Annotated in this window: 58 protein-coding genes, 1 tRNA gene and 1 riboswitch (2 of these 60 cut by a window edge); of the genes, 27 read left to right on the forward strand and 32 right to left on the reverse strand. The window is 68.2% G+C overall.

Translation table 11 applies throughout. The features are described from left to right. From ACW18A_RS13935 to ACW18A_RS13945, 3 genes are all read right to left on the reverse strand, one after another. On the reverse strand, positions 1–510 hold the 5' portion of the coding sequence (locus ACW18A_RS13935; protein WP_492022307.1) for a molybdopterin-binding protein. 261 nt of this gene lie to the left of the window's left edge; only the first 510 of its 771 coding nucleotides appear in the window; the start codon lies at positions 508–510; its stop codon lies beyond the left edge, outside the window. Next, the gene (locus ACW18A_RS13940; RefSeq protein ID WP_492022308.1) at positions 507–1301 is read right to left on the reverse strand and encodes a cytochrome b/b6 domain-containing protein; all 795 of its coding nucleotides are present in this window, start codon (positions 1299–1301) and stop codon (positions 507–509) included. Before ACW18A_RS13940 ends, ACW18A_RS13935 begins: the two co-directional genes overlap by 4 nt. Positions 1302–1394: 93 nt before the next feature. After that, complete coding sequence (locus tag ACW18A_RS13945; protein ID WP_492022309.1) at positions 1395–1871, reverse strand: cell wall hydrolase; 477 nt, start codon at positions 1869–1871, stop codon at positions 1395–1397. Positions 1872–2034: 163 nt separating this feature from the next. Here ACW18A_RS13945 and ACW18A_RS13950 point away from each other — a divergent pair, with 163 nt between their 5' ends. Both ACW18A_RS13950 and ACW18A_RS13955 read left to right on the forward strand, forming a co-directional pair. After that, complete coding sequence (locus tag ACW18A_RS13950) at positions 2035–2298, forward strand: hypothetical protein (RefSeq protein ID WP_492022310.1); 264 nt, start codon at positions 2035–2037, stop codon at positions 2296–2298. Positions 2299–2524: 226 nt separating this feature from the next. Next, positions 2525–4762 (forward strand): glycoside hydrolase family 3 N-terminal domain-containing protein, encoded by a 2238-nt coding sequence (locus tag ACW18A_RS13955; RefSeq protein WP_492022311.1) that lies wholly within the window; start codon positions 2525–2527, stop codon positions 4760–4762. A 24-nt stretch (positions 4763–4786) separates the two neighbouring features. Here ACW18A_RS13955 and ACW18A_RS13960 read toward each other — a convergent pair whose 3' ends face one another. The 5 genes from ACW18A_RS13960 to ACW18A_RS13980 all read right to left on the reverse strand — a co-directional run bounded on the left by ACW18A_RS13960 (position 4787) and on the right by ACW18A_RS13980 (position 10000). Beyond that, the gene (locus tag ACW18A_RS13960) at positions 4787–5557 is read right to left on the reverse strand and encodes an ABC transporter ATP-binding protein (RefSeq protein ID WP_492022312.1); all 771 of its coding nucleotides are present in this window, start codon (positions 5555–5557) and stop codon (positions 4787–4789) included. Then, positions 5554–6540 (reverse strand): FecCD family ABC transporter permease, encoded by a 987-nt coding sequence (locus tag ACW18A_RS13965; protein WP_492022313.1) that lies wholly within the window; start codon positions 6538–6540, stop codon positions 5554–5556. Before ACW18A_RS13965 ends, ACW18A_RS13960 begins: the two co-directional genes overlap by 4 nt. Next, positions 6537–7412 carry an ABC transporter substrate-binding protein gene (locus ACW18A_RS13970; protein ID WP_492022314.1) on the reverse strand — a complete coding sequence of 292 codons (876 nt, stop codon included), beginning with the start codon at positions 7410–7412 and terminating at the stop codon, positions 6537–6539. The genes ACW18A_RS13965 and ACW18A_RS13970 overlap by 4 nt, the downstream gene beginning before the upstream one ends. A 99-nt stretch (positions 7413–7511) precedes the next feature. Further along, the gene (locus tag ACW18A_RS13975; protein WP_492022315.1) at positions 7512–9443 is read right to left on the reverse strand and encodes a TonB-dependent receptor plug domain-containing protein; all 1932 of its coding nucleotides are present in this window, start codon (positions 9441–9443) and stop codon (positions 7512–7514) included. A gap of 153 nt (positions 9444–9596) precedes the next feature. After that, positions 9597–9802: riboswitch (cobalamin riboswitch) on the reverse strand. A 121-nt stretch (positions 9803–9923) separates the two neighbouring features. Further along, positions 9924–10000: transfer RNA gene (locus ACW18A_RS13980), tRNA-Arg, on the reverse strand. Positions 10001–10273: 273 nt separating this feature from the next. Between ACW18A_RS13980 and ACW18A_RS13985 the strand changes: the two genes are divergently transcribed. Beyond that, positions 10274–11566 (forward strand): hypothetical protein, encoded by a 1293-nt coding sequence (locus ACW18A_RS13985; protein WP_492022316.1) that lies wholly within the window; start codon positions 10274–10276, stop codon positions 11564–11566. 402 nt (positions 11567–11968) lie between these two features. On the opposite strand, the gene ACW18A_RS13990 is transcribed toward ACW18A_RS13985, so the two are convergent. Both ACW18A_RS13990 and ACW18A_RS13995 read right to left on the reverse strand, forming a co-directional pair. Next, positions 11969–12757, reverse strand: coding sequence for an SDR family oxidoreductase (locus tag ACW18A_RS13990; RefSeq protein WP_492022317.1), 789 nt, complete (start codon positions 12755–12757; stop codon positions 11969–11971). 1 nt (position 12758) lies between these two features. Next, positions 12759–13061 (reverse strand): 4a-hydroxytetrahydrobiopterin dehydratase, encoded by a 303-nt coding sequence (locus tag ACW18A_RS13995; RefSeq protein WP_492022318.1) that lies wholly within the window; start codon positions 13059–13061, stop codon positions 12759–12761. Between the two features lie 182 nt (positions 13062–13243). On the opposite strand from ACW18A_RS13995, the gene ACW18A_RS14000 reads away from it, so the two are divergent. From ACW18A_RS14000 to ACW18A_RS14010, 3 genes are read left to right on the forward strand one after another with little or no spacing between them, the layout of a single operon-like run. Beyond that, positions 13244–14029, forward strand: a complete 786-nt coding sequence (locus tag ACW18A_RS14000; protein ID WP_492022319.1) for a class I SAM-dependent methyltransferase — start codon at positions 13244–13246, stop codon at positions 14027–14029. Next, positions 14017–15615, forward strand: a complete 1599-nt coding sequence (gene ubiB / locus ACW18A_RS14005; RefSeq protein WP_492022320.1) for a 2-polyprenylphenol 6-hydroxylase — start codon at positions 14017–14019, stop codon at positions 15613–15615. The genes ACW18A_RS14000 and ubiB overlap by 13 nt, the downstream gene beginning before the upstream one ends. A 16-nt stretch (positions 15616–15631) precedes the next feature. Continuing rightward, positions 15632–16177: a hypothetical protein gene (locus ACW18A_RS14010; RefSeq protein ID WP_492022321.1), complete on the forward strand. Its 546-nt coding sequence runs from the start codon at positions 15632–15634 to the stop codon at positions 16175–16177. Between the two features lie 110 nt (positions 16178–16287). Here ACW18A_RS14010 and arfB read toward each other — a convergent pair whose 3' ends face one another. The 8 genes from arfB to ACW18A_RS14050 all read right to left on the reverse strand — a co-directional run bounded on the left by arfB (position 16288) and on the right by ACW18A_RS14050 (position 23379). Next, entirely contained in the window at positions 16288–16689 is a 402-nt protein-coding gene (gene arfB / locus ACW18A_RS14015; protein WP_492022322.1) for an alternative ribosome rescue aminoacyl-tRNA hydrolase ArfB, read from the reverse strand. Beyond that, entirely contained in the window at positions 16686–17165 is a 480-nt protein-coding gene (locus ACW18A_RS14020; RefSeq protein WP_492022323.1) for a YaiI/YqxD family protein, read from the reverse strand. Before ACW18A_RS14020 ends, arfB begins: the two co-directional genes overlap by 4 nt. A 169-nt stretch (positions 17166–17334) precedes the next feature. Beyond that, complete coding sequence (locus ACW18A_RS14025; protein WP_492022324.1) at positions 17335–18690, reverse strand: amidohydrolase family protein; 1356 nt, start codon at positions 18688–18690, stop codon at positions 17335–17337. Continuing rightward, positions 18690–20180 (reverse strand): amidohydrolase, encoded by a 1491-nt coding sequence (locus ACW18A_RS14030; RefSeq protein ID WP_492022325.1) that lies wholly within the window; start codon positions 20178–20180, stop codon positions 18690–18692. The genes ACW18A_RS14025 and ACW18A_RS14030 overlap by 1 nt, the downstream gene beginning before the upstream one ends. Before the next feature lie 85 nt (positions 20181–20265). Then, positions 20266–20544: a DUF167 family protein gene (locus ACW18A_RS14035; RefSeq protein WP_492022326.1), complete on the reverse strand. Its 279-nt coding sequence runs from the start codon at positions 20542–20544 to the stop codon at positions 20266–20268. 54 nt (positions 20545–20598) lie between these two features. Continuing rightward, complete coding sequence (locus tag ACW18A_RS14040; RefSeq protein WP_492022327.1) at positions 20599–21546, reverse strand: glutaminase; 948 nt, start codon at positions 21544–21546, stop codon at positions 20599–20601. 139 nt (positions 21547–21685) lie between these two features. After that, positions 21686–22615 (reverse strand): electron transfer flavoprotein subunit alpha/FixB family protein, encoded by a 930-nt coding sequence (locus tag ACW18A_RS14045; protein ID WP_492022328.1) that lies wholly within the window; start codon positions 22613–22615, stop codon positions 21686–21688. Continuing rightward, entirely contained in the window at positions 22615–23379 is a 765-nt protein-coding gene (locus ACW18A_RS14050) for an electron transfer flavoprotein subunit beta/FixA family protein (protein WP_492022329.1), read from the reverse strand. The genes ACW18A_RS14045 and ACW18A_RS14050 overlap by 1 nt, the downstream gene beginning before the upstream one ends. Before the next feature lie 111 nt (positions 23380–23490). On the opposite strand from ACW18A_RS14050, the gene ACW18A_RS14055 reads away from it, so the two are divergent. Further along, entirely contained in the window at positions 23491–23832 is a 342-nt protein-coding gene (locus ACW18A_RS14055; RefSeq protein WP_492022330.1) for a hypothetical protein, read from the forward strand. On the opposite strand, the gene ACW18A_RS14060 is transcribed toward ACW18A_RS14055, so the two are convergent. Together ACW18A_RS14060 and ACW18A_RS14065 are read right to left on the reverse strand one after the other, a co-directional pair. After that, positions 23829–24719 (reverse strand): alpha/beta fold hydrolase, encoded by an 891-nt coding sequence (locus tag ACW18A_RS14060; RefSeq protein ID WP_492022331.1) that lies wholly within the window; start codon positions 24717–24719, stop codon positions 23829–23831. The genes ACW18A_RS14055 and ACW18A_RS14060 overlap by 4 nt on opposite strands. Positions 24720–24790: 71 nt before the next feature. Further along, a complete protein-coding gene (locus ACW18A_RS14065) occupies positions 24791–25276 on the reverse strand; it encodes a Fur family transcriptional regulator (protein ID WP_492022332.1) in 486 nt (161 codons plus the stop codon). A gap of 103 nt (positions 25277–25379) precedes the next feature. On the opposite strand from ACW18A_RS14065, the gene ACW18A_RS14070 reads away from it, so the two are divergent. Continuing rightward, positions 25380–27407 (forward strand): TonB-dependent receptor, encoded by a 2028-nt coding sequence (locus tag ACW18A_RS14070; RefSeq protein WP_492022333.1) that lies wholly within the window; start codon positions 25380–25382, stop codon positions 27405–27407. A gap of 84 nt (positions 27408–27491) precedes the next feature. Continuing rightward, complete coding sequence (locus ACW18A_RS14075) at positions 27492–28292, forward strand: SapC family protein (RefSeq protein ID WP_492022334.1); 801 nt, start codon at positions 27492–27494, stop codon at positions 28290–28292. A gap of 100 nt (positions 28293–28392) precedes the next feature. Here the strand turns inward: ACW18A_RS14075 and ACW18A_RS14080 are convergent, their stop codons facing one another. Continuing rightward, entirely contained in the window at positions 28393–28800 is a 408-nt protein-coding gene (locus ACW18A_RS14080) for a MaoC family dehydratase (RefSeq protein WP_492022335.1), read from the reverse strand. Next, positions 28800–29831: an NADP-dependent oxidoreductase gene (locus ACW18A_RS14085; protein ID WP_492022336.1), complete on the reverse strand. Its 1032-nt coding sequence runs from the start codon at positions 29829–29831 to the stop codon at positions 28800–28802. The genes ACW18A_RS14080 and ACW18A_RS14085 overlap by 1 nt, the downstream gene beginning before the upstream one ends. 323 nt (positions 29832–30154) lie before the next feature. On the opposite strand from ACW18A_RS14085, the gene ACW18A_RS14090 reads away from it, so the two are divergent. Next, positions 30155–30421, forward strand: coding sequence for a hypothetical protein (locus tag ACW18A_RS14090; RefSeq protein ID WP_492022337.1), 267 nt, complete (start codon positions 30155–30157; stop codon positions 30419–30421). 71 nt (positions 30422–30492) lie between these two features. Here ACW18A_RS14090 and phyR read toward each other — a convergent pair whose 3' ends face one another. Next, entirely contained in the window at positions 30493–31287 is a 795-nt protein-coding gene (gene phyR / locus ACW18A_RS14095; RefSeq protein ID WP_492022338.1) for an anti-anti sigma factor/receiver protein PhyR, read from the reverse strand. 236 nt (positions 31288–31523) lie between these two features. Between phyR and nepR the strand changes: the two genes are divergently transcribed. The 7 genes from nepR (at position 31524) to ACW18A_RS14130 (ending at position 38209) form a co-directional block, all read left to right on the forward strand. Next, positions 31524–31733, forward strand: a complete 210-nt coding sequence (gene nepR / locus ACW18A_RS14100) for an anti-sigma T factor NepR (RefSeq protein ID WP_492024401.1) — start codon at positions 31524–31526, stop codon at positions 31731–31733. Continuing rightward, entirely contained in the window at positions 31730–32344 is a 615-nt protein-coding gene (locus tag ACW18A_RS14105; protein ID WP_492022339.1) for a sigma-70 family RNA polymerase sigma factor, read from the forward strand. Before nepR ends, ACW18A_RS14105 begins: the two co-directional genes overlap by 4 nt. A gap of 128 nt (positions 32345–32472) precedes the next feature. Further along, positions 32473–34188 carry a sensor histidine kinase PhyK gene (gene phyK, locus ACW18A_RS14110; RefSeq protein ID WP_492022340.1) on the forward strand — a complete coding sequence of 572 codons (1716 nt, stop codon included), beginning with the start codon at positions 32473–32475 and terminating at the stop codon, positions 34186–34188. 49 nt (positions 34189–34237) lie between these two features. Further along, complete coding sequence (locus tag ACW18A_RS14115; RefSeq protein ID WP_492022341.1) at positions 34238–34375, forward strand: entericidin A/B family lipoprotein; 138 nt, start codon at positions 34238–34240, stop codon at positions 34373–34375. Between the two features lie 304 nt (positions 34376–34679). Beyond that, a complete protein-coding gene (locus ACW18A_RS14120; protein ID WP_492022342.1) occupies positions 34680–36344 on the forward strand; it encodes an MFS transporter in 1665 nt (554 codons plus the stop codon). A 186-nt stretch (positions 36345–36530) separates the two neighbouring features. Beyond that, complete coding sequence (locus ACW18A_RS14125) at positions 36531–38000, forward strand: NAD-dependent succinate-semialdehyde dehydrogenase (protein ID WP_492022343.1); 1470 nt, start codon at positions 36531–36533, stop codon at positions 37998–38000. After that, positions 37997–38209 (forward strand): hypothetical protein, encoded by a 213-nt coding sequence (locus tag ACW18A_RS14130; RefSeq protein WP_492022344.1) that lies wholly within the window; start codon positions 37997–37999, stop codon positions 38207–38209. The genes ACW18A_RS14125 and ACW18A_RS14130 overlap by 4 nt, the downstream gene beginning before the upstream one ends. Here the strand turns inward: ACW18A_RS14130 and ACW18A_RS14135 are convergent. Both ACW18A_RS14135 and ACW18A_RS14140 read right to left on the reverse strand, forming a co-directional pair. After that, entirely contained in the window at positions 38206–38613 is a 408-nt protein-coding gene (locus ACW18A_RS14135) for a hypothetical protein (RefSeq protein ID WP_492022345.1), read from the reverse strand. The genes ACW18A_RS14130 and ACW18A_RS14135 overlap by 4 nt on opposite strands. A gap of 149 nt (positions 38614–38762) precedes the next feature. Further along, a complete protein-coding gene (locus tag ACW18A_RS14140; RefSeq protein WP_309628697.1) occupies positions 38763–39239 on the reverse strand; it encodes an Lrp/AsnC family transcriptional regulator in 477 nt (158 codons plus the stop codon). A gap of 151 nt (positions 39240–39390) precedes the next feature. On the opposite strand from ACW18A_RS14140, the gene ald reads away from it, so the two are divergent. Then, the gene (ald, locus tag ACW18A_RS14145) at positions 39391–40509 is read left to right on the forward strand and encodes an alanine dehydrogenase (RefSeq protein WP_492022346.1); all 1119 of its coding nucleotides are present in this window, start codon (positions 39391–39393) and stop codon (positions 40507–40509) included. A 187-nt stretch (positions 40510–40696) separates the two neighbouring features. Here the strand turns inward: ald and ACW18A_RS14150 are convergent, their stop codons facing one another. Further along, positions 40697–41485: a hypothetical protein gene (locus tag ACW18A_RS14150; protein ID WP_492022347.1), complete on the reverse strand. Its 789-nt coding sequence runs from the start codon at positions 41483–41485 to the stop codon at positions 40697–40699. A 173-nt stretch (positions 41486–41658) separates the two neighbouring features. Here ACW18A_RS14150 and obgE point away from each other — a divergent pair, with 173 nt between their 5' ends. The 9 genes from obgE (at position 41659) to ACW18A_RS14195 (ending at position 49943) form a co-directional block, all read left to right on the forward strand. Further along, entirely contained in the window at positions 41659–42711 is a 1053-nt protein-coding gene (gene obgE / locus ACW18A_RS14155; protein ID WP_492022348.1) for a GTPase ObgE, read from the forward strand. Between the two features lie 195 nt (positions 42712–42906). Next, on the forward strand, positions 42907–43554 hold the full coding sequence (locus ACW18A_RS14160) for a nicotinate-nucleotide adenylyltransferase (protein ID WP_492022349.1): 648 nt from the start codon (positions 42907–42909) through the stop codon (positions 43552–43554). A gap of 136 nt (positions 43555–43690) precedes the next feature. Further along, positions 43691–44203: a ribosome silencing factor gene (gene rsfS / locus ACW18A_RS14165; RefSeq protein ID WP_492022350.1), complete on the forward strand. Its 513-nt coding sequence runs from the start codon at positions 43691–43693 to the stop codon at positions 44201–44203. Between the two features lie 183 nt (positions 44204–44386). After that, positions 44387–44851: a 23S rRNA (pseudouridine(1915)-N(3))-methyltransferase RlmH gene (rlmH, locus tag ACW18A_RS14170; protein ID WP_492022351.1), complete on the forward strand. Its 465-nt coding sequence runs from the start codon at positions 44387–44389 to the stop codon at positions 44849–44851. Further along, on the forward strand, positions 44851–45900 hold the full coding sequence (locus ACW18A_RS14175) for a murein hydrolase activator EnvC family protein (protein ID WP_492022352.1): 1050 nt from the start codon (positions 44851–44853) through the stop codon (positions 45898–45900). The genes rlmH and ACW18A_RS14175 overlap by 1 nt, the downstream gene beginning before the upstream one ends. A 223-nt stretch (positions 45901–46123) precedes the next feature. Continuing rightward, entirely contained in the window at positions 46124–47494 is a 1371-nt protein-coding gene (locus ACW18A_RS14180; RefSeq protein ID WP_492022353.1) for a S41 family peptidase, read from the forward strand. A gap of 79 nt (positions 47495–47573) precedes the next feature. Beyond that, on the forward strand, positions 47574–47966 hold the full coding sequence (locus tag ACW18A_RS14185; RefSeq protein WP_492022354.1) for a hypothetical protein: 393 nt from the start codon (positions 47574–47576) through the stop codon (positions 47964–47966). A 121-nt stretch (positions 47967–48087) separates the two neighbouring features. Continuing rightward, positions 48088–49296 (forward strand): divergent polysaccharide deacetylase family protein, encoded by a 1209-nt coding sequence (locus ACW18A_RS14190; protein WP_492024402.1) that lies wholly within the window; start codon positions 48088–48090, stop codon positions 49294–49296. Between the two features lie 131 nt (positions 49297–49427). Then, positions 49428–49943, forward strand: coding sequence for an RNA pyrophosphohydrolase (locus ACW18A_RS14195; protein ID WP_492022355.1), 516 nt, complete (start codon positions 49428–49430; stop codon positions 49941–49943). A gap of 6 nt (positions 49944–49949) precedes the next feature. On the opposite strand, the gene ACW18A_RS14200 is transcribed toward ACW18A_RS14195, so the two are convergent. The 6 genes from ACW18A_RS14200 to atpD form a co-directional block, all read right to left on the reverse strand. Continuing rightward, positions 49950–50510, reverse strand: coding sequence for a hypothetical protein (locus tag ACW18A_RS14200; protein ID WP_492022356.1), 561 nt, complete (start codon positions 50508–50510; stop codon positions 49950–49952). Between the two features lie 90 nt (positions 50511–50600). Further along, complete coding sequence (locus ACW18A_RS14205; RefSeq protein WP_492022357.1) at positions 50601–51167, reverse strand: hypothetical protein; 567 nt, start codon at positions 51165–51167, stop codon at positions 50601–50603. A 91-nt stretch (positions 51168–51258) separates the two neighbouring features. Beyond that, positions 51259–51495 carry a DUF1272 domain-containing protein gene (locus ACW18A_RS14210; protein ID WP_492022358.1) on the reverse strand — a complete coding sequence of 79 codons (237 nt, stop codon included), beginning with the start codon at positions 51493–51495 and terminating at the stop codon, positions 51259–51261. 83 nt (positions 51496–51578) lie between these two features. After that, the gene (locus tag ACW18A_RS14215) at positions 51579–51824 is read right to left on the reverse strand and encodes a CBU_0592 family membrane protein (RefSeq protein ID WP_492022359.1); all 246 of its coding nucleotides are present in this window, start codon (positions 51822–51824) and stop codon (positions 51579–51581) included. A gap of 370 nt (positions 51825–52194) precedes the next feature. Next, positions 52195–52464: an ATP synthase F1 subunit epsilon gene (locus ACW18A_RS14220; protein ID WP_492022360.1), complete on the reverse strand. Its 270-nt coding sequence runs from the start codon at positions 52462–52464 to the stop codon at positions 52195–52197. A gap of 2 nt (positions 52465–52466) precedes the next feature. Next, a protein-coding gene (gene atpD, locus ACW18A_RS14225) for a F0F1 ATP synthase subunit beta (protein WP_492022361.1) crosses the window boundary here: on the reverse strand, positions 52467–53934 show its 3' portion. The gene runs 80 nt beyond the window's last position; 1468 of the gene's 1548 nt are visible here — the last part of the coding sequence; its start codon lies beyond the right edge, outside the window; the stop codon is at positions 52467–52469.

Raw genomic sequence — 53934 nt, forward strand, 5'->3', positions numbered from 1 at the left:
GGTCTGGGTCAGGGCGTCGAAACAGTGGAAGACGATGTATTTCGCCTCGGGCTTCAGCCCCGCCTCCTCGAGCAGGGTTTCCAGCCGCACGCCGGTCCACTGCCCGATCGCGGTCCAGCCCTCGACGCAGTCGTGCTTGGTGATCTGGGTCCGTGCGGGGCGCGAGCGGAGCTCGGCCAGCGACAGCGACAGGGGCCGTTCGACCAGTCCGCCGATCTCCAGCCGATAGTCGGCGAATGCGCCGTCCCTCAGCGCCACATAGTCGGCCGCTGCCGGGTCGATCGATCCGTTGGGCTTGAAGAAGGGCGAGATCTCGCGCGCGTCGTACTCCGGGGCCAGCGCCTCGCGCGGGACCAGCAGGCGCTGGGAGCGGCGCGTCAGCGCCTCGGCGGACACCTTCAGCCGTTCACTGAACGACACGCCGCGTTCGCACGCTGCCAGGGCCATCACGCCTGCGGTCGCCAGGGCCCGGCCCAGCCAGGTCCGACGGTTCATCGCCGACGCGCTCATTTCGGTTCTCCATCAGCGGGAGTGGTCGGCTCGATCACGAACCAGCCCGTTATCATCGCCCGCATATTGTTGACGAAGCCCGTCCAGATCACGAGCCCGACGTGGATGACGATAAAGCCCACGATCAGCCCACCCGAGATGAAATGCAGCGTCCGCGCCGACTGCCGCCCGCCCATGATGTCCAGCAGGAACCCGCCCACCGCATTGAACCCCGGCGACATCGACAGCCCGGTGATCAGCATCATCGGCAGGATGACCAGGATCATCGTCACATAGGTCAGCTTCTGGATGACGTTATAGGTCCGCGCCTCATCGTCCTTGGGGAAGTGGAAGCGGGCGTGTTCCTTCACCGAGGGCCAGAACCCCTTCAGCTCCTCCCCCGTCGGCCACAGCCGCCGGCCGAACCGCTTCGAAAGAAAGCCGTAGGCCAGATAGATCAGGCCGTTGATGACGAAGACCCAGGCAAAGAAGAAATGCCAGTGCCGCCCCTCGGCCAGGTTCCGACCCTGCGGGATCATCAGCCAGTTCGGGACCGTCGGGATGCTCAGCCAGGAGTTGCCGAAGCGGGTCTGCGTGCCCCAGTCGAGATGCGGATGGGCCATCAGGATATTCAGCCCGCTCATCACCAGCACCACCACAGCGATGACGTTCAGCCAGTGGCTGATCCGGACCAGCGGCGGGTGCCGGTAGGTGTCGGTGCGCCCTCCGGGCAGGGGGCGATCGGCGTGATCCGGCCCGGCGGGGTCGGTCGTGCTCTCAGCCGTCGGAGCCTCCAGCGTTCCGTCCGTCATCGATTCCCTCCGCCACTCGGCCGGACGGTCTCACGAGACCGACCTTCCGGCAATCTGCCGCCTGCACCAACTACGCAGCCGCGGTCCGGAAGGTTACGCCCCGACGGCACCGCCGCCCGCCGCCGGGCCCTCGGCCGCGCGCCGGGCCTGCTCGACCTCCCACCGTCGCCGGGCATCATCGGCTTCGCGCGCCGCCGCCTCATAGGCCAGGCGATCGCGGGTCGCCTGATCGACGATGGCCTGATGGCGGGCCCGTTCCAGCTCATAGGCCTCCCGATCGGCCTGTTCCTGGTTCTCGGCCAGCTGGTTGCGTGAGGCGATCTCGTCGTTGAGCGCCCGGGTGGTGCGCAGTTCCTCCGGAGTCTGCTCGGAATCGTCGGCCCGGTGATAGGCCTCTCCGTCGTTGACGGGCGGCGGACTGTCGGTGGTCCGGGCCTGGCTCAGCAGCTGGTCGACCTGGTCCGCGGGCCGGGCCTGGGCGGGAGGTTTCTGCGCCTGGACCCGGGCCTGGGCCGCGCCGGCCTCCAGCGCGAAGACCAGGGCCGCCGCCAGTGTCCGGGTGATGATCATGATACTGTTCCTCTCGCGATCCCGCCGCCGCATGCAGCCTCAGGAGCCTGGCCATATCAGGGCGGGCCTTTTGCCGGAACGTCGTTCGCGTCGAAAGGTGGCGCCCGGCTGCGGAGCGGAGTTAAATAGGGGAATTCTACCCCTTCCCCGCGAGTCGCGCCCGATGATCCTCTCCACGAGTTCTGGCGACTTTCCCATTCCGCCGGACGTCGCCACCCGGCTGCCGCAAGTTCCGCCCGTGCCGGACCCCACGGCGCCCCAGTATCGCAAGGCCCGCCGCGCCTTCACCGAATGGCTCGACGCCCAGCCCAGCCACACGATCGACTTCGAACGCCTGCGTCGCTGGCATATTGTCCAGAACCAGCTCGCCGCTGCCGCACGCGCCGAAGGCCGCACCTTCGTGGTGACCGAAGACGGGCTCGACTGACCGGCATCGCCCGGGCGGAGTTCTATGGCCGCATTCTGGTCGCCCGAGGGGAACTTCAATCCCGTGCCGTCGTATCGGCTGGACGCACCTGCAACCGGGTGTGATCTGACTCCTCGCCCTCGTGCGTCTATTTCACGGCGAACCCAGAAGGATTCCAGTATTGAACCGCCCGGTCTATCCTTCTTCGCGTAGATTGGTTCTGGCCATGGCGGCAGCGGGATTGGGCATGTTCGCGAGCAGTGTTGTGGCCGCGCCGCGGATATCGCCCCGGACGTCCGGGGCCGACCTCGACCGGGTCGACACCCTGATCGCGCGCATGACAATCCAGGAAAAGGCGGGTCAGCTGAACCTGCTGGGCGATCCGTTCCGGTTCCGGCCGATGAACGTGAACCCGCTGGACGGCCAGGGCGACCCGGCACGGGTGACCCGGATGATCCGCGAGGGCCTCGTCGGCAATCTGTTCAACGGCGTGGGCGCCGAGGCCGGCCGCCGCATCCAGACGATCGCGGTCGAGGAAAGCCGGCTGGGCATCCCCCTGCTGTTCGCCGCCGACATCATCCACGGGCTGAAGACGGTCTTCCCGGTTCCATTGGCGGAGGCGGCCGCTTTCGACGCCGACCTGGCGCGGCGCACCGCGCGGGCGGCGGCGGTTGAGGGCGCGGCCTCCGGCATCCACCAGACCTACGCCCCCATGGTCGACGTGGCACGGGATCAGCGCTGGGGTCGCGGCGTCGAGGGCGCGGGGGAGGACGTCTGGCTGAACGAGGTTCTGGCCGTCGCCCGCGTGCGCGGCTTCCAGGGCGACAGGGGCCTGGCGGATCGCGATGCGCTTCTGGCCACGCCGAAGCATTTCGCCGCCTATTCCGCAGCCATCGCCGGCATGGACTACAACAGCACTGACATGTCCGAAGCGACGCTGCGCGGCGTCTTCCTGCCACCGTTCAGGGCCGCGTTCGGTGCCGGCGCCCTGTCGGTTATGACCGCCTTCAACGACCTGAACGGAGTGCCCGCGTCCGGCAATCCGTATCTGCTGACCGACATCCTGCGCGACGAATGGGGCTTCACCGGTTTCGTCGTGTCCGACTACACGGCAGAGCAGGAGTTGATCGCCCATGGCTTCGCCGCCGACGGGCGTGACGCGGCCCGCATCGCGCTTCTGGCCGGCATGGATATGTCGATGGTCTCGGGCCTGTTCCTGGAGCACATCCCCGATCTGGTGGAGACCGGCGATGTCCCGCTGGCCCGCGTCGATCAGGCGGTGCGTCGCGTCTTGATGACCAAGGCGGCGCTCGGTCTGTTCGACGATCCCTATCGCGGCTGCGATCCCGAGCGGGAGCGCCGGGTCGTCGGCTCCCGCGAGCATCGCGATCTGGCGCGCGAGGCCGGGGTGAAGTCCATCGTCCTCCTGAAGAACGAGGGGGGCCTCCTGCCACTGAAGCCGTCGGGCCAGAAGATCGCCCTGATCGGACCGTTCGGTGCCGACGTCGACAATGTCTTCGGCCCCTGGACCATCTGGGGCGACGAGACGCGTCGTATCTCGCTTGAGGCGGGCTTCCGCGCGGCCATGGACGAGGAGGCCGACCTCGTCGTGGTCAAGGGCTCCGACGTAGAGGCGGCCCTCCCGGGCGGCATCGAGGCAGCGGTGCTGGCGGCGGCCCGGGCGGACGTCGTGGTTCTCGCCATCGGCGAGAGCTCGCGCATGTCGGGCGAAGCCCAGTCGCGCACCGAGATCGACATCCCGGCACCCCAGCTCGCCCTGGCAGAGGCCGTCGCCGCGACCGGCAAGCCCGTCGTCGTCCTGCTGAGAAATGGCCGCGGCATGGCGCTGTCGGGACCGATCAGGGACGCCGGGGCTATCGTCGTCACCTGGTTCCTCGGCGGCGAGATGGGCCATGCCGTCGCCGACATCGTCTTCGGCCTCGTCTCGCCGTCGGGTCGCCTGCCGGTCAGCTTCCCGCATCGCTCGGGGCAGCAGCCCTTCAGCTACGATCACAAGATCACCGGCCGCCCGGCGAACAACGCCCTGGCGTCGCAGGAGTATGTCGCCCGCTATCGCGAGACGACCAACACCGCCCTCTATCCGTTCGGCCACGGCCTGACCTATGGCGCGGTCACCTATGGCGCGGTCACGCCCGCGAATGGCACGCTGGGCTGGGATGGCGAGGCCGAGGTCTCGGTCGACGTGACCAACACGGGCGACCGTGCGGTCGAGGAGACGGTCCAGCTCTATATCCGCGACCGCGTCGCCGACCTGACCCAGCCCGGTCGTCGCCTGCGCGATTTCCGGAAGGTCGAACTGGCGGCGGGCGAGACGAAGACCGTGGCCTTCACCCTGCGGCGCGAACGTCTGGAATACGTCGGCGCTGACGGTCGCCCGAAGGTCCAGCCCGGCGCCTTCGACATCTGGCTGACGTCGTCGGCCCAGGCGGGCGAACCGGCGACGCTGATCCTCGCCGCTCCGTAGGGGTTCACCGCCCGGCCGCACCGGCTACGCGCGGCGGATCACGTCGATCAGGGGTCCGCCCACACCCCGGGTCAGGGTCGCCTCGACGCCATAGGCACGCCTGAGGACATCCGGCGACAGGGCCGTGGCAGGCGGCTCATCGGCCAGAACCTCGCCGTCGGCGAGGACGATGATCCGGTCGGACAGGCGCAGCGCCATGGAGAGATCGTGCAGGGTCACGATCACCCCCACGCCCTCGTCGGCCAGCCGTCGGAACAGAATGGCGGCGTCCAGCTGGTGCGCCGGGTCGAGCCCGGTCAGCGGCTCGTCGGCCAGAAGCCATTCGGGCTCTCCCGCCAGCGCCCGGGCAATCAGCACCCGCGCGCGCTCGCCGCCTGACAGGGTGTCGACGATCCGGTGTTCGAACCCGGTGACATTGGCCGCAGCCATGGCCCGGTCGACCGCGGCATGGTCCTCCCTGGCCTGACCGCGCGCGCCGATGAAGGGGGTGCGCCCCAGCTCGACCAGGGTCCGTGCCTCGATGGCCCAGGCGATCTCCGGTATCTGGGGCAGGAAGGCCAGCCGCTTCGCCCGGTCGCGCGGCCTCATGTCCGTCAGGGCGACGCCGTCCAGCAGCGCCGCGCCCGAGGTCGGCTCGCACAGGCCCGCCAGACAGCTCAACAGGGTCGACTTGCCGGCGCCGTTGGGACCGACGACGGCGGTGACCTGTCCGGCCTTGATCGACAGGCTGACGGCCGAGAGGATAGACTTGCCGCCGATATCGACGGTCAGGTCCGCACAGGACAGGACGCTCATGCGATCTTCCTCCGCAGACGCAACAGCAGGACCAGGAAGAAGGGTGCCCCCAGCGCAGCCATGGCCACACCCAGCTTCACCTCGCCCGCCGCCGGGCTCATCCGGACGAGGATGTCGCCCGCCAGTACGATGACAGCCCCGCCCAGAATACTCGGAACCAGAAGGGCACCGGGTCGTGCGCCCACCAGCGGCCTCAGCAGGTGCGGCGTCACCAGCCCGACGAACCCGATCACGCCGGTGACGGCGACACTCGCTCCGGCCGCCAGACCCACGCCGAGCGCCAGCGTCCAGCGGGTCTGCGGCATCGAAATCCCGAGCGATCGCGCCCCGATCTCTCCCAGGGTCAGCGCATCCAGAGCCCGGCCGGTGGTCAGGAGCATTCCGCAGCCGACGGCGATGAAGGGCAGCGCCATCTTCACCTCCTCGAAGCTGCGATCCGCCAGCGACCCCATCAGCCAGTCAACGATCTCGCTCACCGCCCACGGATTGGGGGCCAGCGACAGGGCCAGCGACACGCCCGCGCTGGACAGGATGTTCAGGATGGCGCCGGCCAGGACGAAGGTGACGAGGCTCGAGGCCGATCCGGACAGCAGCATCAGGATAGCGACACTGACCAGGGCCCCGCTGATCGCCGCGACCGGCAGGGCCCAGGGCGCGACCGCAGTCACCCCGTAGTAGAGCGTCACCACCGCGCCCAGCGCCGCCATGGCGGAGACACCGAGCACGCCGGGATCAGCGAGCGGGTTCCGCGTATAGCCCTGCAGCACCGCGCCCGAGAGGCCGAGCGCGGCCCCCACGACGATGCCGAGGATCGTGCGCGGCAGGCGCAGTTCGAACACGATGGCCCAACGCGGATCGATGTCCGGCGAAACCCAGGCACTCCACGGCACCCAGACCTTGCCCGCGATCAGGCTGAGCCCGGACAGGATCAGCAGCAGGACGATCAGCCCGGCATACAGAAGCGGTCGGCTCACGGGCTTCATGCGGACCTCGCCAATGCAGCGTCGCGTGCGCGCGACAGGGCCCCCGCCGTCTGGATCAGGACGGGTCCGCCGCAGAACAGCAGCCGTTCCGGGAAGACGGCGCGCTCCATGCCGCCGGCGACACGGGCAAGCGCCGGATGCTCCATCACCCGCTGGGCCCGGCTGGGCAGACCGCGCGAAGGCTCGCCCGACAGCAACAGGTCCGGAGGGTCGGCGATGACGAACTCCAGCGGCACATTGGCGGATCCGCGCAGGCCGTACCGGGCGATGACGTTGTCCAGACCCGCGCGCCACATCATCTCGTCCATCAAGGTGCCGGGACCAGAGGCGAACCCTCCGGGCATGAAGACGAGCGCGGACACACGGCGTGTTCCGGGCGCAGGAGCCGCGGCGGCCAGAGCCGCCTCTATCCGATCGACGACCGCCGCTCCGCGCCCGGGGCGGCCGACGAGGGTCGCCACCTCGCGCACCTGGGCCAGACTGTCGGCGACCGTCTCCGGCACGCTGAACTGGAGGGTACGGATGCCGAGGCGATCCAGGGTGTTCAGCAGAGACGGCGGCGACGGACGCCCCGTCAGCACAAGGTCGGGTTCGAGGGCGATGACCTCTTCCGCCGTGCCGTAGGTGAACGGCAGGGTCCGGGCGATGTCGGCGATAGTCGAGCCATAGCGGTCGCGGGAATAGTGGCTGAGCGCGGCGATCCGGCTCCTTTCCGCGACATGGGCGAGGATCACATCCAGACAGGGATTCAACGAGACGATGCGGCGGGGCTCGACCGGTGGCGGCGACGCCGGCGCGGCGCGCGCAGATCCGAGGCCGAGGCCGGCGGCCAGTCCGCCCGCGACCAGGGCGCGACGATCGGGTGCTGTCATCGATGCGTCTCCTTCCCGGCGGGCCAGAGTGTGCGCCGCCTGTCGGGGACGGCGCCAGAGGGCGCGAACGGACGATCCGTTCGCGCCCGTCGTGTCGACCTAGAACCGGGCGCGGACGCCCACGAAGGTTCCGCGACCCGCGACGCCGTAGTTGGCCGTGGTCGCATAGGTTTCGTCGCCGGCGTTCTCGACCCGGCCATAGACCTCGAGCGTCTCGTTGACCGGCCAGGAGGCGCGCAGGTCGACCAGGGTGTAGGCCTCGAGACGCGTGGCGTTCGAGGCGTTGTCGAAGCTGTCGCCCACATGCTGGACGGCGACCGAGGTCGACAGACCGAACGGCCAGACATAGCCGACGGTCAGGTTGGCGGCCTCTTCCGGACGGCGTGCCAGCTGGCGACCCAGGTTGGCGCCGGGCGTGCGGTTCTCGGTGTTGGTCCGGGTGTAGTTGGCATTGACCGAGAACGACCCGATCTCATAGTCCGCCGCCAGCTCCACGCCGTCGGCCTCGGTCAGGGCAATGTTCGAGTAGTAACCGAAGCGACGCACCCCGTTCCTGTAGCAGAGCGGCGCAGTCGCCGGCGTGGCCGTGCCCGGGCAGGAGACGAAGTCGATCTGGTTGGTCGTCTCACGCGAGAACCAGGTCGCCGACAGGATCAGGTCGCCGTCCAGCAGATGCTGTTCCACACCCAGGTCCCGGCCGTCGGCCTCTTCCGGCATCAGGGCCAGGTTTCCGAACAGGCTGTAGAGCTGGTAAAGGCTCGGCGCCTTGAAACCTTGGCCGAAGCTGGCGCGCAGCACGGTCGAGCCCCCGTTCAGCGCCCAGGCTACAGCGGCCTGGCCCAGGGTCTTGCCACCGAAGGTGTCATGCTCGTCGCGACGCACGCCGCCGGTCAGGGTCAGGCCGTCGACGACCTCGGCCTGAAGCTGGGCGTAGAGGCCGTCGAGACCGACCTCGGCCGCGTCCGCGCCTGCGGAGAACTCTGAATCCTCGTGCTCGGCGCCGAAGGTCGCGGTCCAGCCGTCACGGACCTCCAGCACGCCCTGGTATTCATAGCGCCGGTTCAGGCCCTCGGCCTCGAAGGTAACATTGGACCCGGCCCGGTCAGGGTTCAGGTTCTGGCGATCGGTGCGGGTGTAGCCATAGGCGACGCGATTGTTCAGCCGGCCGTCGAACAGGTCGAAATTCAGGCCCGCATAGGTGACCAGTTCCTTGGTGCTCGAGGTCTCACGCGTGTCGCCGAAAGCAAAGAGGGGTGCCGGGAAGCCGTCGACATCGACGGTCCCGTCCGAATAGACGGCGCGCAGATCGACCGAGACGCCTTCGACGATCCGGATATTGGCCCGGCCGCCCAGGCCGAAATTCTCGTAGCCGTCATCCTCGGTCCCGCGCGCGAAGGCCGAGAAGCCATCGGTCTGGTAGCGGGAGGTGGCCAGCCGCCAGGTGGCGCGCTCGCCGGCACCGCCGACCGAGCCGCGCAGATACCTCGTGCCCCGTGATCCGGCCTCTGCGTCGAGGCTCGTCTGGAAACGACGGGTCGGTTCGGCGGTGACGACATTGACCACGCCCCCGATGGCCTGGGATCCCCACAGGGTCGACTGGGCGCCGCGCAGGACCTCGATCCGCGCGATGTCGCCGACCAGCAGGTTGCCGAAATTGTAGCCACCACCGGTGCCCGACGGGTCGTTCAGCTTCACACCGTCGACGACCGCAACCGTCTGGTCGCTCTCGGCGCCGCGAATGCGCAGGGCCGTGACCGAGCCGACGCCGCCGTTGCGCGACACCGTCACGCCCGGCGTGCGGGCCAGCAGGTCCGACACGACGACCGTCTGGCTGGACTGGATGTCCGCCGTGGTCAGGACGGTGACCGACTGGCCCACGCGGTCGGCGGCCTGGGCCGAACGGTTCGCCGTGACGATGACATCGTCCAGCAGGCCAGGGTCGGTGGCGGAGCTTGCGGTTTGTGCGCTCGCGGCGTTGGCGGCGAGCAGGAGCGCGGTCGTAGCGGCGCTGACGATCAGTTCGTTTCTCATCTGGGTCCAATCCCTCGTTTGACAACGAGCCGGCACGCGAACGGCCGTGATCGGACATCGACGCGCCCGGTCACGACCGCGCAGCGATGCGCGGCCCAACAGACGTCGTCATTCGGGAAAACACCCGTTCCGCCCGGCACACCACGTCCGCGCGAAGGACGACCACGACGGGCAGGTCTCCTGGCTCGCGGGTCAATGCCGGTGCACGTCGCCTTCCCAGGTCCTTTGGTCGAAACCATCGGACCCAGTGGCTAATGACGCGCGGGCTCGCCGCTTACAGTTGCGTGGGCAGCCCGGGTTTCGCACCCGAGTTCCCTTTTCATCCCCATCGCTGGGGAACCTGTCGCAGGTCGGCCAATAGGTCATTGCGCCCGTGACGGCAATGGTCGTGTTCAAGGGCACGCGCGCCTCGCGTGAAGGACCGCACGCCGTCCTGGGCCCGAGCGAAGTCGGCGGGCCTTGCGTCATGTCCAGGGAAAGTGGCGCACCCGACAGGATTCGAACCTGTGACCCCTGCCTTCGGAGGGCAGTACTCTATCCAGCTGAGCTACGGGTGCATCCGTTGGCCTCGCGGCCGGACGAAGGGCCTTACAGCAGGTCGCGTTCGGCCTCAATCCCGGAAAGGCGGGGCCCGGAACGACTTGGCCGAGGCCGCCGGCCCGCCTGGAGCCTGATCCGTTGAGGAGGAATCGCTCCGCGATTCCGCCGATGCGGTGAATCAGGCTCCAGATATGAGCGAGAGCATGACTCACGCCTTCGCCAGAACCGCGTAGCGGTTCTGTCTCAAGCGATCATGCTCTAGCATGCGGCCGTCCTTTCGGAGTCCACCCATGCGTCGTCTTTTCCTGGCCGCCCTCGCCCTGCCCCTGTCGCTGATCGCAGCCTGCGCGACGGCACCGACGCCCGATGCTTCCGGGGACAGTCTGGACGCCGTGGCGCGGGACTATGTCGCCCTGATCCTGGAGATCGGCGAGCGCGAGCCCGGCTATGTCGACGCCTACTACGGGCCGCCGGAATGGGCCGAGGCGGCCAAGGCCAGCCCGCGCGAGGTCCCGGCCCTGATCCAGGGCGCCGCCGCCCTGACCGAAAGGCTGAACGCCCTGTCGACGCGGGGCGCCGAGCCCGCCGTGGCGCAGCGGAAAGCCTATCTGCTGGCTCACGTCTCGGCCGCCTCGGCCCGTCTGCGGATGATCGGCGGGGAGCGGATGAGCTTCGCCGACGAGGCCTATGCCCTGTTCGGCGTCCGGCCCGAGCTGAAGCCGCTCAGCGACTACGATCCCATCCTGGCGCGGATCGATGCCCTGGTCCCCGGCCAGGGACCGCTGGCCACAAGGGTCGCGACCTTCCGCAACCAGTTCGTTATTCCGACCGACCGGCTGCAGACCGTGTTCGACGCCGCGATCGCCGAATGCCGGGCGCGGACACTGCCCCACATCGCCCTGCCCGCCCATGAGCGGTTCACCCTGGCCTTCGTCACCGACAAACCGTGGTCCGGTTACAACTATTTCCAGGGCGACGCCGCCTCGAAGATCGAGATCAACACCGACCAGCCGATCTTCACCGACCGGGCCATCGATCTGGGCTGCCACGAAGGCTACCCCGGACACCACGTTTACAACGCCCTGCTGGAGAAGACCTTTGTCGTTGATCGCGGCTGGGTCGAGATGAGCGTCTATCCCCTGTATTCGCCGATGTCGTTCGTGGCCGAGGGCAGCGCCAACTACGGCATCGACCTGGCCTTCCCGGGCGACGACGCCGAGGTGTTCGAGCGCGACGTCCTTCTGCCCCTGGCCGGCCTGACCGGCGCTCCGGTCCACGAAAAGGACGAACTCAACGCCCTCGTCCGCCAGCTGGCGCGGGCCGAATACACCATCGCCGACGACTATCTGGCCGGACGGGTGAACCGTGAGGACACGATCGCGACGCTGTCGAAATACATGCTGACCACGCCCGAACGGGCCGCCCAGCGCGTCCGCTTCATCGAGGCCTATCGCAGCTACATCATCAACTACGGCCTCGGTCGCGACACGGTACAGGCCTGGGTCGAGCGCCAGGGGCCGGATCGCTGGGAGGGGATGGAGACCCTGCTCTCCAGCCAGATCCTGCCGGTGGATCTTCTTTGAGGGCTCCGGACGGGAAAACACCGTCCGGAGCGTCCGAAGCGATCGGATGAGAGGCAGGCGACTCCGGAATTGGAATCGACAGAGTCGACGTCGGGTTTGCGATTGCGATGTCAAAGTCCGGCGGACAGTGTCTCACGGTTTTCGGAGGCGCCTGCGATAAGGCTGTAAACTGAGTCCGGTCGTTGATCCGATTGAAGAATTCTGGCGATCCGTTGATGGTTATGGTGCGCCTTCCCTCTCCCGGCGGGAGAGGGCTTGAGCGTCCAGGAGCGAAGCGATTGGAAACGCGAAAGGGAGAGGGGTTGGAGCCAACCGGTGAGGGCACGACCCTCACCCTTTCGGCCAGGACGCATCGCTAACGCTCTGCGGGCCTCAAGCCCTCTCCCGGCGGGAGAGGGGCAGTCACTGCGCCGTCATGCCGCCGTCGATCTTGAACTCGGCGCCGGTGACGAATTTGGCTTCATCGGAGGCGAGATAGAGGACGCAGTAGGCCACGTCGTCCGGTTCGCCGATCCGCTTCAGCGGGATGCCGCGCGAGAGGCGTTCGTGGGCCTTGTGCTCGTCGCCGCCGGCCATGGCGATGAAGGGATCCAGGATCGCAGTCTTGATGAAGACCGGATGGACGGAGTTGACCCGCACGTTCCAGTCCATCTTGGCGGCCTCGAGGGCGACGGTCTTGGTATACATCCAGACGCCGGCCTTGGTGGCGTTGTAGGCGCCCATGCCCGTCCCTGCGGCCAGTCCCGCGATCGACGAGATGTTGACGATGGCCGCAGAGCCCGAGGCCCGCAGGTGCGGCATGGCGTGTTTGCAGCCGAACATGACCGAGCGCAGGTTGATCTCGAACTGGCGCTGCCAGTTCTCGGTCGTGTCCTGCTCGCAGAAGAGCAGGACGTCGCCGACGCCGGCGTTGTTCACCAGGATCGACAGGCCGCCCATGGCCTGGGCCGCCTTGTCGACGACATCGATCCATTGGGCTTCCGAGGCCACGTCATGGGTGAAGCCGAAGGCCGAGCCCGGAATTTCGGCGTTGATCCTCGCGGCCAGGGCTTCCGCACCCGCGCCGTTGATGTCGGTGATGGCGACCTTCGAGCCCTCGCGGGCCAGCATCCAGGCGATGGCCTCGCCCAGTCCCTGGGCCCCGCCCGTGATCAGCGCGGCCTTGCCCGCGACCCGTCCTGCCCTGGTCATTCTATTCCCCTCCCAGGGATTTTGCGGCGTCGTCGATGAAACGCGCCATCGTTGTGTCGAGATCGGTGACGCCGCCCGCGTCATGGGTCGTCAGCAGGACGGTCACCCGGTTGTAGACGTTGGACCACTCCGGATGATGGTCCATCGTCTCGGCCTTCAGCGCCACACGCGTCATGAAGGCGAAGGCGGCGTTGAAGTCGGCGAATTTCAGCGTCCGCTCGATCGCAGGACGGTCGCCGCCATGGACCGACCAGCCGGTCAGGTCCTTCAGCGCGGCGTCGGGATCGAGGGTCGGTCTGGCCATGAAAGCTCTCCTGTCATCGGGGGGTAAAGGTCTCGCCGTGCGCCCGCAAGGTGCCGCCGCGTCAACGGCCGGCGCTGTGGCAGTTGACCCTGCAGGATCGCCCCGGGTGCGGAACGCCTGAACCGGAGGCCGCGACGGCGAGGCCCGGTGACGCGGGCCTTGCGGCGCGCTAGACCGCCTGCATGACCGCTTCCCACCACGGCCCGCACTCGTCGGGCGACACCTCATCCTTCGGCTTCCGCGACGTGGACGCGCGCGAAAAGGTGCAGATGGTGCGGGGCGTATTCGATAGCGTCGCCTCCAGCTACGACCTGATGAACGACCTGATGAGCGGGGGCGTGCACCGGCTGTGGAAGGACGCGGCGGCCGCGCGGCTGAATCCCCGGCCCGGCGAGACCATCCTCGACGTCGCCGGCGGCACCGGCGACATGGCGCGGCGCTATTCGAGGATGGCGCGGCGGGCCCAGGAACGGCGCGGCGGAGACGACGCCTCGGTCATCGTGCTGGATTACAACGCCGAGATGATCCTCGCGGGGGTCCAGAAGGGCGGCGAGCCGGAGATGATCTGGACCGTCGGCGACGCCATGGCCCTGCCGATCCCCGACGCCTCGGTCGACGCCTATTCGATCAGTTTCGGCATCCGCAACGTCTCCGACATCGCGGGTGCCTTGAAGGAGGCGCGGCGGGTGCTGAAACCGGGCGGCCGGTTCCTGTGCCTGGAGTTCTCGCGCCCGACGGCAGAGGCGGTGCGCAAGGCCTATGACGCCTGGTCCTTCCACGCCATTCCACGCATCGGCGAATGGATCGCGAAGGATCGCGACAGCTATCAGTATCTGGTCGAGAGCATCCGCCGCTTCCCTGACCAGTCGACCTTCAAGGCCATGATCGAGGACGCCGGGTTCTCCCGGGTCACCGTGACCAATCTGTCGGGCGGTGTCGCCGCGATCCACTTCGGATGGGCGATCTGAGCTTTCCGCAGTCATATCGAGTCGCCCCGGCGCCGCCGCCGACCGTGGCCGTGCGCGATCCCTTCGGCGCGACCTGGCGGCTGATCCGCTGGGGTGCCGCCCTGGCCCGGCACGACGCCCTGTTGCCGCGCGAGATCACACCCCTGCTGCCCGCCTGGGCCAGGCTGTTCGCGGGCTTCATCCATCTGTTCGCCGGGCGCGAAGGCCGCGACGGGCGTCCGGGCCAGCGGCTGGGTCGGGCGTTCGAGACCCTGGGGCCGGTGGCGATCAAGCTGGGTCAGGTCATGGCCACCCGTGCCGACATCTTCGGCATCGAGTTCGCCCGCGATCTCGGGCGGCTGAAGGACAAGCTGGCACCCTTCCCGACCGGGGAGGCGCGACGCGAGATCGAGCGCTCGCTGGGGCGGCCGGTCGAGAGCCTGTTCATCGATTTCGGCGATCCGATCGGGGCGGCGTCCCTGGCCCAGGCCCATCCCGCCTGGCTGGCGGATGGACGCAAGGTGGCGGTCAAGGTGCTGCGGCCGGGCGTCGAGCGGCGCGTGGTCAAGGGACTGGACGCCATGCGGCTGGCGGCCGGACTGGTGCACAGACTGGTCCCTGCGGCGCGACGGCTGGAGCCCGAGGCCTTCGTCGAGACGGTGGCCCGGTCGATGTATCTCGAGCTGGACATGCGGCTGGAGGCCGCCGCGGCCTCCGAGCTGCACGACATCATGGACAAGGCCCGCGCCGACGGGGCGCATATGGCCGCGCCCAGGGTCGTCTGGGACGGGGTCGGCAAGCGGGTGCTGACGCTGGAGTGGGCCGTGGGCCTGCCCATGACCGACCCGGCCGCGATCGAACAGCCGGGCATGGACATCAATGCCCTGGCCGACAACGTCGTGCGGGCCTTCCTGGTCCAGGCGCTGGACTACGGCACCTTCCACGCCGACCTGCACGAGGGGAATCTTTTCGCCTCGGCACCCGCCGAGCTGATGGCGGTCGATTTCGGCATCATCGGCCGTCTGACACCCGGCGAGCGTCGCTACCTCGCCGAGATCCTGTGGGGCTTCCTGACCCGCGACTATCCCCGCATCGCCCGGGTCCATTTCGAGGCCGGCTATGTGCCGCCGCATCATTCGGTCGAGGCCTTCGCCCAGGCCCTGCGCGCCGTCGGAGAGCCGGTCATCGGCCGGGCCGCGTCCCAGGTGTCGATGGGCCGGCTGCTGGGCCAGTTGTTCGAGATCACCGCCCTGTTCGACATGCACCTGCGACCCGAACTGATCCTGCTGCAGAAGACCATGGTCTCGGTCGAGGGGGTCGCCCGGCGGCTGAACCCCGACCACGACCTGTGGGCCGCGTCCCAGCCGGTGGTGGAGCGCTGGATTACCCGCGAACTGGGTCCCAGGGCCCAGGTCCGCGACGGCCTGCGCGAAATCCTGTCCGGCGCCCGGGCCCTGTCGCGCCTCGTGCAGGAGCCGCAATCGAGCCAGACGGTGATCGTCGAGCGGGTCAGGACGCCGACCTGGCTGGCCGTCTGTGTCGTCGTCGCGACGGGGCTTTCGGCCGCCGCCCTCGTTCTGTCGCTTTGGCCCGGGATTGTGGGCTGACACCGCCGGAGTCCGCATGACCGTCTCGATCAAGACCGCCGCCCTCGTCTTTGCCCTCGCCGCCGCCGCCGCCGGCCCCGCGCCGGCCCAGACGATGGCGACCCCGTCCCTGAACCAGAGCCGATCGCTCGCCCCGTCGGCCGGCGCGGCCGCCACGATTCCGAACACCTTCGACAGCCCGGCCTCGACGCCCGCGCCCCGCGCGCCCCAGCCGGCCGCTCCGGCTCCACAGGTCACCGAAGCCGAAATGGCCGAGGGCGCGCTCCGCGCCGTGATCGAACAGTTCCGCGCCGCCGACATCGACGAGCGACTGTTCACCCCCGGTGTGGCGACCCAGCTGAACGGCCAGCTGGCGAATTACTCACGGCTGATCCGGGGCTTTGGCGCGGTTCAGTCGATCGAGGTCCAGGGCGTATCCAACGGCGTCGGCCAGTTCCTGGTGATCTTCGACAACGCCGCCACCCAGTGGCAGGTCGGGCTGGAAGAAGGCGGCCTGGTCGCCGCACTCCGTTTCCGCGAGGCGCCGGCCGAATCCTCCGAGCCTTCCGCGCCCGGCGCCTGAGCCTCGGTTCGCCCCCGTCCTCCCCGGAACGGAAGCATCAGGCGTTCAGCCCTCGCCGCCCTGAGACGGGCGACCCTGCCGCGCACGCCGTTTCAGCCTCGGATCGAGCGCTAATCCAGCGTCGGCTTGCCGCGTCCGCTCTTGATCGTCGCGCGTCCCGACTTGGCCTGCAGCCGCCTTTCCTTCGAGGCCCGGGTGGGACGCGTCGGGACGCGATAGGTCGGGGCGACGGACGCCTTGTCGACCAGGTCCTGGAGCCGCTCGATGGCGTCGGCGCGGTTGCGTTCCTGGGTGCGATGACGGACGGCGGTGATCAGGATGATACCGTCGAGCGTCAGCCGGCTGCCGGCCAGTTTCATCAGCCGCTCGCGCACGGGCTCGCGCAGCGACGGCGAGTTCTTCGCGTCGAACCGCATCTGCACGGCGGTCGAGACCTTGTTGACGTTCTGGCCGCCCGGCCCGCCGGCGCGGTAGAAATGGAACTCCAGCTCGCTCTCGGGGATGGTGGTCATCGGCCCCCCGGGACTGGAAACGCCCGTTTGGCCCGCACCACGGCCTGATCCAGCGCCTGGAGGAAGGCCGAGCGGTCCTTCGGCCCGAACGGCGGCGGGCCGGAGGTGGCGACGCCCATGGAGCGAAGATGCTCGCCCACCATTCGCCCGGCCAGGGCCGAGCCGATGGAGTCGGCCGTAAAGGGGGCCCCGTTTGACTTCAGCGCCTGGGCCCCGGACTTCAGGCAGCGGTCCGCCAGAGGGATGTCGGCGGTCACCACGATGTCGCCCGGTCCGGCGCGTTCGGCGATCCAGTCGTCGGCGATGTCAGGGCCCGCATCGACGACGATCTGTTCGATCCATTTTTCGCGCGGCGTGTTGATCCAGCTGTTCGAGACCACGAACACATGCAGGCCGTAGCGGACCGCCACGCGATAGACCTCGTCCTTCACCGGACAGGCGTCGGCGTCGATGAAGATGCGGGGGGCAGGGATCATGCGGTCGCTATACCTCTCCCTCCCGCCGCGGGGGAGGGGCGTCGCGTAGCGACGGGGTGGGGGCGGCAAGGCGAGCCAGAAACGGATCGTCGCCATGTCTCCCTGCCGTTCCCACCCGGCTTCGCTACGCTCAGCCACCCTCCCCCGAGGGGGAGGGAGACGCGTCTCCTCAGTTGCCGTAGGCGACCGGCATCCCCCCGGCCTGACGACCGCCGTTGCGATAGCGGTCGCGCAGCAGGATCTGGCGGCTGGTCAGGGACTGTTCCTGGCCGTTGATGAACTCCGCCGTCACCGACGACAGCGGCTCCAGCGGATCGCCGGACCAGACGACCACATCGGCCGCCACGCCCGCGCGAAGCTCACCGAACTGCCCGGCCATGCCGAAGATGCGCGCCGGATTGACGGTCAGGGCCGCGATCGCCGCCTCGAACGGCAGGCCGTGCGAAACGGCGTTGCCGGCGTTGTAGCGGGCTTCCCGCGCCCGATGGACCGAGCCCTCATTGCCCTTGATGGCGATGACCACCCCGGCCGCGTTCAGGGCCGCCGCATTCTCCATCCGCGCGGCCCGGGTCTCGAGATCGCCGGGCAGGTTGGACAGGGGGTTGAGCAGCACAGGCACGTCAGCGGCGGCGATGTCGGCGGCGACCAGCCAGCCCTCCTCGGCACCGTCGAGGATCAGCTTGACTCCCTCCTCGCGGCCGAGACGCAGGACCTGCTGGATATCGGCCGCGCGGTGGACAGTGACGATCAGGGGCATGGTCCCGTTGGCGACCGGGATCAGGGCCTCCAGGTCGGCGCGTGACAGGGAGAGGTCGCGCAGGGCCGCCCGGTCATAGGCGGCCTTGTTGCGGGCATAGAGGCGGACCTCGGCCAGGGTTTCCTTGAACAGGACGAAGGCCGCGCCGCGCGCGCCGCCGGCCACGCCCGCTCCAGCCTCGCCGAACGGGGCGACCATGGCCACGCGCGGCTGGACCAGGATGTCGGTCCCGGCCGCCAGATGGATCACCGAAGCGGTCCCGGCGAACAGGCCGGGGCTCTGGAATCCGCCCTCGCCCGCGCCGGCGAAATCGCTGTCGTCCTGATGCTGGTGACCGCCCGAGCCGCCCGGATGGTTGGGCACCACGATGGCGCGCGTGATGCCGCCCAGCCGCGCCACCGGGATGGCGATCGACCAAGGGTCGAGGCCATAGCTGACGTCGAACGAGGCAGAGATGGTGTTGGCCGAGTTGGACTGGTCGTCGGATCCGTCGACGGACGAGATCTCGGTCAGGCCGAGGCCCGAGTCGATCGCCACGAAGCCCGGCGTGACCACCTTGCCGCGCGCGTCGATGATGCGGGCGCCCTGGGGAGCCGCACCGGTTCCGACCGAGACGATCCGGCCGCCGGAAATCACGACAGTGCCGTTCTCGATCACGGAGGTTCCGGTCAGGACCCGCCCGCCGGTGATCGCAGTCACCTGTTGCGCCAGAGCCGGCATGGCCGACAGCGCGAGAGCGGTCAGGGAAATCAGGGCAAGGCGGCGCATCAGCGAGCTCCCGGAGCGGTGTTGGCGGCGGCGATGCCGAAGCCCGGCTGGCCCAGCTCGAAGTCGGAGACCGGCTGATACCGCGGGTCGAAGCGGTCGAAGGTCAGGGCGCCGTCGATGAAGACCTGATCGGCACGGGCGTAGACCGAGAAGGGATTGGCGCTCCAGATCACCACGTCGCCGCGCAGACCGGGGGTCAGCGAACCGGTCTCGTCGCTGATGCCGATCGAACGGGCGGCGTTGGAGGTGATCCAGCTGATCGCACGCTCCTCTGAAATGGTCAGCCCGGCGAGACGACCCGCGGCGAGCGCAGAGGCGGCCTCCTGGTTGAGGCGCTGGGTCAGCTGGGCGTCGTCGGAGTGGATGACGGCGCAGGAGCCCTCGGGGGCATCGACGAGAGCGGCGTTCGCCTCGACCGCATCCAGGGCCTCCATCTTGAAGCCCCACCAGCCGGCCCACATGTCGGCGCAGACGCCGGCCGCGGCCAGCTGGGGCGCGATCTTGTAGGCCTCGATGGCGTGGTGGAAGGCGGTGATCCGGTAGCCGAACTCATCCGCGATATCGAGCATCACGGCCATCTCGTCGGCCCGGTAGCAGTGGTTCTGAACCAGGATCGAACCGTCCAGAACCCCGGCCAGGGTTTCGTTCTGAAGGTTGCGGGTGGGCGGCGCGCCCTCGCCCGTCTCGCGCCACTTGTCCCATTTCTCGCGGTAGTCCTGGGCGGCGATGAAGGCGGCGCGATAGCCGGCGACATTGCCCATGCCGGTGGCCGGTGACTGGTTTCGGCCGCCATAGACGCGCGACGGGTTCTCGCCGCAGGCCATCTTCACGCCGTAGGGAGCCCCCGGGAACTTCATCCCCTGCATCGTGATCGACGGGATGTTGCGCACCGTGACCGCCCGTCCGCCGAACAGATTGGCCGAGCCCGGCAGGATCTGGAGCGTGGTGACGCCGCCGGCGCGGGCGGTGTTGAACCCGGGGTCCTGGGGCCAGATCGAATGCTCGGCCCAGACCTGGGCGGTGTTCGGGCTGGTCGCCTCGTTGCCGTCGCTCATGCCGCTGACGCCCGGCGAGGGATAGACGCCGAGGTGGCTGTGCACATCGATGATGCCCGGGGTCACGAACCGGCCGCGCGCGTCGACGACGCGATAGCCGGCGGGCACGGGCGTCGAGGCCGGGCCGACGGCCTCGACCTTGCCGTCCGACATCAGGACGACGCCGTTCTCGATCTTCTGGTCTGTCCCGGTCAGGACCGTCCCGCCGACGATGGCGACGTTGTCACGCGGCAGGGGCTGGTAGGTCGAGGGATAGGGATCCAGGTTGGTCGAGGCGTCGAGACCGCGCGCCATGGTCCGGTCGGTGTCAGCGCCGCCGCTGCTCGAACCGTCGGCGGCGGGCGGAGCGGCCCCGTCCGTGGTGGCGCAGGCCGATAGCATCAGTGCGCAGGCGACGACGGCGAGGCTGGGACCCCGCAAGGCGTGACGGATCATGGATGGACGCTCCCCTGTCGCGCCGACGGCGCGGAACGGGGCGGATTACAAAAGCGTCGCAAGCCGTCCGTCAAAGGCGGAAACATTACATTCCTGTAAGGCGGGCGCGCAGGTCGCCGTCTTCAAGGCCTTCGACCTCGATCATCTTCAGCCGCGACTGGCCGCCGCGGGCCAGGGACACCGACGAGCGCGACACGCCGAGCGACTTCGAGAGCAGTAGAATCAGGGCGGCGTTGGCCTCGCCCTCGACCGGGCGGGCGCGCACGCGGACCTTCAGGACCGGCCGGCCGTCGGCGTCCACGTCCCAGCCGTCGATGCGATCAGAGGCGGCACCCGGGGTCAGTTTGACGGCAAGACGGGCCATATGTGTGCCAGACCAGATGGGCTGCGGAATTTCAACGCCGGATACGGCGTGAAGTCAGAGTCCGGGCGCGTTCATTCCATCGAACACCGACCAGCCGGTGCGCACCGCCAGCCGCTCGAGCGCGAGCGTGCCGAGTTGTGAGTTTCCCTGGGCGTTGAGCCCGGCTGACCAGACAGCGATAGAGGCGACCCCGGGGGCCACGGCCAGGATACCGCCCCCCACCCCCGACTTGCCGGGGAGGCCGACGCGGAAGGCGAAGTCGCCGCTGGCGTCATAGTGACCGCAGGTCAGCATCAGGGCGTTGATCCGCCGAGCCCGGGCCGCGGATACGATCCGGTAGCCGCTGTCGGGGAGAAGTCCGGCGGCCATCAGATAGCGACCCGCCATTGCCAGTTGGACGCAGTTCATGGCGATAGCGCATTGGCCGAAATACAGGGCCAGGACATCCTCGGGAGATCGGCTCAGGTTACCGAATGATTTCATGTAGTTGGCAAGAGCGAGGTTACGAAATCCTGTTTCGGACTCGCTCTTCAAAATCTCCTGGTCGATTGCGATGGTGTCGTCATCGGCAAGGTGGCGGACGAAGCGGGTGAATTCGGCCAGCGATTCCCGCGGCGCGCCTCGCCCGAGGTTCACGTCCGCGACGACGATGGCCCCGGCGTTGATGAAGGGATTGCGGGGGATGCCTCGCTCCGACTCCAGCTGGACGATGGAGTTGAAGGCGCTGCCGGAAGGCTCGCGGCCGACCCGGTTCCACAGCTGGTCGCCGACCCGGCCCAGCGCCAGGGTCAGGGCGAAGACCTTGGAAACGCTCTGCAGCGAGAACAGCTCATCGGCCGAGCCGCCGGTGAAGACGCGCCCGTCCAGGGTGACGACGGCCATGCCGAATTTCCCGACATCGACCCGGGCCAGCGGGGGGATGTAGTCAGCGGGCCGGCCGCGATCGGGGGCGGCCAGCATCTCTTCGGTGATGTCGGCCACGATGGCGGTCAGGTCGTGCATGGATCTCGGTCGCTCAACAGGGTCGGCCTTCCTCACCTACCATCTCGTCGCGGCGGAAACCCGGGGGCAGGCCGCCCGCCCATGAAAAAGGGCGCGGACCTTTCGGTGCCGCGCCCCTGTTCGAAGCCTGCGTGGAGGCTTAACCCAGCGCCTTCATCAGCTCCGGAACCACGGTCTTGTAGTCGCCCACGATCCCGAAGTCCGCGACCTGGAAGATCGGGGCGTCGGCGTCCTTGTTGATGGCGACGATGATCTTGGAGTCCTTCATCCCGGCCAGGTGCTGGATGGCGCCCGAGATGCCTACGGCGATGTAGAGGCCGGGGGCCACCACCTTGCCGGTCTGGCCGACCTGGTAGTCGTTCGGCGCATAGCCGGCGTCCACGGCCGCGCGCGAGGCGCCGACGGCGGCGCCCAGCCGGTCGGCCAGGGGTTCGATCACCGCGTGGAACTCCTCGGCCGAGCCGAGGGCGCGACCGCCGGAGACGACGATCTTTGCGGCACCCAGTTCGGGACGGTCCGACTTGACCATCTCCTCACCGACGAAGGCCGCCTTGCCGGCGTCCGAACCGGCCACGGTCTCGACCGGGGCCGAGCCGCCGTCAGCAGCCGCAACGAAGGCGGTCGGACGGACGGTGATGACCTTCTTGCCGTCCGACGACCGGATGGTTTCCAGCGCGTTGCCGGCATAGATCGGTCGCACGAAACTATCAGACGAAAGGACCTCGACGATCTCGGAGATCGGGGCGACGTCCAGCTTGGCGGCGATGCGCGGCATGAAATTCTTGCCGTCCATCGAGGCGGGCGAAAGGATCGCGTCGTAGCCGGCGGCGAGGGCGACGACCGTGGACGTCACTGCCTCGGCCAGCTGGTGACCCAGCTCGCCGCTCTCGGCCAGAAGCACCTTGCGGACCCCCGAAATCTTCGCGGCCGCATCCGCGGCGGCCTTGGCGCCGGAGCCCACGACCAGAATGTCGACGTCGGAGGACAGGGCGAGGGCCGCAGTCACGGTCTTGTTGGTGCTGTCGCGGACGGCGGAACCGTCGTGGTCGGCGATGACGAGGACGGCCATCAGAGGGCTCCCGCAGTCTTGAGTTTGGACACCAGTTCGGCCGCGTCGGCCACCTTGATCCCGGCCGAGCGGGTCGGCGGGGCCGTCACCTTGACCACCGTCAGCCGGTTGGCCGTGTCGACGCCGTAGTCGGCGACCGCCTTCATCGCGATCTCCTTCTTCTTGGCCTTCATGATGTTCGGCAGGGAGGCATAGCGCGGCGTGTTGAGGCGCAGGTCCACCGTGATCACGGCCGGCAGGGCTGCCGACAGGGTCTGGTTGCCGCCGTCGACTTCGCGCGTGACCCTGGCCGTGCCGCCGGCGATCTCGATCTTTGCGGCGAAGGTGGCCTGGGGCCAGTCGAGCAGGGCGGCCAGCATCTGGCCGACCGCATTGTTGTCGCCGTCGATGGACTGTTTGCCCATCATGACCAGGTCCGGCTTCTCTTCGGCGACCACGGCGGCCAGCAGTTTGGCGACGGCCAGCGGCTCGAGGTCCGCGTCGGACTGGATCAGGATGCCACGATCGGCCCCCATGGCCAGGGCGGTACGGATGGTTTCCTGGGCCTGGGTCACGCCAATGGAGACCACGACGATCTCTGTCGCGGTTCCGGCGGCATGGTGTTCCTTGCCTTCTTTCAGACGAACGGCCTCTTCGACGGCGATTTCGTCGAACGGATTCATGCTCATCTTGACGTTGGCCAGATCGACGCCGGTCTGGTCCGCCTTCACGCGGGCCTTGACGTTATAGTCGATCACCCGTTTGACGGGGACGAGAACCTTCATATCAGCCAGTCCTGAGTTCGCCGGAATGTTGCGGCAGGGAATGGAACGGGCGAAGGAGCCTGTCAACGTAACGCGACGTGAACCTGGGACGTCGCCGCGAGTGGAAAATCGATGAACCGCTTCCTGACCATGCGCCGCCTGTCGATCCTCTTCCTCGGGCTGTTCGCTGTCCTCGTCGCCGGAGCCTTCGCCTTCCAGCGATTCTATGTCGCGCCGGCGGACCGGTGCGAGCAGAGCGGCCGCTGGTGGTACCCCGAGGGACGCGAGTGCGTTCAGCCGATCTATCTGCCGGACATCACCGGCCGTCCGGCGGGCGTGACGCGGGCTGAGGCCTCGGACGAGCAGAACCGCGAACTGCTGGCCATCGAGGACCGTCTGGCCGCCGAGAAGGCCGCCCGCACCGCCGCGACCGAACGCGACCGCGCCGACTACCTCGCCAAAACCGGCAACTAGACCGCCGCGTCGAACAGGGCGTCGCGCACGATATCGGGACGCAGCATCGGGAAGAAATGGCTGCCGCCCTCGACCGTCTCGACCGAGACGAGGGGCAGGCCGTGCGGCGCGGCCGCGACGGCGCAGGTCGAATTTGTCGCGGCCTTCAGGATGCGGATCGGCCTGTCACTGTCGCGCATCGCCTTCCACGGGTCGTGGCCCTGGACCGAATAGTTGGAGGCCTCCCATTCGGGCGGGCAGGTCAGGACGAACCCCCCGGCGTCCTCGGCCAGACCGGCGCCGAGATAGTCGACCAGCATGATGTCGGACCAGCCCTTGAAGGCGCCCCGGCCGCGATAGGCCGCCAGGGCCTGTTCCCGGCTCTCGAACCGTGACCGGCGCCGAAGCGCCCCCTTCACCAGCGGGATGTGTCCGGGCAGCCGGTTGATCAGCGGCAGCTGGAGCGCAGCCACCACCCACCGCTGCCAGATCACCGGGTCCAGGGCGACCACCTGTGAAACCCTTGCGGGCCGTTCAGCGGCGGCGAGAATGGCGCTGGTCGCGCCCATCGAATGGCCGGCCATGACCACCGGCGGCCCGTCCAGGCTGTCGACCAGGGAGACGAGATCGTCGCGGTGATCCTGCCAGCCCTTCCGGCCCTGGCGGTTCGTCGGCAGGGTGGTCGCGCCGTGGCCGCGCAGATCGGGCGCGAGGATGCGCAACGATGAGGCCAGGGGGGCCAGGATCGAGCGATAGGTCCGGGCGTTGAAACTGTTGGCGTGACAGAAGATCAGATCGACCGGCCGCTTCGGATCGCCGAAGTCGAGCACCGACATGTCTCCGTCACCCCACCGATTGACGATGGGCACGGTCAGGCGGCGGGGCGGGGAGAGCCGGGCAGCATCCATGGATCGAATCTAGGGAGCCGGGGTCGCCGACGCCAGCGCGGATGAGCCCGTGCGGCGACGCGGCGTTCCGGTCATGCCGCTACGCGGCAGGCCGGACAGCGGCCGTGGCCTTCGATCGTCGTCCGCTCGAGCGCATAGCCGGCGGCGATGGCGGCCTGCTGCAGGGCCTCGCCCTCGGGCGGAGTGACCTCCTCGGTGGCGCCGCAGCAGTCGCAGATCAGGAAGGCGGCAGCGTGGGCCCGGTCACCCACCGAACAGGCGACATAGGCGCTGATCGAGGCGATGCGGTGCGCCATCCCGGTCTTCTCGAGGAACTCCAGCGCGCGGTAAACGGTGGGCGGCTTGGCGGCGACACCGTCGGCACCGTAGCGGGCGATCAGGTCATAGGCCTTAACCGCCTCCCCCGCCTGCAGCAGCAACTCCAGCACCCGCCTGCGCGGCGCGGTCATCCGCTCGCCCTGTTGGGCGCAGCGCGCCTCGGCCGAGGCCAAGGCGTGGTCGATCTCTCCGGCGCTCAGGCCGGTCTCGTGGTGATCGTGGTCGCAGTGGGAGCCCATCACCCAGAGCTAGGCCGCCGCGGGGCGCATCGCAACAGGGGTCGCTTGACTATGCGTGATGTTATCTCATAACACTTTGCCTCCGCCTCCCCGAGAGATCGTCATGCGTCCTGTTTCCGTGTCCCGTTCCGTCCTTCTCGCCGCCGTTTCGGCTCTCGCCCTGGGCGGCGCGGCCCATGCGCAAAGCGCGCCGCCGACGCAGGACGCCGACGCTGTGGAAGACGTGGTCGTCACGGGCCGTCCCTTCGGCGTCACAGACAATGCCAGTCTCGTCGCCGTGGACGTACTGGACGAAGAGGCCCTGGCGGTCGCCCCGGTCCAGACCCTGGGTGATCTGGTGGCCGACCTGCCGGGCGTGCGCTCCTCCAGCTTCGCACCGGGCGCCAGCCGTCCCGTGATCCGGGGCCTGTCCGGCCCGCGCGTCCAGGTCCTGACCAACGGCCTGGGCATGATCGACGCCTCCGCCGTCTCGCCGGATCACCAGGTCGCCGTGGACCCGGCCGAGGCCAACCGGATCGAGGTCGTGCGCGGCCCCTCCACCCTGACCTTCGGCGGCTCGGCCATCGGCGGGGTGGTCAACATCCTCGACGAGCGCATTCCCACCCACGCCGTCGAGGGCGGCGTCGATGGTCACGTCTCGACCCAGTATTCCAGCGTCGACCACGGCTATGGCCTGGGCGCGCGTCTGGCGGCCAACGCGGGTCCCTTTGTCGTCACCGTCGACGGCTTCCGGCGCGACAGCGGTGACTACGACATCCCCGGCTCGGCCATCTCGCAGCGGCTGGCGGAGGCCGAGGGCGTGGCCCGCGACGGGGCCGGGACCGTGGTCAACAGCTTCGCCGAGATCGAACAGGTCGGGGCCGGCGTTTCCTATGTCGACGACCGCGGCTTCGTCGGCGTCTCGATCAAGAACACCCGATCCAACTACGGCACTGTGGCCGAACCCGAGGTCTCCATCGACCTGGAACAGACCCGCTACGACTTCCGGGCGGAGCGCGAGCTGGACAACGCCTGGTTCCAGAGCCTGCGCCTTTCGGCAGGCTATGCCGACTACGAACACACGGAGTTCGAAGGCCCCGACGTCGGCACCGTCTTCCAGTCCTCGGGCCATGAGGGCCGGGCCGAACTGATCCAGCGCCAGCGCGACGGCTGGCAGGGCGTGGTCGGGGTCCAGGTGCTGGACCGCGACTTCGACGCCATCGGCGAGGAGGCTTTCGTTCCCGCGACATCGATCCAGGAAACCGGCCTCTACACCGTCCAGCGGCTGGACCTCGGTTCCTACGGCTTCGAGGGCGGCGTCCGCTACGACCGCCGCGAGCTGTCCGCCACACCGATCGGCGGCGCGACGAGCATCGACCGCCAGTTCGACAACTGGTCCGCCTCGGGCTCCGTCTTCGTCAAACCCGCCCAGGGCCTGTTCCTCGGCCTCAGCCTGTCGTCCAGCGAGCGAGCGCCGAGCGAGGTCGAACTGTTCTCCGACGGCGTCCACGTGGCCACTGCGGCCTATGAGCTGGGCGATCCGACGCTCGATTCCGAGAAGGTCCTGACCCTGGAGGGCACGGTCCACCTGTCGCGCGGGCCGCTGGACGGCGACCTGCACGTCTATCGGGCGAAATACGATGGCTTCATCGACCAGCGCCCCACCGGCGCCGATTTCGACTTTGACGGAGAGCCCTTCCCGATCTTCGCCTATGTCCAGACCGACGCGACCTTCACCGGCTTCGAAATCGACGGCGACTATTCGCTCTGGGAGTCCGGCGAACGCAGCCTGAAGCTCGGTGCCGCCGCCGACTATGTGAAGGCCGATACAGACCTGGGCCCGGCCGCGCGCATCCCGCCGTATTCGATCACCGGTCGCCTGACCTGGACCGACGCCAACTGGGATACGGAACTTGAGGTCCGCCACGTCGGCGAGCAGGACGAGACAGCCGCCTTCGAACTGCCGACCGACGGCTACACCATGGTGAACCTGTCCGGCTCGATCCGACCGTTCGCTGACCGAAACGTCACCGTTTTCGCCGAGGCCCACAACCTGACGGATGAGGAGGCGCGGGAACACGCCTCCTTCCTGAAGGACGTCGCGCCCCAGGCCGGGCGAAACCTGCGGGTCGGCGTCGCCTACCGGTTTTAAGCCTCACAGGAGCGCCTGTTTGCGGCGGCGGGCCGGTTCCGCTAGAAGGCCCGCCTTTCCGTCATTCCCAGAGCTCTTGCGTTCATGACCGACACCACCGCATCCCAAGACGCCGGCCTCGACGGCAACGTCCTGTTCTACGGCAAGCCCGAGCCGCTCTCGAGCGACCTCCACGGCAAGCTGGGCGTCAATCCGGTCGACCGGCCCTACGCCTTCGTTGCCTCGTCGCACGTCGTGCCGCTGACCGTGACCGAGTTTGCGCCGGCCGCCCTCAGCTATCCCGTCGTCTTCCTCGGCGATTCCAAACAGCCCGTCGCCGTCATGGGTCTGCGCCAGTCCGAAAACCTGTATGTGACCGCCAAGGGCGAATTCCGCCCCGAGGCCTACATCCCGGCCTACGTCCGTCGCTATCCGTTCGTCTTCGCCAACGACGCGCAGAACCAGCGCATGATCCTGTGTATCGACCGCGCCGCGCCCTTCATCGTCGAAGGCGGCCAGGCTCCGCTGTTCGAGGACGGAAAGCCCTCGGACTACGTCAACCAGGCGATGGAGTTCTGCAACAATTTCGAGCAGGAGCGTCAGCGTACTGAAAGCTTCGTCAAGCTGCTGACCGAGCTTGACCTGTTCGACGTCCGCGAAGCCGTCTTCACGCCCCGCAACGAGCGCGGCGAGCCGGGTCAGCCGCAAAAGCTGGCCGATTATTTCGCCGTCTCGGAGGAGAAGCTGAAGGCCCTGCCGGCCGAGAAGCTGGCCGAACTGCGCGACAACGGCGCCCTGGGCCAGATCTACGCCCACCTGGTGTCGCTGCTCGGCTGGGACCGCCTGATCGCCATGGCCTTCCAGCGCGCGAACGACAACGGCGAACTGGTGGCGGGTAACGCCTGATCTGAAGTGGCGAGCAATCAGTGGCGAGTGGCGAGTGGGCTCAAATGCCTGCTCGATTGCTCGCCACAGCTCCGGTTTGCTCGCCACTCGCCACTCGCCACTACCTCCTGACGAACACGCCCCGCGTCAGGCATGAAAAGACCAGCCGGCCGCCCTCGTCGAGCAGGTCGTGCTGGGCGATGACGATGCCCTTCTCGTCGCCCACGGGGTCCTTGCCCATCACCGTCATCCGCCCACGCAGAAGTTCGCCGGGGGGCGGATTGCGCATGAAGCGCAGGCCGTCAACGGCCAGCAGTTTCGACTGGGCCCAGCCGGCCGCCTTGTCGGACGCCAACCGGCTCCACAGCGCATAGACCAGGGCGTCCGGCGCGCCATAGGCAGGGTCCCAGCCGGGCGCGAAATGCGCCACGAACAGCTCGATCGCCACCTCGTCGACGGCGCAGGCGCCGAGCTGGAGCACCTGACCGACTTCGAGATCCTCGAAATGGGTGTGCAGCGGGTCTGCCATCAGGCGGGCTCTTCGGAAACCCGGACCAACAGCTTGCCGTCATGGTCGCCCGTGAACAGCCTGTTCAACGAGGTCACGGCGCCTTCGAGACCGTTGTCGACGTGGACCTTCCACTGGACCTTGCCGGACGCCAGCCAGGGTCCGACCTCGGCGATGAACTCCCTGGCGCGGGGCGAATAGTCCATGACCAGGAAGCCCTGCATGGTCATCCGGTGGGTGATCAGCCGGCTGAGGTCCGGTGAGGGCGGGCGTTTGGTGGCATTGTAGGCCGAGACCATACCGCAGACGGCCATCCGGGCGTGGATGTTCAACCGGTTCCACACCGCGACCATGATGTCTCCGCCGACATTTTCGAAGTTGAGATCGACGCCGTTGGGGGCCAGCCGGTCGAGCGCCTCGCCCACATCCTCGCCCTTGTAGTCGATGGCGGCGTCGAACCCGAGATCTTCGGTCAGCCAGCGGCACTTTTCGGGTCCGCCGGCGATGCCGATGACATGGGCACCCTTCTGTTTGGCGATCTGGCCTGCGATCGAGCCGACGGCACCGGCCGCCGCCGAGATGACCATGACCTGGCCGGGCTCAGGCCTCAGCACGTCGGTGACACCGGCCCAGGCGGTCAGGCCCGTCATGCCGAGGACCGACATGTTCGCCGTCAGCGGCATGCCCGGCGCGCGATGCACGCGGTTGACGCCCGTATCCGGCACCACACCATAGTCGGCCCAGCCGCCCATGGCCGTGGTGACGAGGTCGCCTTCGCCGAACTTCTCCGACTTCGACTGCTCGATGACGCCGAGCGTCAGGCCGCGCATGACGTCGCCCAGACCGACCGGCGGCAGATAGCCGACGGCGTCGTTCATCCAGGTCCGGTTGGTCGGGTCCAGCGACAGATAGATGGTGCGGACGAGGACCTCGCCGTCCTTCAGATCCCGCACGACATTGGAGACCAGCTCCAGATCGTCGTCCTTGATCAGACCCTGGGGCCGCTGACGCAGAACCCATTGGCGATTTATCTTCCCGGTAGTGGCGGCCATGGCATTGTCTCCGGTTGGTTTCTTTTGCAGACCCGCATCATGGCGCCCCCGGCGGCCAAGGCAAAGAAAAAGCCGATCCCACCGGGATCGGCTTTGAGTGGCATCATCGGGAATGAGGCTGTGGAGACAGCAGGACCAGCTGTGGCCGGTCCGGTTCGGGGGGGCGTTGCCGTCTCCACGGATTGAGAACGGCGCCATCTGATAACCGTTCCCCGGTTCGGCGAACTTTTTTCGCTGTTCGGTTGTCAGGCACCGGCGACGGAACGGCCACCCTCGCCGAAGCGTTGTCTGAGCCTGAGATTTCATCGTCGGAAGGCAATGCCATGACTCATCACGACCCCCATTCCGAAGCGGCCGCCGCGGTCCATGAGGGGCGCCCGGTGGCCGCCGACTATGTCCGGGGCGCGAGGCCCGGCAAACGCATCCTGTTGCTGCTGATCGTCTCGGCGGGCGCGGCTGCGATCCTGCTGCTCGGCATGTGGATCGTGTCCAACAGCGGCTTCGAGACCACCAACGCCAACAACGGCGATCAGGCGGTCGATGCGGCGGCGTTCGACAAATCCGCGCCACCCGCCCAGCCGGCAAGCTGATCACGGCACAGGAAAAAGCCCCGCCGGATCGCTCCGGCGGGGCTTTTCATGGGCTGGAGGTGCGCCTGAGTTCAGGCGGCTTCCCGCTGCCGGGTCGGGTGGAAGAACAGGGCCTGGCTGATGGCCGCCTTCACCGTTTCCGGCTGGAACGGCTTGGTGATCAGGAAGGTCGGCTCGGGACGCTCGCCGGTCAGCAGGCGCTCGGGGAAGGCGGTGATGAAGATCACCGGCACGTCGAACTTCTTGAGGATGTCCTTGACCGCATCGATGCCCGACGAGCCGTCGGCCAGCTGGATATCGGCCAGCACCAGACCCGGACGGTGACGGGCGACCGCGTCGACCGCCTCGTCATGGGTCGTGGCGGTGGCGGTGACATTGTGTCCCAGCTCGCGGACCAGGCTCTCGATGTCGGCCGAGATGATGGCCTCGTCCTCGATGATCAGGACGTCCGTGGCCAGTTCGGCGTCGATCTCGGCCTGGGCGTCCCCGATCAGCCGTTCGACCGAATGTGCGTCCGCCGACAGGATCTGCGCGGCTTCGGACGGGGTGAACCCTTCCAGGGCGGTCAGAAGGAAGGCCTGGCGCGAGCGCGGGGCGATCCGCATCAGGCGGCTGGAGGCGTCGTTCTGCCCCTCGAGGCCGCTGGCGTCTTCCAGCTGGGCGCCGGTCGTCGACCAGATGGTGTGGAACACATGATAGAGTGCCACCCGCGGCGTCATGTCGGGCGACAGCTGGCGTTCGCCGGCGGCCAGGGCCTCCAGCGCGACGCGCACATAGTTGTCGCCTGTCGCCTGATCTCCGGTCAGAGCCCGCGCATAGCGGCGGACGTAGGGCAGGTGCGGCGCAAGTCTGGCCAGTAGGCTCATCCAGGTATCCCCGACAGATTTCGACATCGCGCGCCGTTCGATCCCGGCTCACTTGGGGGTTTGAACGTATCACTACGGCCACGGTTCCCGACCCTTCTGATTTAGCTTCACCATGAAATGAACCCGCCACGGAACTCGCGTTCCTCAGCGACGTTGACCGGGCTGAGCGAAGAGCCCGGTGACGAGAGCCGCCGGTTGCTCTTGAATGAGATCAACGATTGGCGGCGCAGACCTACATGATCGATTCATCGGACTCCGGGCGTAAGTCCAACCTTGGCCGGCCTCGTGCCGAGCCGCCGCTTGAAGAAGCGCGCCTTCGTCAGCAGGCCATCGGCGTCAAGCTGCGCCACATGTTCGACGAGATCGTCAACGAGCCCGTACCGGACGAGTTCCTGGAAATCCTCCGCCGCGCCGACCAGCGCAAGATCGATGAGGACAAGGCGTGAGCGTCTCGGGTCGCTCAACCGCGCCCAAGCCTCCCTCCGCCGACGACGAAGGGTTCAAGCGCGAACTCGTCCAGTTGATCCCGCATCTGCGGGCCTTCGCCCGGACTCTGACCGGCGATCCGACCGCCGCCGACGACCTGGCGCAGGACGCCATGATGAAGGCCTGGGACGCCCGCGCCTCCTATCAGATGGGCACCAACATGAAGGCCTGGACCTTCATGATCCTGCGCAACCAGTTCTATTCGGAAAAACGCCGGTCATGGCGCTCGTCCCAGCTGGATCAGGAGGCCGCCGAACGGACCCTGGTCGCCGTGGACGATCCGGAGGCGCCTGTGGCCCTCGACGAACTACGTCAGGCCCTGAACACCCTGCCCGAGGAACAGCGGGAGGCGCTGATTCTGGTCGGTGCGGGCGGGTTCGCCTACGAAGAGGCGGCCGCGATCTGCCAATGCGCTGTCGGCACCGTGAAAAGCCGCGTCAGCCGCGCCCGCAAGGCGCTTCAGGCCACGCTGGAACGCGGCGGCTTCGGCCGTGACGGCCGTGCGGCCGGCGACGCCATGCGGTCTATCCTCGCAGACGCCGACCGTCTGAGTGGCGCGCGACAGGGCTGACCATGGAGTCCTCCGGGCCCGCGAGGAGCCGCATCGCCCGGCGCGCAGCCTCCTCCCTCGGACGATTCTGGGCGCGTGGAGTCTTGAGGCCCAGCGCTCCGGGCATTCGCTTCCGCCTGGGCCGGGCCATGGCCATCGCCCTGCTGCCGATCCTGCTGCTCGGCGCCTTCCAGACCCATGCCGAATTCCGTCGACAGGCCGAGGACCGCCGCTCCGACCTTCAGTTCGCCGCCGAGCGCACCGCCCATGCGGCCAGGTCCCGGCTGGACACGGCGACCGTACTCATGGGCGCCATGGCCCCGGAGGCGACCGGCCCCGCTTGCGGCCCGCGCCTCGCCGCCCTCGTCCAGCGCCTCGACGGCTACGACGCCCTCTACCGCATCGGCACGGGCGGTGAGGTGGTGTGCGATTCCAGACCCACGCCGGTCGTCCCGGATGCTCCCGCCTTTGCCCGGAGTTCGTGGTTCCAGCGATTGCGACAAGGCGAGGAAGTGACCCTGGCCCGCGCCTCCCCGGACCTCAGCGACACACCGGCGCTGGTCATCGGCGTGCGCCGGGAACGACCGCGCGGAGTCTTCGCCGGAGCCATGGCGGCTGTCCTGCCGCTGGCCGAACTGCAGCCCGACATCGCCGACCCGTCCCTGCCCGACAACGCCGAGGCTGCCCTGACCGACGCCGGAGGCCGGGTCCTGGTCTCCACCGACATCCGCGCCTTCACGTTCAACGAAGGGCCGGGCCTGCTGGGCTGGGTCGAGCGGGCGCGGGAAGGTCATCCAGTGATGTTTGAAGCCGACGCCGCCGACGGCGAGCGTCGCGACTACGCCGGCGCGGCCTTGGCCGGGCGCGACGTCTATGTGGTCATTTCCGCCCCTTCGCCCGGGCTCCTGTCCTGGGCGCAGCTGAACCCGATCGGCGCCCTGGTCCTGCCGCTCGCTGCCTGGGTCACGGCCTTCGCCGCGGTCATGCTGGTGTCCGAGCGGATCGTCGTGCGCTGGCTGGACTATCTTGAGCGGATCGCCGCCCTCTATGCGCGGGGCCGCTATTCCGTCCGTCCCCTCCAGGCCGCCCACGCCCCGGCCGAAGTCCGTCGCCTGGCCCGGACGCTCGACGAGCTCGCCGAGGCCATCGCCGCCCGCGACCGCTCCCTCAACGAAAGCCTGTCCGAGAAGGACGCGCTGATGCGCGAGATCCATCACCGGGTGAAGAACAACCTGCAGATCATCTCGTCCCTGCTGTCGCTGCAGCAACGGGCGTTGAAGGACCAACCGGCCAGGGCGGCGCTCGGCGACACGCGCCAGCGCATCTCGGCCCTCGCCCTGATCTACCGCACCCTCTACCAGTCCGACGACATCCGGCACGCCGATGCGCGCGAGTTCCTCACCGAGCTGGTCGGCCAGATGGTGGCCTCGGAATCCGGGCGTGGGTTCGCGGTCACCTCCTCCATCGACGCTGACAGTCTGGTCGTGGATCCCGACAAACTGGCACCGCTCGCCCTCTGGCTCGTCGAGGCCGTCACCAATGCCCAGAAACACGCCTTCGCCGGGCGTGGCGGGGCGCTTCAGGTCCGCTTCCGCGTCCACGGCGACACCAGTACCCTGGAGGTCCAGGACGACGGACCGGGGACGTCCGATGAGGCCGTCCGGAGCGGGGTCGGCCGCACCCTGATGGGCGCCTTCGCCAAACAGCTGCGCGGCGAGGCCGAGCTGTTGCCCGCCCCCGGCGGCGGCACGATCGCCCGAATGATCTTCGCCACGCCCGAGGCCATCGTGCCGACCAATCCCGACGATCTGAAGCCCAGCGACGCCAGGGTGACGCCCGGAACCCTCAGCCGCACATCGCGTTGATCTGCCACAGGGCGGGCCTCACTCCGCCCGCAAGTCTCAGGAGTCTCCCATGCGCAAGATTTTCATACTGATCGCCGCCGCCGCCGCCCTGACCACTGCCGCCTGCAACACCATCTCGGGTGTCGGCCGCGACACCTCGGCCGCAGGCCAGGCCGTTACCGGTGCCGCGGAAGACGCCAAAAACTGATCCCCGTTTTCGGGACGCCCTCTCTCTGAGGCGCGGCCTGGATAAAGAAGGCCCGCCGCCCCCCCCGTCCGGCGGGCCCCTGCCTGACCGGACCCTTGTCCGCCTGCCCTGACGCGAACCGCCGCGAGACCTTGACCGGCTGAGGGGAGATCGCCTCGCGGTCTCGCCCATGCCGTGAATCAGGGTCCAGCATGGTCCTGGAGCCTGATCCGGCCGGAAAACCGCTTCACACTTTTCCGGATGGCTCTAGGCTGGCGGGGAGGCATCCGGCAGACGGTGCCCAGGCTCACAGGCGGGGAAGACGATGACAACTGCGACCACCGAACAGGACGCCGGTGAACCGGGTCTGAAGACCGTCGTCGCGGCCTCCGCCGCGGGCACGGCGTTCGAGTGGTACGACTTCTTCATCTTCGGCTCGCTGACGACCATCATCGCCCGCCATTTCTATGCCGACGTCGGCGAGGCGACGGGTTACATCCTGGCCCTTCTGACCTTCGGTGTCGGCTTCGTGGTGCGGCCGCTCGGGGCTCTGGTCTTCGGCTGGTTCGGAGACAGGACGGGGCGCAAGAAGACCTTCCTGGTCACCATCACCCTGATGGGGGTGGCGACGGTCGGCATCGGTCTGCTGCCTGACTATGGGCAGATCGGCATCGCTGCGCCGATCCTGCTGATCCTGCTGCGCATCCTTCAGGGCTTCGCCCTCGGCGGGGAATACGGCGGGGCGGTCATCTATGTGGCCGAGCACGCGCCGGCCCCGAAACGGGGATATCTGACCGGCTGGATCCAGACGACGGCGGCGCTCGGCCTGATCGGGGCTCTGACCGTCATCCTGACGACGCGCGCCATTCTGGGCGAGGCGGCATTCAATGAATGGGGCTGGCGCATTCCGTTCGTGCTGTCGATCTTCCTCCTGATCATCTCCCTGTGGATCCGTCTGAAGCTCAACGAGAGCCCGGCCTTCCGCAAGATGGAGGCCGAGGGCGGGACGCGCCGGGCACCGTTCCGGGAATCCTTCCTGCAATGGAAGAATGCCAAATTCGTCCTTCTGGCCCTGTTCGGCATCATGATCGCCCAGGGCGCGGTCTGGTACTGCGGCTATTTCTACTCCCGCTTCTTCATGGAGCGGGTGCTCAAGGTCGAGGTGGCCACGGTAGACATGATCATGCTGGCGCTGACGGTGGTGTCGGCCTTCCTCTATGTCTTCTTTGGCTGGCTGTCGGACAGGGTGGGACGCAAGCCCGTCATGCTGTTCGGCATGATCCTGGCGCTCGTCGCCTTCTTCCCCGGCTTCCAGGCGCTCACGCGGGCGGCCAATCCGGCCCTGGCGGAGGCACAGGCCTCCGCGCCCGTGACCGTCATCGCAGACCCGGCGACCTGTGCACTCCAGTTCGACCCGGTCGGCAAGACCGCCTTCGCCAGCTCCTGCGACATCGCCAAGACCGTGCTGTCCAATGCCGGGGTCTCCTACGTCAACGTCGCCGCCGCACCCGGCTCGGTCGCCGCGGTGCGGATCGGCGAGACGACGATCGCCTCGGTCGAGGGCGAGGGCCTGTCACCGGACGGGCTGAAAACCGCCAAAGCGGGGGTAGAAACCAGCATCAAGGGCGCCCTGGCGGCGGCGGGCTATCCTGACCGGGCGGATCCTGACCGGATCGACCTTCCGATGATTTTCGCCGTCCTGATGGTCTTCATCGTGGCGGCGACGGCGCTTTACGGGCCCCAGGCCGCAGCCCTCGTTGAACTGTTCCCGACCCGGGTGCGCTATACGGCCATGAGCCTGCCCTATCATGTGGGGACCGGTTGGGTCGGCGGCCTCCTGCCGGCGGCCAGTTTCGCCCTGGTGGCCTGGTCGGGGAATATCTATTTCGGCCTCTGGTACGCGGCCGCCTTCACCGCCCTCGCCGCCGTGGTCGCCCTGCTCTTCCTGCCGGAGACGAAGGGGCGGGACCTGGAGACGATCGGCAACTGAGGCGTTAGACCAGTCGACGGCTTCTCCCTCCCCTGGGAGGAGGGTGGTCGAAGCGCAGCGGAGACCGGGTGGGAGCGGCAAGGCAAAATCTCACACGCCGGTATCTGCATCGCCCTGCCGCCCCCACGCCGTCGCTTCGCGACGACCCTCCCCCGCCGGGGGAGGGAAAACACGCCGAGGTCTGCCATGAACACCGCCGCCCGCAACGCCGGACTGAAGCTCCTGCGCGAGCACGCCTTCATCGCGGGCGAGGCAATCCCGGCCGGCGCCAACGGCATCGCCGTGGACGACCCGGCGACCGGCGAGATCATCGGCCACATCCCCGACCTCGGTGCCGCCGAGACGGAACGCGCCATCCAGGCCGCGCACGACGCCTTCCCCGACTGGTCGCGCTCCGACCCGCACAGGCGCGCCCAATTCCTGCGCGACTGGGCCGTCCTGATCGATGAGAACACCGAGGGGCTCGGGGCCCTGATGGCGCTCGAAAACGGCAAGCCGTTCGAAGAGGCCAGGGGCGAGGTGACCTACGCCAACGGCTTCATCAAATGGTTCGCAGGCGAGGCCGAGCGCATCCTCGGCGAGACCCAGGACAGTCCGCTGGGCCACGTCATCCTGACCTTCCGCGAGGCGGTCGGCCCCTGTGCCCTGATCACCCCGTGGAATTTTCCGGCGGCGATGCTGACGCGCAAGCTCGGCCCCGCCTTCGCCGCCGGCTGCACCGCCGTGGTCAAGCCGGCCAGCCAGACGCCGTTCACCGCCATCGCCCTGGCCGAACTCGCCTACAGGGCCGGCCTGCCCAAGGGGGCGCTCAGCGTCATCACCGGCGACGCCGCGACGATCGGCGGCGTCCTGACCGCCTCCCCCCTGATTCGCAAACTGTCCTTCACCGGCTCGACGCCCGTGGGCCGCAGGCTGGCCGAACAATGCGCCCCGACCCTGAAGCGGGTGTCGATGGAACTGGGCGGTGCCGCCCCCCTGATGGTGTTCGAGGACGCCGATCTCGACCTCGCCGTCGCCGAGACCATCAAGGGCAAGTTCCGCAACTCCGGCCAGACCTGCGTCTGTCCCAACCGTGTCTATGCCCACGCCTCGGTCGCCGAAGCCTATGCGACCAGGCTCGCCGCCGAGGTGGCGAAGATTCCCGTCGGCCCGGCCTTCGAGGCCCAGGCCTTTCACATGGGCGTCAAGGTCGGCCCCCTGGTCGAGGACAAGGCCATCGCCAAGGTCGAGGATCACCTGCAGCGGGTCCGGGCCTCGGGCGGCAGGGTCCTGACCGGCGGCGCGCGTCATGCCCTGGGCGGCCGTTTCTTCCAGCCGACGGTGACCCTGGGTGGCGACGACGAACTGTTCCGCCACGAGGAGACCTTCGGCCCTCTGATCCCCGTCTTCCCGTTCGACACGGAAGACGAGGTCCTTGGCAAGGCGAACGACTCGGAGTTCGGCCTCGCCTCCTACCTGTTCACCCGCGACCTCGACCGGGCGATGCGGATCGGCCGCCGCATCGAGGCAGGCATGATCGGGATCAACACCGGCCTGATCTCCACCGCCGTCGCCCCGTTCGGCGGGGTCAAGTCGTCCGGCTACGGCCGCGAAGGCTCGACCCACGGCATCGAGGAATATGTCGACATCAAACAGGTCACCCTGGCGCTGAAATGAAGCGCCGCCGCCTGAAGCCGCTGGTCTGGCCGCTCGCCCTGCTGATCGCGGGCGGTCTGACAGCGCTTCTGGCCGATGCGACGACACGGTCGGTAGAGACCGTGACCCTGTATGGGATGGTGAAGATGGTCAGCGATCTGGTGCTGGTGATCGGCGCGGTCTGGCTGGTCCTCGCGCTGTTCCGCGTCGCCAGACCGAAGAAACGCTAAACCTTCTTCAGCCGCTCGATGAAGGCATGCACGTCGGGAGCTTCCCAATCCGCGCCGTCCCACCAGAAACTCGCGAGCGCCTCGTGGTTCAAAGCCACCCATTCCATGACCGACGGGGCCATCTTCTTCAGATCGCGATCATCGAGGCTGTTGGCGACAACTCTCGGGTCGGAGGCTACGGCGACTGAAAAACTCGGGTTGTGGCGACCTGCCTTCAAGAAGTATTTCACCCGAGGGCCATGGCGTCCCATCACGGTGGTGATCGTCACGATCCCGACGATGCCGGTCTGCGTCTCCACCAGATTGGCCATATCGAAGATGTCCTCGTCGTCCAGCGCGCCGATTTCTTCGTCGAGCGTCGGCTCACGATCGGTCCAGACGGCGATGTTGTCGCTAAAGTTCATGATGCGGATAAAGCGCGCTGTGAGAGGCTCGAGTCAAGTCTGTATTCAATCTATGCCTGTGCGGACACGGCATGACACCGGAGGAATGGCAGCCGCCGCGGGCTTTTTACACGTCAGGGTTACTAGGCAAGCGTGGGACATAAGCCACATCAAACCGGCAGGGCCCCGCGCTTGACCACCGTCCGCATCGCCACGCTGGACGAGACCCGCGTCACCCCGGGAATCGTCGTCAGGGCCTTCGCATGGACCCGCTCCAGATCATCGACGTCGCGCACCACAAGCCGCAGCAGATAGTCGGACCCGCCGGTCATCAGATAGCATTCGACCACCTCCGGCACCCCGGTGATCGCCGTCTCGAAGGCGGTCAGGGCGCTCTCGGCCTGGGACGACAGGGTCACGGTCACAAAGACGCTGATCGGCAAGCCCACGGCCCGCTCGTTGATGATGGCGGCGTAGCGGCTGATCACCCCCGCCCCCTCCAGGGCGCGCAGTCGACGCAGGCAGGCGCTCTCGGACAGGGCCACCGTCCTGGCCAGCTCGGTGTTGGTCATCCGTCCGTCCGTCTGCAGCGCACGGAGCATCTTTCTGTCGGTCGCATCGAGGGCGACAGCGGAAACGGTCTTCATACTGGCTCCTGACGCAATCTTCTGCGAGTTTACGCTGATCACCTCGGGAAAAGAACAGGAACCTGCACAGGAGTCACCGCTAGAAGATGCAGCCATCGCCCGCGCTGCCCGTTGGCCTTGCGGGGTCCATCGTCTGAACCGGAGAGATCTGATGCGCGTCGGCGTTCCCAAGGAAATCAAGAAGAACGAACACCGGGTCGGCCTGACCCCCACAGCGGTGCGCGAATACGTCGCCCACGGCCACACCGTCTCGGTCCAGACGGGCGCGGGCCTCGGTGCCGGCTTCACCGACGACGCCTTCGTCAAGGCGGGTGCCGAAATCGTCGCCGACGCGGCCACCATCTTCGCCAACGCCGACATGATCGTTAAGGTGAAGGAGCCCCAGAAGGTCGAGTGGGAGATGCTGCGCGAGGACCAGATCCTCTACACCTACCTCCACCTCGCCCCCGATCCGGAACAGACGAAGGGCCTGCTGGCCTCGAAATGCGCCGCCATCGCCTATGAGACCGTCACCGACGCGCGTGGCGGCCTGCCGCTGCTGGCGCCGATGTCGGAAGTCGCCGGCCGCATCGCCGTCTTCTCGGCCGCCGAGACCCTGCTCAAGCACAACGGCGGCATGGGCCTGCTGTTTTGCGGCGTGCCCGGCGTGGCCCCCGCGCGCGTCCTCGTCCTCGGCGGCGGTGTCGTCGGCCTGAACGCCGCCCGCATGGCCATGGGCCTGGGTGCCGAGGTCGTGGTGCTCGAACGTTCGATCCCGCGCATGGCCTGGATCGACGAGGTCACCAACGGCCGCGTCATTACCCGCTATTCCTCGATCGGCGCGATCGACGAAGAGGTGGTCAAGGCCGACGTCGTCATCGGGGCCGTCCTGGTCCCGGGTGCAGAGGCCCCCAAACTGATCAAGAAGACCCACCTGAAGTCGATGAAGCCGGGCAGCGTCCTCGTCGACGTCGCCATCGACCAGGGCGGCTGTTTCGAGACCAGCCACGCCACGACCCACGAGGACCCGACCTACACCGTCGACGGCGTGGTCCATTATTGCGTCGCCAACATGCCGGGCGCCGCCCCGCGCACCTCGTCGGAAGCCCTGAACAACGCCACCCTGCCCTTCGGCCTGGCCCTCGCAAACCACGGTCTCGAGGCGCTCAGGAAGGATCCGCACCTGGCGCGCGGCCTCAACGTCCTCAAGGGCGAGATCACCTATCCGGCCGTGGCCGAAGCCATGGGCCTGGGCTGGTCCGACCCGTTCGGCGTCTGGGCCAAGGGCTAAGGTTTCTATCCCTCTCCCCTTGCGGGAGAGGGCTTGAGGCCCGCAGAGCGCAGCGATGCGTCTTGGCCGAAAGGGTGAGGGGTCTTGGCCCTTCACCGGTGAGCGTCTGCGTGACCCCTCACCCGCCGGCGCAAGAACGATCGCTGCGCGCTCGTGCGCCGCCTCCCTCTCCCGCAAGGGGAGAGGGCTAGGCCTTCACCGACGACCCGCTCGACAGCAGCTCGGGCGCCCCTGTCGGTGCCATGTCGATCGTCTTTTCGAGCTCGGCCATCTCCTTGTCCGCAGCCTTCCAGTCGTCCTCGTCCGGCGACCTCGGATGGGTCCAGTTGGCCTTGATCTTGTCGCGCGCCTCTTTCAGCTCGGCGAGCGCCATCTTCACCTGCAGGAAGAAGCCCCGGTCGACCGTGGCCGCGCCGAGCACGGCCTCGGCCCGGTCCGCCGTCTCGTCGCGCCCGTCGGCGATCTCGAAGGCGGTGGCATAGGCGGCCTGGGCCCGCTTGATCTCCGCATCGACCTTCGCCGGTTCAGCCCCGGCGTTCGCGTCGACAGCCTCGACATCGGCGTCCTTCGGTTCCGTCGGCAGGCCTTTCAGCGCCGTATCGGCGGCCTCGCGGGCATCCTTCGCGTCGCGGCGCATCATCGCCATTTCGCCGTCAGTGACGTTCTTGCCGCCGGCCTCGACATAGTCCTTCACCGCCGACTTGAGCTCCTTGGCCAGTACGGCGGTCATCTTCAGCCCCGCCCTGGGGTCGATTTTCACCATCAGCTTCAGCGCATCCATGCGTTCCCGCACGGCCTGGACCTTTTTGGCCGCCAGCTCCTTCTTCATCGACTTCTGCGTGTCGCGCATCTCGGTGAGGGACGGCAGGCCGAAACCCGGGGACGTATCGCGGGCGGACGAAGGGCTCGCCTGCCCCTGCAGCGGAGTGCGCCAGAAGGGCGGCGGCCGGGTCGTCGATGTCGTCAGCGAGATCATTCTGATCTCTCCATGGATGTTCCCCGACACCTTTGAACCGGACAGGCTTTCGATCCGCTTAAGCACGACCGTCCGCCTCCGCCTGTAATTCGCCGCTCTCTTGGCCTATAGGCCGCGATCAAGCCGCCAGCGACCGCGTCGCGACCGGTAGCGCCCTCTCTTAGAAATCCTCGATGAAGTTCCTCGACCAGGCCAAGATCTACATTCGCTCCGGCAACGGCGGCGCAGGCTCCGTCTCGTTCCGGCGCGAGAAATTCATTCCGAACGGCGGGCCGGACGGCGGCGACGGCGGCAATGGCGGCAACGTCTGGGTCGAGGCCGTCGACGGGCTGAACACCCTGATCGACTATCGCTACCAGCAGCATTTCAAGGCCCCGACCGGCACCCACGGCATGGGCCGCCAGATGCACGGGGCCAAGGGCGAGGATGTGATCCTGCGCGTTCCGGTCGGCACCCAGGTTCTGGACGAGGACAAGGAAACCGTCGTGCTCGACATGGTCGAGGTCGGGCAGAAGGAACTGCTGCTCTCGGGCGGCAACGGCGGCTGGGGCAATGTCCGCTTCAAGGGTCCCCAGAACCAGGCCCCGCGCCACGCCAACCCGGGCCAGGAAGGCCAGGAGCGCTGGATCTGGCTGCGGCTGAAACTGATCGCCGACATCGGCCTGGCGGGCCTGCCCAACGCCGGCAAATCGACCTTCCTCGCCGCTGCCTCGGCGGCCCGGCCCAAGATCGCCGACTATCCGTTCACGACCCTGGCCCCCAACCTCGGCATGGTCGACCTCAGCCCCGGGGAACGGTTCGTCATCGCCGACATCCCCGGCCTGATCGAGGGGGCCTCGGAAGGCGCCGGTCTCGGCACCCGCTTCCTCGGCCACGTGGAACGCTCCGCCTCCCTGATCCACCTGATCGACGGCACCCAGGACGATGTGGCCGAGGCCTATCGCATCATCCGCGGCGAGCTCGACGCCTATGGCGAAGGCCTGGGCGACAAGCAGGAGATCCTGGCCCTCAACAAGATCGATGCCCTGACCCCCGAGGCGCGCGAGGAGAAGGCCGCAGAGCTGGAAGCCGTCGCCGGTCGTCGCCCCATGCTGGTCTCGGGCGTGTCTGGAGAGGGCGTGCCCGAACTGCTCCGCGCCGCCTGGGCCGAGGTCCGCAAGACCCGCGGCGAGATCGATGAAGAGGGCGACGAGATCGAGACCTTCGCCAACGGCTGGGCACCCTGACAAAAAATCTCCTTCCCCTTCAGGGGGGAGGGAGAGTGAGGCCGAAACGTGAGTTCGCGACAGTGACCCGGCACCACCCGGGGCTGCGCGCCGCCCCGAAGATCGCTCTCCATGGCGACAAGCCGACCGCCGTCGTGTTAGCTGCGTTTTCGTTTGCTCATCCGTGAGCATAAGTCCGACGCGAGCCCGCCCGCCTTGTCCTTCTTCCACGCCGGTCCTGCGCCCCAGGCGAACGGACCCCGCTCCGGGGCGCTGAGGGACGGCCTGAAGCTGACCGCCGGGATGAAGGTCGGGCTGTTCGGTGGCTCGTTCAATCCGGCCCACGACGGTCATGCCCATGTGGCGGAAACGGCGGTTCAGCGGATGGATCTGGACCGTGTGATCTGGCTCGTCTCGCCGCAGAACCCGCTGAAGGACACACGACAGACCGCGCCGCTCTCCGACCGCATGGCCTCGGCCGCGACCTTCGCGCGCAGCCCGCAGATGGTCGTCTCGGATTTCGAGACCCGCATCGGCACGACCTGGACCATCGACACCCTGCGCGCGCTCAAACTGCGTCACCCCGGCGTCCATTTCGTCTGGCTGATGGGCTCCGACAATCTGGCGAATTTCCATTGCTGGCGGGGCTGGACCGACATCATGCGGATGATGCCGGTGGCCGTGATCGCCCGGCCCGGTAGCCTGCTGGAAAGCCGCGCCGCGCCCGCCGCGCGCCGCTTCGCCGGCCACCGGGTCGCGTCCAACGAGGCACGCCTGTTACCGACGATGGCGGCCCCGGCCTGGACCTATCTGACGGCGCCGTTGAACCCCAGCTCGTCCACGGCCTTGCGTGCCCGGAAATGACCTTGAGCCGTCCGGGTGACGTTTTCGGGCTTTCATGCTACAGAGCCTCTTTAGTGAACCCTCCCGGAGCCTTCCGCTGACCCCCTCGCCCGCGCACGACGCGCAAGAAGACGCCGTTTCGAACACGGCCCATGAGATGGAGCCGATCGCGCCCATCCATTCCGAAGACGGGGCCGAAGACGGGGCCGAGGACGGTCACGACGAAGACCTCTCCGACGATTCCGCCGAAGACTTCCCGCTGTTCAGCGCGGATAACGGCGACGACGACGCCTCGAATTTCGATCGCCAGGGCATCGTCCCGACCGGCACGACTCCGCTTGAAATCGCCCTGCTGTCGAAGCTGGACGACGACAAGGCGCAGGACATCGTCCTGATCGACCTCAGGGGCAAGTCGCCCATGGCCGACAGCATGATCGTGGCCTCGGGTCGTTCGCACCGCCACGTGGGCGCGCTCGCCGACCACCTGCTGCGCACACTGAAGGAAAACGGCCTGGGCCGCGGCAAGGTCGAGGGCCTGCCGCACTGCGACTGGGTTCTGATCGATGCCGGCGACGTCATCGTCCACCTGTTCCGGCCCGAAGTGCGGATGTTCTACAACATCGAAAAAATCTGGGCCGTCGACAGCGCCCACAGAACGGCGAACGCCTAGGCACCTTCTCCCCTTGCGGGAGAAGGTGGCAGCCCTCCGACTTGATCGGGGGGCTGACGGATGAGGGGTCACACCGATGGCTGGAGTGAGGGCTGGCGTGGCGGATTTCAAACATCAGCGTGACCCCTCATCCGACCTCGCTTCGCTCGCCCACCTTCTCCCGCAAGGGGAGAAGGGAAACCTGTGAAACTCGCCATCGCCGCCATCGGCAAGCCGGGTCGCGGGCCCGAGGCGACACTCGCCTCGGACTATGCGGCCCGCGCGACCGCAGCCGGCAGGGTCCTGGGCCTTGGCCCGCTTGATCTGATCGATCTGGAACCCCGCAAGACCGGCAAGGCGCCGGAGGCAGAGCTGTTGCTGGCGGCGGCCGAGGGCGCGCACCTGATCGCCTGCGACGAACGGGGGAAGACCTGGTCCAGCCGCGCCTTCGCCGACCACCTCGCCACCTTGCGCGACCGGGGCGAGCGGCGGCTGGTCTTCGTCATCGGCGGGGCGGACGGGCTGGACGCCGGCGTCCTCGCCGCCGCCGGTTCGACCCTGGCCTTCGGGCCCCAGACCTGGCCCCATGCCCTCGCCAGGGCGATGCTGGCGGAACAGATCTATCGCGCCGTGACGATCCTGGCCGGATCACCCTATCATCGCGACTGATGAACCGCGCCGCCGTCCTCAGCCTGCTGATCGCCCTTTCCGGCCTGCCCGCCGCCGCGTCGGTTCAGGACGATCTTCAGCAGCTCCAGACCCAGTACCGCGACGAACAGGTCCGCGCCCGACGCCTGCGCGCCGACGCCCGCGACGCACAGATCGAGATCACCGCCCTCGATCGCGAACTCGCCACCCTGCGCACCGACCAGACCGCCGATGACAGTCAGTTGTCGGCCCAGCGCCAGCGTCTGCGCGAGCTGAGCCGGCGTGAGGGTGCCATCGTCGCCGAACTGGCCCAGGCCCGGGACGGCCAGGGCCGCCTGCTTTCCGCCCTGCAGATGATGAGCCGCAGGCCCCCGCCGCCCCTGCTGGTCCCCGCCGACCGCGCCGTGGACACCGTCCGGGCGGCCATCCTGATGAAGGCCATGGCTCCCGGGATGCAGGGTCGCGCCGCCACCTTCGCCGCCCGTCAGGCCGAGGTCGCCCGCATCCGTCGCCTCGCGGTCCTGTCCTCGGAACGCCTGCTGACCACCGAGAGCGCCCAGGGCGACCGCCGCGCCGAGATCGAGGACCTGTCCGCCCGCCGCACCGCCCTCCTGGCCGTCCTGCGCGCCGACGCCGCCCGGGCCGAACGCGCCGCCGCCGCCCTGGAGGCCCGCATCCGCAACCTCGGCGGCCGTCCCGCTACAGCCACCGACGCGCCCACGCCCTCCAGCCGCCTGCCCGCCGGCCGCGCCCGGCTGACGTCCCCGGTCAGCGGGGCGTCGACGAAATCGGGACAGGGCGTGCGCTGGGCCGCCCCCGCCGGGCCGGTCGCCTCGCCCGCCGGGGGGCGGGTGGATCATGCCGGCCCGCTCAGCGGCTGGGGCGAAGTGGTCATCCTCGACCTCGGCGGCGGCTGGCGGGCCGTCATCGCCGGTCTGGATACGGTCAGTGTGGAGACCGGCGAACGTATCGCCGACGGTCAGGCCCTGGGCTCTGCCGCGCGCGGCGGCGAGGTCTACTTCGAACTCCGCCGCGACGATCGCGCTGTCGATCCGCAGCTGTATCTGTAAGGGAAGGCAGCAGGCAGTAGGGTCGAAGAGTTGCCCCCGGACACGCTCAACTCTCCTATTGCCGACTGCCTACTGCCTATTGCCTCCCCAAAGCCGAAACCGCTTCCCAAGCCCGCATGACGCTGATTTTATCCAGCGGACGCGGGGCCGCCACGATTTCATCGTGAGGTCCCCCGCCTGACTTCCCGCCTCGCCGCCTTCCGGCGGCTCCGAAAGAGACCGAATGCGTAAACTGCTCATCGCCGGCGCCGCCGTCGCGGCCCTTGGTCTCAGCGGCATGACCGTGGCGTCCCAGACGCCACGCAACGAAACCTTCCGGATGCTGCAGCTGTTCGGCGACGTCCTGGCCGTGGTGGAACAGGCCTATGTCGTCCCGGTCGACAACAAGAAACTGATCGAGGCGGCCCTCGCGGGCATGATGACCGCGCTGGACCCCCACTCCAACTATCTCCCGCCTGAGGGGTTCGAGGACCTGCAGGAGCGGACGAGCGGCGAATATTCGGGCGTCGGCCTGACCATCACGGCCGAAGGCGGTCTGGTGAAGGTCATCTCGCCGATGGACGACAGCCCCGCCGCCCGCGCCGGGGTCCAGGCCGGCGACGTCATCTCGGCCATCGAGGGCCAGAACGCCTCGGGCCTGACCGTGTCCCAGGTGTCGGAAAAACTGCGCGGCGCCATGGGCACCTCGGTCTCCGTCACCTTCCTGCGCGACGGCGAGGAGCCGCGCGAGGTCACGCTCGTCCGTGAGGTCATCAAGGTTGAGTCCGTCACCAGCCGGATCGAGGGCGACTTCGGCTATCTGCGCATCTCGACCTTCAACGAAAACACCGGCCGCGAACTGACGGCCGCGATCGCGAAGATCAAGCGCGACCGTCCCGACGTGAAGGGCTTCGTCCTCGACCTGCGCAACAACGGCGGCGGACTGCTGACGGCGGCCATCGACGTGTCGGACGCCTTCCTCGAGCGCGGCGAGATCGTCAGCCAGCGCGGCAGGAAGCCCGACCAGATCGAACGCTACGCCGCCCGTCCGGGCGACCTGACCGGCGGCCTGCCTCTGGTGGTGCTGATCAACTATGGATCCGCCTCGGCGTCCGAGATCGTCGCCGGCGCCCTGAAGGATCAGGAGCGGGCGACGCTTGTGGGCCTGACCAGCTTCGGCAAGGGCTCGGTCCAGACCGTCATCCCGCTGGGCGGCGGTCGCGACGGGGCCCTGTCGATCACGACGGCGCGCTACTACACCCCGTCCGGGGCCTCGATCCAGAAGATCGGCATCGAGCCTGACCTGGAAGTCGCCCGCACCGAGGCCGAGGCCCGGATCGTCTCCCGCTCCAGCTTCATCTATTCCGAGGCCGCCTACGCCACCGCCCTCGACGCCTCCATCGGTGCCGAGCGCAAGGGCGCCCACACCCCGCGCGAAGCGCCGGGCGAGGCCTATGACGAGGACGCCGACTACCAGCTGCAGCGCGCCCTCGACGTCCTGCGCGCGGGCGGCGACCTGACCCGCCTCGCCGCGGCTCCGGAAGGCATCGTGATCAGCGACGGGACCGTCGAGGTCGCCGCCGTCGAGTCGACCGAGGAACCTGAAGGGGACTGATCCGGAAACGGGCCTTTCCCGGCTTGCAAAGCGTCACCATCGGCGGAATCCTGCCTTCGCATAACCACGGAGTTCGAACATGATCCCGCTGCTGCTCGCCGCCGCCCTGGCGCTGGTCGCCCCGCAAGACCTTTCCGCCTATGAGGGCGTCGGGTCCGACAGTTTCGCCGCCTGGTCGTTCACGTCCAGTGACGTGACGGTCAACGGCGACACCCACACGACGTCGGTGCTCGCTCGCTACGTCACACCCCTGCCGGTCGAGAACCGTTCGATCACAGTCGCGTACTCGATCCACGAGATCACCTTCCACTGTGCCGCGCGCACCGCGGATTGGGCGGCCGGCATGAACTACGCAGCCGATGGCTCGGAAATCGGGCACGGGACCGCGACCACCGGCGAGGTCTGGAGCGAAAGCACCCCGGGCTTCATCGAACTGGCCACCCAGGTCTGCGCCCTCGAGCATTCGCTCTGACCGACCGTAAACATGGATAACGGCGCGTTAGGCTTTCTTAACCGCCGTCCGTTCATAGTCGCAGGCGATGATCGTCGTCCGGAATCCGTCCGGTCGCCAGCTTCCAGAGCGTTCGCCGTCCATGTTCGCCAAGCGTCAGTCCGCCCTCGCCGCCACGGCCGGTGCCGCGCCCACGGGCCGGCTGCCGAAGCTCGACCTGAAGTCCGCCCTCGCCGTATTCAGGAAGCCACCGGTCGCCGTCGGTGCCGCAGGCCTGCTGCTGCTCGGCACGGTCGCCCTGTTCCTGACGGTGCTCGGCGATCCGCGCGCGGGAACCCCGACCGCCCGTGTCGCCCTGCATCGCGAGGCCCCGGCCGAGGCCCCCGCCGCCCCCGCCCCCTCCGGTCTTGAAGCCTTCTCCATGGGCGGGTTCGCCGCCTGGCAGGGTCTCGGCGGCGATCCGATCGGCGACCCCTCCGGCGCGGCTGGCGGCGACGCCCTGATCACCCTGCCCGACGGGGCCACCGTCGCCGGCGGCTCGGCCATCGCCGCACCCGCCCTGCCCGCCTCACCCCTGGCCGAGGCCCCGATCGCCGGCCTCAGCCAGCCCGGTCCGCAAGGTGCCCTGCCGGTCATCGCCACCGACGGCCGTGTCCCGGCCCAGGCCTATGCCCGCCCCTTCCAGTCCAACGGCAAGCCGCGCGTCGCCCTGATCGTCGGCGGTCTCGGCCTCAACGCCGTCACCACCCGCGCCGCCATCGAACGCCTTCCGGCCGATGTGACCCTGTCCTTCGTGCCCTACGCCCAGGGACTTCAGGGCTGGATCGACCTCGCCCGCGCCCAGGGCCACGAGGTCATGATCGAGATTCCGATGGAGCCGACCGGCTATCCCAACAACGATCCCGGCCCCTATACCCTGCTCGCCAACGCCACGCCCGACGACGTCACGGCGAAGATGAACTGGCTCCTGGGCCGCGCGACCGGCTATTTCGGCGTCACCAACTATCTCGGCGACCGGTTCGTGACCTCGGACACGGGCATGGCCGCCTTCCTGGGAACCCTGCGCCAGCGCGGCGTCGCCTTCCTCGACGACGGCTCGGCCCGCCGCAGGCCCGGCGCCTGGGCCCGCGCCAGCGCCGACACCATCATCGACGAGACCCAGACCCCCGCCGCTATCATCGGCCGCCTGAATGCCCTCGAGGCCGCCGCCAAGACGCGGGGCGCGGCCCTGGGCACCGGCTTCGCCTATCCGGTCACGGTCGAGGCCGCCGCCCGCTGGACCGCCGGTCTGGACGCGCGCGGCCTTCAGCTCGCGCCGGCCTCGGCGATGACGCAGCGGGCGGGGCGCTGACGCGCAGACAGTAGGCAGTAGGCAGTAGGCAGTAGGATCTTGCCCAGCCTGCTTGTTGGCCAGCGCACGGATGGCGGGCCACCCGATTTCTCCTTGCTTCCTACTGCCTACTGCCTACTGCCTACTCCCCCATGCCTGACCCCTTCCCCCGCCACCGCCCGAACGTCGGCGTCGTCCTGTTCAACCGGGACGGCAAGGTCTGGTTCGGCCACCGCGCCGGCCAGGACGGTGCCCACGCCTGGCAGTTCCCCCAGGGCGGCGTCGACGAGGGCGAGGATCTGGAAGCCGCCGCCCGGCGCGAGCTGGAAGAAGAGACCGGCGTCGTCTCCGCTGACCTGATCGCCCGCACCGAGGGCTGGACCGTCTACGACTTCCCCGAAGCCCTGAAGGCGCAGCACAGGCGCGACGGCCGCAAGCCGTGGGACGGCCAGAAACAGGTCTGGTTCGCCTTCCGCTTCGCCGGCGACGAGGCCGAGATCCGCCTCGACCAGCACGACGAGATCGAGTTCGACGCCTGGCGGTGGGGCGACCTGACTGAGGCCTGCGACCTCATCGTGCCGTTCAAGCGCGCGGCCTATGAACAGGTGGTCGCGGCCTTCGCCCCCTTCGCGACGCGCGTGCAAGACACGCCGTCGCGCGGGGATTGAGTCCGGTCAGGAACCCGCAGCGGGATTCATCACTGTGACGATGATGCCGGCCTTGCCCCAGTTCGACCCGGCAGGCGGGACCAGGGCGGCCACCATTGCGTCCTCGCCACCGATGGAGCCGGAGTAGGTTGTCTCGCCCTTGGCGGGATCGTTGGAGATCGGAGTCCAGCCGTCCGATCCGGCACGCATGGCGGCCTGGATGGCCTCGACCTCGGCGGCTGTGACATTGATCGCTGCCACCCGGCAGGATCCGGCCTCGTCCGCACCGATGACGATCTGGCCGGACGCGGACGAGACCGCCCCATAGTCGATGGTCACCGGCATGTCGTGGAAGGCTCCCCGAACGTCAGGGTCGCTGCCCCCGTCGACCAGTTGGACATTCGCAGCCGTGAGCGCCGCCGAAGGCGGGTTGAACGGCAGATCGCCGAAGGCATTCCTGGCACAGACCTGGGTGACGGCGTAGCCGAAGGCTTCTGCAGGCGTGGCGGCTGCGGTCTGGGCCAGGGCCGGGCCGCCGGCGAGGGTAGCGAGACTCGCGACGAGGGCGAGTGCAGGGTTGAGTTTCATGGCGGTTCTCCAGTTCCTGAACTGACAGGTAGACCGGTTTTGAGAGGAGACGCCAGTGGCAGATCGGCGATCTCTCAGCCGCCGTGGGCCTTAGTCTTCCTGGGCCGCCGGGTTCATCACGGTGACGATCAGGCCGGCCGAGGAGCCGAAGCCGGGGGCGACGGCCGGATCGGCGACGCGGACGAAGACGATGTCCCCATCCAGGGTGGCCAGAAACTGGGTCACGCCCGGCGCGACCTGACCCGTCTCGGACCAGTCGTCGAGGGTCTGGAGCCCGACCTTCATGGCCTCAACGTCCGCCGGGGAGACATCCAGCGCGGCCACACGGCACCAGGCCAGGGTTTCGTCGACGCCGATGTTGATCCGCCCGGTGTCCGAGACCACGAAGCCGAACGCCACCCGATCCGTCTCCATGTCGTGGAAGGCGGCGAGCGTGGCGGGATCGCCCGAAGCATCGGCCAGAACGACCTTGGGGCCGTTCAGGTCGGCGTTCAGGATGTCGAACGGCAGCCGTCCGGCGACGTTGGGCCCACAGACATTGCGCACCGCATGCAGCAGGGCGTCGGCGGGCTGCGAGTCGTTCATCTGCGCGACGGCAGGCGGCCCTGCCGTGCAGGCCAGGGCGAGAGCGAAGGCGATCAGGCGAGGGCGCGTCATGGCGTATCCCTTGAAGATGCGGAAAGCCTAGCCATTGCAGCGAGGCGGAGCCAGAGGGCCGGCCGTCAACCGACGATTCCGTCGGAAACCGTCAGGGACAGGTCGCTCGCGTGACCCGGGTCAGACGGGCGGGAAACCGCGCCAGCGCCCCGGCGGGCCGGATCGGACGCGGCACAAAGTTGCCGCCGCAGTTCGGACAGACCCCCTTCAACGGCCCCGCCACACAGTCGGCGCAGAAGGTGCATTCGAAGGTGCAGATCCGGGCGTCCGGGCTCTCAGGCAGCAGGTCCCGGTCACAGCATTCGCAATTGGGTCGAAGCTCCAGCATGGCGCTCAATTAACGCGAAGCTCGGAAGCGCACAAACCTCGCCCTCAAGCCGCGCAAGCCATGTCAGCGCGCAGGGACAACGTTCAGCCTTGTCGCTGGAACGCCAGACGAACCAGCCCGACGACGGCCACCATGGCCCAGGCACCCTCCATCAGCACGGCCGACAGGTTGAAGTCGAAATACAGCGACACGAGGATCAGCAGGGCCCCGGTCAGGTTCAGCAACAGGGCGGGTGCCTGCGCCGGATCCAGCTTCTTCGCCGTGGCCCCGGCATAGGCCGTCAGGATGCACAGCACGCCGACGACGCCGACAAGATCAGGGAGGGTCATGCACGGTCCTTAGAGCCTGATCGGCTGAGGTGGAATCGCTTCGCGATTCCGCTGATGCCGTGAATCAGGCTCCAGATTGAAGCGAGAGCATGATTCACGCTTCATGTCGGACCCGCCAGGCGGGTCCACCAGAAACGATCATGCTCTGGCCCGAAGCGGTGGACGGCGCACCTTGTCATCCCGGCCGGAGCGAAGCGGAGGGCCGGGACGGGCTTCAAACGAAAACTCCCGGGCATCTCGGAGAGCTGAACCGGGAGACCGTTGGCTTCAGCCCTGCTCCCGGACAGGCGCGCTGCGCTTTCCGGGAGGGATAATCATGGAGCACCGCCGTCCCCGATAGCCGCTGCGCGGCTTCGAGGATGACAAGGCTTCAGGCCGCCGCCACTTCCGAGGCCTGTTCGGCCAGGATGGTCAGGCCGGCGGGGGTCACGTCGGCAAAGCCGCCCTTGACCTCGAAGGTGCGCTTCGAGGTGCCGTCGAACACGACGACCGGGCCTTCGCGCAGGGCGGTCATGAAGGGCGCGTGGTCGGCGAGGACGCCGAAGTCACCCTCGACGCCCGGCGCGTCGACCTGATCGACGAGGCCGCTGAAGACCTCACGCTCAGGCGACACCAGCGAGAAAGAAAGCTTCCCGGCCATGTTTATGCGGCGTCCGCGGCGAGCTTGGCGGCCTTTTCGACGGCCTCCTCGATCGGGCCGACCATGTAGAAGGCGGCTTCAGGCAGGTGGTCGTACTCACCGGCGACGATGCCCTTGAACGAGCGGATCGTGTCTTCCAGCGAGACGAACTTGCCGGGCGAGTTGGTGAACTGTTCGGCCACGAAGAAGGGCTGCGACAGGAAGCGCGAGATCTTGCGGGCGCGCGAGACGACCAGCTTGTCCTCTTCCGACAGCTCGTCCATGCCCAGGATGGCGATGATGTCCTTCAGCGCCTTGTACTGCTGCAGAACTTCCTGGACCGAACGGGCGACGCGGTAGTGTTCCTCGCCGATGACCAGCGGGTCCATGATGCGCGAGGTCGAGTCGAGCGGGTCCACGGCCGGGAAGATGGCCTGGGCGGCGATGTCGCGGTTCAGCACGGTCGTCGCGTCAAGGTGGGCGAACGAGGCGGCGGGCGCGGGGTCGGTCAGGTCGTCGGCGGGAACGTAGATGGCCTGGATCGAGGTGATCGAGCCCTTCTTGGTCGAGGTGATGCGTTCCTGCAGGTTGCCCATCTCGGTGGCCAGGGTCGGCTGATAGCCCACGGCCGACGGAATACGACCCAGCAGGGCGGACATTTCCGAACCGGCCTGGGTGAAGCGGAAGATGTTGTCGATGAAGAGCAGAACGTCCTTGCCCTCTTCGTCGCGGAAATACTCGGCCTGGGCCAGGCCGGTCAGGGCGACGCGGGCGCGGGCACCGGGAGGCTCGTTCATCTGGCCGTAGACGAGGGCGCATTTGGAGCCTTCGCCGCCGCCGGCGACGTTCACATTGGACTCGATCATCTCGTGATACAGGTCGTTGCCTTCACGGGTGCGTTCACCCACGCCGGCCAGAACCGAATAACCGCCGTAAGCCTTGGCGATGTTGTTGATCAGTTCCTGCATGGTCACGGTCTTGCCCACGCCGGCGCCGCCGAACAGGCCGGTCTTGCCGCCCTTGGTGTAGGGGCAGATCAGGTCGATGACCTTGATGCCCGTGACCAGGATCTCGGAGCTGGTCGACTGCTCTTCGAAGGTGGGGGCCTCGCGGTGGATCGGGCGGTACATCGTGGTCTGGATCGGGCCGGCTTCGTCGATCGGCTGGCCGACGACGTTCATGATCCGGCCGAGCGTGCCGGGTCCGACCGGGGCCAGGATGGAGGTGCCGGTGTCGACGACGGCCTGGCCGCGCGTCAGGCCCTCGGTCGTGTCCATCGAGATGGTGCGGACCATGTTCTCACCCAGGTGCTGGGCGACTTCGAGGACCAGGGTGAAGGGCTCGCCCGTCTTCTGGTCGACGTTCTGGGTCTGCAGGGCGTTGAGGATCGCCGGCAGCTGGCCGGTGAACTCGACGTCCACGACGGCGCCGATGACCTGGGCGATCTTGCCCACGCCGGTGCCGGCGGTGACGACGGCGTTGCCGGTCGCG

This window comes from Brevundimonas sp. AVps5 (assembly GCF_058681515.1).

Bases quoted from the DNA above. Each gene is read 5' to 3' on its own strand.
- ACW18A_RS14135 (WP_492022345.1), bottom strand. From the start codon at position 38,613: ATGAACTTTAGCGACAACATCGCCGTCTGGACCGATCGTGAGCCGACG.
- ACW18A_RS14120 (WP_492022342.1), top strand. From the start codon at position 34,680: ATGACAACTGCGACCACCGAACAGGACGCCGGTGAACCGGGTCTGAAG.
- ACW18A_RS14020 (WP_492022323.1), bottom strand. From the start codon at position 17,165: ATGATCCCTGCCCCCCGCATCTTCATCGACGCCGACGCCTGTCCGGTG.
- ald (WP_492022346.1), top strand. From the start codon at position 39,391: ATGCGCGTCGGCGTTCCCAAGGAAATCAAGAAGAACGAACACCGGGTC.
- ACW18A_RS14030 (WP_492022325.1), bottom strand. From the start codon at position 20,180: ATGATCCGTCACGCCTTGCGGGGTCCCAGCCTCGCCGTCGTCGCCTGC.
- ACW18A_RS14200 (WP_492022356.1), bottom strand. From the start codon at position 50,510: ATGAAACTCAACCCTGCACTCGCCCTCGTCGCGAGTCTCGCTACCCTC.
- ACW18A_RS13995 (WP_492022318.1), bottom strand. From the start codon at position 13,061: ATGGCCAGACCGACCCTCGATCCCGACGCCGCGCTGAAGGACCTGACC.
- ACW18A_RS14175 (WP_492022352.1), top strand. From the start codon at position 44,851: ATGAACCGCGCCGCCGTCCTCAGCCTGCTGATCGCCCTTTCCGGCCTG.
- ACW18A_RS13940 (WP_492022308.1), bottom strand. From the start codon at position 1,301: ATGACGGACGGAACGCTGGAGGCTCCGACGGCTGAGAGCACGACCGAC.
- ACW18A_RS14210 (WP_492022358.1), bottom strand. From the start codon at position 51,495: ATGCTGGAGCTTCGACCCAATTGCGAATGCTGTGACCGGGACCTGCTG.
- ACW18A_RS14035 (WP_492022326.1), bottom strand. From the start codon at position 20,544: ATGGCCCGTCTTGCCGTCAAACTGACCCCGGGTGCCGCCTCTGATCGC.
- ACW18A_RS14140 (WP_309628697.1), bottom strand. From the start codon at position 39,239: ATGAAGACCGTTTCCGCTGTCGCCCTCGATGCGACCGACAGAAAGATG.
- ACW18A_RS13965 (WP_492022313.1), bottom strand. From the start codon at position 6,540: ATGAAGCCCGTGAGCCGACCGCTTCTGTATGCCGGGCTGATCGTCCTG.
- ACW18A_RS13975 (WP_492022315.1), bottom strand. From the start codon at position 9,443: ATGAGAAACGAACTGATCGTCAGCGCCGCTACGACCGCGCTCCTGCTC.
- ACW18A_RS14055 (WP_492022330.1), top strand. From the start codon at position 23,491: ATGAACCGCTTCCTGACCATGCGCCGCCTGTCGATCCTCTTCCTCGGG.
- ACW18A_RS14045 (WP_492022328.1), bottom strand. From the start codon at position 22,615: ATGGCCGTCCTCGTCATCGCCGACCACGACGGTTCCGCCGTCCGCGAC.
- obgE (WP_492022348.1), top strand. From the start codon at position 41,659: ATGAAGTTCCTCGACCAGGCCAAGATCTACATTCGCTCCGGCAACGGC.
- ACW18A_RS13970 (WP_492022314.1), bottom strand. From the start codon at position 7,412: ATGACAGCACCCGATCGTCGCGCCCTGGTCGCGGGCGGACTGGCCGCC.
- ACW18A_RS14000 (WP_492022319.1), top strand. From the start codon at position 13,244: ATGACCGCTTCCCACCACGGCCCGCACTCGTCGGGCGACACCTCATCC.
- ACW18A_RS13945 (WP_492022309.1), bottom strand. From the start codon at position 1,871: ATGATCATCACCCGGACACTGGCGGCGGCCCTGGTCTTCGCGCTGGAG.
- rsfS (WP_492022350.1), top strand. From the start codon at position 43,691: ATGGAGCCGATCGCGCCCATCCATTCCGAAGACGGGGCCGAAGACGGG.
- phyR (WP_492022338.1), bottom strand. From the start codon at position 31,287: ATGAGCCTACTGGCCAGACTTGCGCCGCACCTGCCCTACGTCCGCCGC.
- ACW18A_RS14215 (WP_492022359.1), bottom strand. From the start codon at position 51,824: ATGACCCTCCCTGATCTTGTCGGCGTCGTCGGCGTGCTGTGCATCCTG.
- ACW18A_RS14220 (WP_492022360.1), bottom strand. From the start codon at position 52,464: ATGGCCGGGAAGCTTTCTTTCTCGCTGGTGTCGCCTGAGCGTGAGGTC.
- ACW18A_RS14025 (WP_492022324.1), bottom strand. From the start codon at position 18,690: ATGCGCCGCCTTGCCCTGATTTCCCTGACCGCTCTCGCGCTGTCGGCC.
- ACW18A_RS13955 (WP_492022311.1), top strand. From the start codon at position 2,525: ATGTTCGCGAGCAGTGTTGTGGCCGCGCCGCGGATATCGCCCCGGACG.
- ACW18A_RS14070 (WP_492022333.1), top strand. From the start codon at position 25,380: ATGCGTCCTGTTTCCGTGTCCCGTTCCGTCCTTCTCGCCGCCGTTTCG.
- nepR (WP_492024401.1), top strand. From the start codon at position 31,524: ATGATCGATTCATCGGACTCCGGGCGTAAGTCCAACCTTGGCCGGCCT.
- ACW18A_RS14080 (WP_492022335.1), bottom strand. From the start codon at position 28,800: ATGGCAGACCCGCTGCACACCCATTTCGAGGATCTCGAAGTCGGTCAG.
- ACW18A_RS13960 (WP_492022312.1), bottom strand. From the start codon at position 5,557: ATGAGCGTCCTGTCCTGTGCGGACCTGACCGTCGATATCGGCGGCAAG.
- ACW18A_RS14040 (WP_492022327.1), bottom strand. From the start codon at position 21,546: ATGCACGACCTGACCGCCATCGTGGCCGACATCACCGAAGAGATGCTG.
- arfB (WP_492022322.1), bottom strand. From the start codon at position 16,689: ATGACCACCATCCCCGAGAGCGAGCTGGAGTTCCATTTCTACCGCGCC.
- ACW18A_RS13985 (WP_492022316.1), top strand. From the start codon at position 10,274: ATGCGTCGTCTTTTCCTGGCCGCCCTCGCCCTGCCCCTGTCGCTGATC.
- ACW18A_RS14060 (WP_492022331.1), bottom strand. From the start codon at position 24,719: ATGGATGCTGCCCGGCTCTCCCCGCCCCGCCGCCTGACCGTGCCCATC.
- ACW18A_RS14130 (WP_492022344.1), top strand. From the start codon at position 37,997: ATGAAGCGCCGCCGCCTGAAGCCGCTGGTCTGGCCGCTCGCCCTGCTG.
- ACW18A_RS14050 (WP_492022329.1), bottom strand. From the start codon at position 23,379: ATGAAGGTTCTCGTCCCCGTCAAACGGGTGATCGACTATAACGTCAAG.
- ACW18A_RS14075 (WP_492022334.1), top strand. From the start codon at position 27,492: ATGACCGACACCACCGCATCCCAAGACGCCGGCCTCGACGGCAACGTC.
- ubiB (WP_492022320.1), top strand. From the start codon at position 14,017: ATGGGCGATCTGAGCTTTCCGCAGTCATATCGAGTCGCCCCGGCGCCG.
- ACW18A_RS13950 (WP_492022310.1), top strand. From the start codon at position 2,035: ATGATCCTCTCCACGAGTTCTGGCGACTTTCCCATTCCGCCGGACGTC.
- ACW18A_RS14085 (WP_492022336.1), bottom strand. From the start codon at position 29,831: ATGGCCGCCACTACCGGGAAGATAAATCGCCAATGGGTTCTGCGTCAG.
- phyK (WP_492022340.1), top strand. From the start codon at position 32,473: ATGGCCATCGCCCTGCTGCCGATCCTGCTGCTCGGCGCCTTCCAGACC.
- ACW18A_RS13990 (WP_492022317.1), bottom strand. From the start codon at position 12,757: ATGACCAGGGCAGGACGGGTCGCGGGCAAGGCCGCGCTGATCACGGGC.
- ACW18A_RS14180 (WP_492022353.1), top strand. From the start codon at position 46,124: ATGCGTAAACTGCTCATCGCCGGCGCCGCCGTCGCGGCCCTTGGTCTC.
- ACW18A_RS14190 (WP_492024402.1), top strand. From the start codon at position 48,088: ATGTTCGCCAAGCGTCAGTCCGCCCTCGCCGCCACGGCCGGTGCCGCG.
- ACW18A_RS14195 (WP_492022355.1), top strand. From the start codon at position 49,428: ATGCCTGACCCCTTCCCCCGCCACCGCCCGAACGTCGGCGTCGTCCTG.
- ACW18A_RS14010 (WP_492022321.1), top strand. From the start codon at position 15,632: ATGACCGTCTCGATCAAGACCGCCGCCCTCGTCTTTGCCCTCGCCGCC.
- ACW18A_RS14115 (WP_492022341.1), top strand. From the start codon at position 34,238: ATGCGCAAGATTTTCATACTGATCGCCGCCGCCGCCGCCCTGACCACT.
- ACW18A_RS14185 (WP_492022354.1), top strand. From the start codon at position 47,574: ATGATCCCGCTGCTGCTCGCCGCCGCCCTGGCGCTGGTCGCCCCGCAA.
- ACW18A_RS14065 (WP_492022332.1), bottom strand. From the start codon at position 25,276: ATGGGCTCCCACTGCGACCACGATCACCACGAGACCGGCCTGAGCGCC.
- ACW18A_RS14125 (WP_492022343.1), top strand. From the start codon at position 36,531: ATGAACACCGCCGCCCGCAACGCCGGACTGAAGCTCCTGCGCGAGCAC.
- ACW18A_RS14090 (WP_492022337.1), top strand. From the start codon at position 30,155: ATGACTCATCACGACCCCCATTCCGAAGCGGCCGCCGCGGTCCATGAG.
- ACW18A_RS14150 (WP_492022347.1), bottom strand. From the start codon at position 41,485: ATGATCTCGCTGACGACATCGACGACCCGGCCGCCGCCCTTCTGGCGC.
- ACW18A_RS14205 (WP_492022357.1), bottom strand. From the start codon at position 51,167: ATGACGCGCCCTCGCCTGATCGCCTTCGCTCTCGCCCTGGCCTGCACG.